At 61.7% G+C, this 57,521-nt stretch carries 46 protein-coding genes and 1 tRNA gene (2 of these 47 only partly in view); 17 read left to right on the forward strand and 30 right to left on the reverse strand.

Annotation, left to right across the window (positions count from 1 at the left end; translation table 11 throughout):
- Positions 1 to 201, reverse strand: the 5' portion of a protein-coding gene (locus tag AC1RUK_RS32100) for an adenylate/guanylate cyclase domain-containing protein (protein ID WP_481837420.1). 1,299 nt of this gene lie to the left of the window's left edge; only the first 201 of its 1,500 coding nucleotides appear in the window; the start codon lies at positions 199 to 201; the stop codon falls past the left edge of the window.
- A 295-nt stretch (positions 202 to 496) separates the two neighbouring features.
- On the opposite strand from AC1RUK_RS32100, the gene AC1RUK_RS32105 reads away from it, so the two are divergent.
- Complete coding sequence (locus AC1RUK_RS32105) at positions 497 to 1,588, forward strand: branched-chain amino acid ABC transporter substrate-binding protein (RefSeq protein WP_481837419.1); 1,092 nt, start codon at positions 497 to 499, stop codon at positions 1,586 to 1,588.
- 75 nt (positions 1,589 to 1,663) lie between these two features.
- The gene (locus AC1RUK_RS32110) at positions 1,664 to 4,132 is read left to right on the forward strand and encodes an adenylate/guanylate cyclase domain-containing protein (protein ID WP_481837418.1); all 2,469 of its coding nucleotides are present in this window, start codon (positions 1,664 to 1,666) and stop codon (positions 4,130 to 4,132) included.
- 551 nt (positions 4,133 to 4,683) lie between these two features.
- Here the strand turns inward: AC1RUK_RS32110 and AC1RUK_RS32115 are convergent.
- From AC1RUK_RS32115 to AC1RUK_RS32125, 3 genes are all read right to left on the reverse strand, one after another.
- A complete protein-coding gene (locus AC1RUK_RS32115; protein WP_481837417.1) occupies positions 4,684 to 6,069 on the reverse strand; it encodes a hypothetical protein in 1,386 nt (461 codons plus the stop codon).
- A gap of 207 nt (positions 6,070 to 6,276) precedes the next feature.
- Positions 6,277 to 6,801 carry a GNAT family N-acetyltransferase gene (locus AC1RUK_RS32120; protein WP_481837416.1) on the reverse strand — a complete coding sequence of 175 codons (525 nt, stop codon included), beginning with the start codon at positions 6,799 to 6,801 and terminating at the stop codon, positions 6,277 to 6,279.
- Between the two features lie 74 nt (positions 6,802 to 6,875).
- Positions 6,876 to 7,697: a hypothetical protein gene (locus AC1RUK_RS32125; RefSeq protein ID WP_481837415.1), complete on the reverse strand. Its 822-nt coding sequence runs from the start codon at positions 7,695 to 7,697 to the stop codon at positions 6,876 to 6,878.
- A gap of 205 nt (positions 7,698 to 7,902) precedes the next feature.
- Between AC1RUK_RS32125 and AC1RUK_RS32130 the strand changes: the two genes are divergently transcribed.
- Positions 7,903 to 9,318, forward strand: coding sequence for an adenylate/guanylate cyclase domain-containing protein (locus AC1RUK_RS32130; RefSeq protein WP_481837414.1), 1,416 nt, complete (start codon positions 7,903 to 7,905; stop codon positions 9,316 to 9,318).
- 52 nt (positions 9,319 to 9,370) lie between these two features.
- Here the strand turns inward: AC1RUK_RS32130 and AC1RUK_RS32135 are convergent, their stop codons facing one another.
- The 8 genes from AC1RUK_RS32135 to AC1RUK_RS32170 all read right to left on the reverse strand — a co-directional run bounded on the left by AC1RUK_RS32135 (position 9,371) and on the right by AC1RUK_RS32170 (position 20,420).
- Positions 9,371 to 9,850: a class I SAM-dependent methyltransferase gene (locus tag AC1RUK_RS32135; RefSeq protein ID WP_436169410.1), complete on the reverse strand. Its 480-nt coding sequence runs from the start codon at positions 9,848 to 9,850 to the stop codon at positions 9,371 to 9,373.
- A gap of 212 nt (positions 9,851 to 10,062) precedes the next feature.
- Positions 10,063 to 11,244, reverse strand: a complete 1,182-nt coding sequence (locus AC1RUK_RS32140) for an ABC transporter permease (protein ID WP_436169409.1) — start codon at positions 11,242 to 11,244, stop codon at positions 10,063 to 10,065.
- Positions 11,241 to 12,239, reverse strand: a complete 999-nt coding sequence (locus tag AC1RUK_RS32145; RefSeq protein WP_436169408.1) for an ABC transporter permease — start codon at positions 12,237 to 12,239, stop codon at positions 11,241 to 11,243. Before AC1RUK_RS32145 ends, AC1RUK_RS32140 begins: the two co-directional genes overlap by 4 nt.
- 2 nt (positions 12,240 to 12,241) lie before the next feature.
- A complete protein-coding gene (locus AC1RUK_RS32150) occupies positions 12,242 to 14,140 on the reverse strand; it encodes an ABC transporter substrate-binding protein (RefSeq protein WP_481837413.1) in 1,899 nt (632 codons plus the stop codon).
- Entirely contained in the window at positions 14,137 to 16,032 is a 1,896-nt protein-coding gene (locus AC1RUK_RS32155) for an ABC transporter ATP-binding protein (protein ID WP_481837412.1), read from the reverse strand. The genes AC1RUK_RS32150 and AC1RUK_RS32155 overlap by 4 nt, the downstream gene beginning before the upstream one ends.
- Positions 16,033 to 16,195: 163 nt before the next feature.
- Complete coding sequence (locus tag AC1RUK_RS32160) at positions 16,196 to 17,536, reverse strand: adenylate/guanylate cyclase domain-containing protein (protein ID WP_481837411.1); 1,341 nt, start codon at positions 17,534 to 17,536, stop codon at positions 16,196 to 16,198.
- Positions 17,537 to 17,801: 265 nt separating this feature from the next.
- Positions 17,802 to 19,145: a nucleotide sugar dehydrogenase gene (locus AC1RUK_RS32165; RefSeq protein ID WP_481840165.1), complete on the reverse strand. Its 1,344-nt coding sequence runs from the start codon at positions 19,143 to 19,145 to the stop codon at positions 17,802 to 17,804.
- A 114-nt stretch (positions 19,146 to 19,259) separates the two neighbouring features.
- The gene (locus AC1RUK_RS32170) at positions 19,260 to 20,420 is read right to left on the reverse strand and encodes a DUF3095 domain-containing protein (RefSeq protein WP_481839337.1); all 1,161 of its coding nucleotides are present in this window, start codon (positions 20,418 to 20,420) and stop codon (positions 19,260 to 19,262) included.
- Between the two features lie 92 nt (positions 20,421 to 20,512).
- Between AC1RUK_RS32170 and AC1RUK_RS32175 the strand changes: the two genes are divergently transcribed.
- Together AC1RUK_RS32175 and AC1RUK_RS32180 are read left to right on the forward strand one after the other, a co-directional pair.
- On the forward strand, positions 20,513 to 21,601 hold the full coding sequence (locus AC1RUK_RS32175; protein ID WP_481837409.1) for a glycosyltransferase family 4 protein: 1,089 nt from the start codon (positions 20,513 to 20,515) through the stop codon (positions 21,599 to 21,601).
- Entirely contained in the window at positions 21,598 to 22,362 is a 765-nt protein-coding gene (locus tag AC1RUK_RS32180; protein ID WP_481837408.1) for a polysaccharide deacetylase family protein, read from the forward strand. Before AC1RUK_RS32175 ends, AC1RUK_RS32180 begins: the two co-directional genes overlap by 4 nt.
- Before the next feature lies 1 nt (position 22,363).
- On the opposite strand, the gene AC1RUK_RS32185 is transcribed toward AC1RUK_RS32180, so the two are convergent.
- The 3 genes from AC1RUK_RS32185 to AC1RUK_RS32195 form a co-directional block, all read right to left on the reverse strand.
- Positions 22,364 to 23,218, reverse strand: coding sequence for an MBL fold metallo-hydrolase (locus AC1RUK_RS32185; protein ID WP_436169401.1), 855 nt, complete (start codon positions 23,216 to 23,218; stop codon positions 22,364 to 22,366).
- 134 nt (positions 23,219 to 23,352) lie between these two features.
- Positions 23,353 to 23,802, reverse strand: a complete 450-nt coding sequence (locus AC1RUK_RS32190) for a cyclic nucleotide-binding domain-containing protein (protein ID WP_436169400.1) — start codon at positions 23,800 to 23,802, stop codon at positions 23,353 to 23,355.
- Positions 23,803 to 24,029: 227 nt separating this feature from the next.
- Complete coding sequence (locus tag AC1RUK_RS32195) at positions 24,030 to 26,744, reverse strand: ABC transporter transmembrane domain-containing protein (protein ID WP_481837407.1); 2,715 nt, start codon at positions 26,742 to 26,744, stop codon at positions 24,030 to 24,032.
- Between the two features lie 359 nt (positions 26,745 to 27,103).
- Here AC1RUK_RS32195 and AC1RUK_RS32200 point away from each other — a divergent pair, with 359 nt between their 5' ends.
- On the forward strand, positions 27,104 to 27,775 hold the full coding sequence (locus AC1RUK_RS32200; protein WP_481839336.1) for a class I SAM-dependent methyltransferase: 672 nt from the start codon (positions 27,104 to 27,106) through the stop codon (positions 27,773 to 27,775).
- A 193-nt stretch (positions 27,776 to 27,968) separates the two neighbouring features.
- Here AC1RUK_RS32200 and AC1RUK_RS32205 read toward each other — a convergent pair whose 3' ends face one another.
- From AC1RUK_RS32205 to AC1RUK_RS32220, 4 genes are all read right to left on the reverse strand, one after another.
- Positions 27,969 to 29,165 carry a glycosyltransferase family protein gene (locus AC1RUK_RS32205; protein ID WP_481837406.1) on the reverse strand — a complete coding sequence of 399 codons (1,197 nt, stop codon included), beginning with the start codon at positions 29,163 to 29,165 and terminating at the stop codon, positions 27,969 to 27,971.
- Positions 29,162 to 30,406: a glycosyltransferase gene (locus AC1RUK_RS32210; protein ID WP_481837405.1), complete on the reverse strand. Its 1,245-nt coding sequence runs from the start codon at positions 30,404 to 30,406 to the stop codon at positions 29,162 to 29,164. The genes AC1RUK_RS32205 and AC1RUK_RS32210 overlap by 4 nt, the downstream gene beginning before the upstream one ends.
- Before the next feature lies 1 nt (position 30,407).
- On the reverse strand, positions 30,408 to 31,622 hold the full coding sequence (locus tag AC1RUK_RS32215; RefSeq protein WP_436169395.1) for a glycosyltransferase family protein: 1,215 nt from the start codon (positions 31,620 to 31,622) through the stop codon (positions 30,408 to 30,410).
- Between the two features lie 363 nt (positions 31,623 to 31,985).
- Positions 31,986 to 33,728, reverse strand: coding sequence for an adenylate/guanylate cyclase domain-containing protein (locus AC1RUK_RS32220; protein ID WP_481840166.1), 1,743 nt, complete (start codon positions 33,726 to 33,728; stop codon positions 31,986 to 31,988).
- A gap of 230 nt (positions 33,729 to 33,958) precedes the next feature.
- Between AC1RUK_RS32220 and AC1RUK_RS32225 the strand changes: the two genes are divergently transcribed.
- Positions 33,959 to 34,861, forward strand: coding sequence for a metal-dependent phosphohydrolase (locus AC1RUK_RS32225; protein ID WP_481837404.1), 903 nt, complete (start codon positions 33,959 to 33,961; stop codon positions 34,859 to 34,861).
- A 6-nt stretch (positions 34,862 to 34,867) separates the two neighbouring features.
- On the opposite strand, the gene AC1RUK_RS32230 is transcribed toward AC1RUK_RS32225, so the two are convergent.
- Positions 34,868 to 34,944 (reverse strand) — tRNA-Arg (locus AC1RUK_RS32230).
- A 167-nt stretch (positions 34,945 to 35,111) separates the two neighbouring features.
- The gene (locus tag AC1RUK_RS32235; RefSeq protein ID WP_481837403.1) at positions 35,112 to 36,275 is read right to left on the reverse strand and encodes a M20 aminoacylase family protein; all 1,164 of its coding nucleotides are present in this window, start codon (positions 36,273 to 36,275) and stop codon (positions 35,112 to 35,114) included.
- A 215-nt stretch (positions 36,276 to 36,490) separates the two neighbouring features.
- Between AC1RUK_RS32235 and AC1RUK_RS32240 the strand changes: the two genes are divergently transcribed.
- On the forward strand, positions 36,491 to 37,654 hold the full coding sequence (locus tag AC1RUK_RS32240) for a D-alanyl-D-alanine carboxypeptidase family protein (RefSeq protein WP_481839335.1): 1,164 nt from the start codon (positions 36,491 to 36,493) through the stop codon (positions 37,652 to 37,654).
- 3 nt (positions 37,655 to 37,657) lie between these two features.
- Positions 37,658 to 38,782, forward strand: a complete 1,125-nt coding sequence (locus AC1RUK_RS32245) for a CobW family GTP-binding protein (protein ID WP_481837402.1) — start codon at positions 37,658 to 37,660, stop codon at positions 38,780 to 38,782.
- 119 nt (positions 38,783 to 38,901) lie between these two features.
- Here AC1RUK_RS32245 and AC1RUK_RS32250 read toward each other — a convergent pair whose 3' ends face one another.
- The 5 genes from AC1RUK_RS32250 to AC1RUK_RS32270 all read right to left on the reverse strand — a co-directional run bounded on the left by AC1RUK_RS32250 (position 38,902) and on the right by AC1RUK_RS32270 (position 42,900).
- The gene (locus tag AC1RUK_RS32250) at positions 38,902 to 39,171 is read right to left on the reverse strand and encodes a sulfurtransferase TusA family protein (RefSeq protein ID WP_481837401.1); all 270 of its coding nucleotides are present in this window, start codon (positions 39,169 to 39,171) and stop codon (positions 38,902 to 38,904) included.
- A 70-nt stretch (positions 39,172 to 39,241) separates the two neighbouring features.
- Positions 39,242 to 40,537, reverse strand: coding sequence for a L,D-transpeptidase family protein (locus AC1RUK_RS32255; protein ID WP_481837400.1), 1,296 nt, complete (start codon positions 40,535 to 40,537; stop codon positions 39,242 to 39,244).
- Between the two features lie 213 nt (positions 40,538 to 40,750).
- Positions 40,751 to 41,701 (reverse strand): acetyl-CoA carboxylase carboxyltransferase subunit alpha, encoded by a 951-nt coding sequence (locus AC1RUK_RS32260; RefSeq protein WP_481837399.1) that lies wholly within the window; start codon positions 41,699 to 41,701, stop codon positions 40,751 to 40,753.
- A gap of 100 nt (positions 41,702 to 41,801) precedes the next feature.
- The gene (locus AC1RUK_RS32265) at positions 41,802 to 42,719 is read right to left on the reverse strand and encodes a site-specific tyrosine recombinase XerD (RefSeq protein ID WP_481837398.1); all 918 of its coding nucleotides are present in this window, start codon (positions 42,717 to 42,719) and stop codon (positions 41,802 to 41,804) included.
- Between the two features lie 28 nt (positions 42,720 to 42,747).
- On the reverse strand, positions 42,748 to 42,900 hold the full coding sequence (locus AC1RUK_RS32270; RefSeq protein WP_481837397.1) for a histidine kinase: 153 nt from the start codon (positions 42,898 to 42,900) through the stop codon (positions 42,748 to 42,750).
- Between the two features lie 161 nt (positions 42,901 to 43,061).
- Between AC1RUK_RS32270 and AC1RUK_RS32275 the strand changes: the two genes are divergently transcribed.
- The 3 genes from AC1RUK_RS32275 to AC1RUK_RS32285 are packed head-to-tail and all read left to right on the forward strand — an operon-like array spanning position 43,062 to position 45,735.
- The gene (locus AC1RUK_RS32275; RefSeq protein ID WP_481837396.1) at positions 43,062 to 43,673 is read left to right on the forward strand and encodes a shikimate kinase; all 612 of its coding nucleotides are present in this window, start codon (positions 43,062 to 43,064) and stop codon (positions 43,671 to 43,673) included.
- Positions 43,674 to 43,681: 8 nt separating this feature from the next.
- Entirely contained in the window at positions 43,682 to 44,842 is a 1,161-nt protein-coding gene (gene aroB / locus AC1RUK_RS32280) for a 3-dehydroquinate synthase (protein WP_481839334.1), read from the forward strand.
- Complete coding sequence (locus AC1RUK_RS32285) at positions 44,839 to 45,735, forward strand: HlyC/CorC family transporter (protein WP_436173871.1); 897 nt, start codon at positions 44,839 to 44,841, stop codon at positions 45,733 to 45,735. Before aroB ends, AC1RUK_RS32285 begins: the two co-directional genes overlap by 4 nt.
- A gap of 28 nt (positions 45,736 to 45,763) precedes the next feature.
- Here the strand turns inward: AC1RUK_RS32285 and AC1RUK_RS32290 are convergent, their stop codons facing one another.
- Genes AC1RUK_RS32290 through AC1RUK_RS32300 form a run of 3 tightly spaced genes read right to left on the reverse strand, consistent with a single transcriptional unit; the run spans position 45,764 to position 50,600 of the window.
- Positions 45,764 to 47,314: a SpoVR family protein gene (locus AC1RUK_RS32290; protein ID WP_481837395.1), complete on the reverse strand. Its 1,551-nt coding sequence runs from the start codon at positions 47,312 to 47,314 to the stop codon at positions 45,764 to 45,766.
- A 9-nt stretch (positions 47,315 to 47,323) separates the two neighbouring features.
- Positions 47,324 to 48,631 carry a YeaH/YhbH family protein gene (locus tag AC1RUK_RS32295; RefSeq protein ID WP_481837394.1) on the reverse strand — a complete coding sequence of 436 codons (1,308 nt, stop codon included), beginning with the start codon at positions 48,629 to 48,631 and terminating at the stop codon, positions 47,324 to 47,326.
- A gap of 19 nt (positions 48,632 to 48,650) precedes the next feature.
- Positions 48,651 to 50,600, reverse strand: a complete 1,950-nt coding sequence (locus AC1RUK_RS32300) for a PrkA family serine protein kinase (RefSeq protein WP_481837393.1) — start codon at positions 50,598 to 50,600, stop codon at positions 48,651 to 48,653.
- Positions 50,601 to 50,893: 293 nt separating this feature from the next.
- Here AC1RUK_RS32300 and AC1RUK_RS32305 point away from each other — a divergent pair, with 293 nt between their 5' ends.
- Positions 50,894 to 52,435 (forward strand): acetolactate synthase large subunit, encoded by a 1,542-nt coding sequence (locus AC1RUK_RS32305; protein ID WP_481837392.1) that lies wholly within the window; start codon positions 50,894 to 50,896, stop codon positions 52,433 to 52,435.
- 62 nt (positions 52,436 to 52,497) lie between these two features.
- Here the strand turns inward: AC1RUK_RS32305 and AC1RUK_RS32310 are convergent, their stop codons facing one another.
- The gene (locus AC1RUK_RS32310) at positions 52,498 to 52,800 is read right to left on the reverse strand and encodes a BolA family protein (protein ID WP_481837391.1); all 303 of its coding nucleotides are present in this window, start codon (positions 52,798 to 52,800) and stop codon (positions 52,498 to 52,500) included.
- 133 nt (positions 52,801 to 52,933) lie between these two features.
- On the opposite strand from AC1RUK_RS32310, the gene AC1RUK_RS32315 reads away from it, so the two are divergent.
- The 4 genes from AC1RUK_RS32315 to AC1RUK_RS32330 form a co-directional block, all read left to right on the forward strand.
- Positions 52,934 to 53,563, forward strand: a complete 630-nt coding sequence (locus AC1RUK_RS32315) for a J domain-containing protein (RefSeq protein WP_040582048.1) — start codon at positions 52,934 to 52,936, stop codon at positions 53,561 to 53,563.
- 123 nt (positions 53,564 to 53,686) lie between these two features.
- Positions 53,687 to 54,673: a cobaltochelatase subunit CobS gene (cobS, locus tag AC1RUK_RS32320; protein ID WP_006200247.1), complete on the forward strand. Its 987-nt coding sequence runs from the start codon at positions 53,687 to 53,689 to the stop codon at positions 54,671 to 54,673.
- Positions 54,674 to 54,684: 11 nt separating this feature from the next.
- Positions 54,685 to 56,583: a cobaltochelatase subunit CobT gene (gene cobT, locus AC1RUK_RS32325; protein WP_481837390.1), complete on the forward strand. Its 1,899-nt coding sequence runs from the start codon at positions 54,685 to 54,687 to the stop codon at positions 56,581 to 56,583.
- Positions 56,580 to 57,521, forward strand: partial view of an esterase-like activity of phytase family protein gene (locus AC1RUK_RS32330; protein WP_481837389.1) — the 5' portion only. Its footprint extends 81 nt past the window's final position; the window shows 942 of its 1,023 coding nt (coding positions 1-942); its start codon is at positions 56,580 to 56,582; its stop codon lies beyond the right edge, outside the window. The genes cobT and AC1RUK_RS32330 overlap by 4 nt, the downstream gene beginning before the upstream one ends.

Here is a 57,521-nt window from a genome sequence, read left to right on the forward strand (position 1 = left end):
CGATCTGAGAGCCGCCTCGAGCAAGGTCTCATCGGCGGCCACGTTAAAATCGATCTGGTCAGGTAGAGCGGTTACTTTGGTCATATTCTTGAACAGAGGTCTGCGGCGTTGGCCGGCTCGCCAGTGTAGCACCAATCGGCTCAGGCAATCGAATGGTGATCGTTCGCCTGGCGGAAACACGAATGTCGGCTCGTAGCGCAACTTGCTCGTTCCAATCGACGAGGCGAATGAGAACCGACCCCTTTGCGGACGGTCGTTCGCAGAAGGCGTTCGATGAAGTTTGACCCAATCACGACGCTCACTCCGGTCATTGCTAACGTCCGGATTTGGCGCGCGGTTCCGACCTCAGCGAACGAAGTTATAACACGCCATTCCAGTGTATGATTGCTTCGCCAAATTGGGTGTGCGCCGCAGCACAGCCAGGATATCCGCGCTCGCGGAAAGGGCTGTCCCCGCTGGCGGGATTGGCGTAAACTACGGTCTTGGGGGTGCATCCATGCACCGCATCATCACCATAGCCATCGTAGCGGCCGCGTTGAGCTGTTCCGCGCATGCGGACGTGCTGATCGGCGGCGCAGGTCCGAACACGGGGCCACTCGCCTGGGTCGGCGAGCAGATGCAACGCGGCACGGAGATGGCCGTGGCCGACATCAATGCGGCGGGAGGCGTGCTCGGCCAGCAGGTGGAGTTCATCTCGGTCGACGATTTCTGCGATCCCGAGCAGGCGGTGGCAGCCGCCCAGAAGTTGGTGGCCGACGGAGTCGTGTTCGTCGTCGGGCACTACTGCTCGGGATCCTCGATTCCCGCATCCAAGGTGTACGAGGCGGCGCAGGTTCTGCAGATTTCGCCAGGATCGACCAATCCGCTGCTGACAGAACAGGGCCGCACCAACGTTTTTCGCGTCACTGGCCGTGACGATGCGCAGGGCCTCGTGGCCGGCAATTACCTGGCCGACCAGTGGGGCAACAGGAAGATCGCGATCCTCCACGACAGTTCGACCTACGGGAAGGGTTTGGCCGACGAGACAAGAAAGCAGTTGAACAAGCGGGGCGTGACCGAAGCTGTCTACGACGCCTACACCCCCGGCAAGAATGACTATTCCTCGGAGATCGCTGCGTTGCAGGCCGCGGGCATCGCCGTGGTGTATGTCGGCGGCTATCATACCGAGGTTGCGCTGATTGTTCGCGGTGCACGCGACCGCGGCTACACGGCTCAGATCGTCTCGGGCGATGCCCTGGCGACCGAGGAATTTACCCTGATCGCCGGCCCTGCGGCCGAGGGGACCCTTTTCACCTTCCCGGCGGATCCGCGGCCAAACCCTGAAGCGGCCGCGGTTGTGGAGAAGTTCCGCGCCGAGAACTTCGAGCCCGCCGGTTACACGCTGCACAGCTACGCCGCCGTCCAGATCTGGGCGCAGGCGGTCGCGAAGGCGGGTTCGCTGGAGCCGACTGGGGTCATCGCGGCACTGCACGGATATGAGTTCCCCACAGTCCTGGGCCTGGTCGATTTCGACGACAAGGGCGATCTGACGAAGCAAAGCTGGGTTTGGTACGTCTGGAAAGGTGGAGAGTATGTGCCGGTTGAATAGGGACCCGTCGACAAGCGGCGTGCCGCTTGAGATCTGATGCAGACCAGTGTGGCGGGATCCTTCAGACTCGCCGCGATGCTTGAACGCCTCGGCATACGCGGCCGCTTGCTGCTCGCTTTCTTCGGGATCAGCGCCCTTGCGGTGTTGGCAACCGCCGCGGCCCTCTATGCCTTCCTTCAGGTTGGCGAGGTCGTAGACCGCATCACCAGGGATAGGGTGCCGCCGGCGCTCGCCTCCCTCCAGCTGTCCCGCCAGGCCGAGCGGGTAGCCGCTGCCGCGCCTTCGGTGCTGGCAGCGACAAGCAAGGCTGAGCACAGCGCCGTCTCTGCTGCTGTCGCTGTCGAGATGTCCCGTCTCGAGGTTCTGCGCACGGACCTCAGGGACGCTACGCTCGGCACAGTGCCTTTGGCCGAAATCGAGGAAGCCGCGATTGTTCTGAGGCGCAACCTGAAGGAGCTCGACTCTCTTGTTGCCGCCCGGCTGGACGTGGTCGCCCGCAAGGAGGAGCTCCTGAACCGTCTCTCCGCGACGACGACTGGAAGCCAGCGCCTCGTGGCTACCGGCATTCTGGTGATGGATTCCAGGCTCCCGCAATGGCGGGCGGTCGCGGCCGACACGTCGCTTTCGCCGGATCGACGCGCAGCGGCGATGGCGGACCTGGTCCAGGCGATTGCGGCCTACATTCCACAGCAGAAGGCGCAGCAGGAGATTTCGGCGGTCAACGACGCGCTGGTCAAGGCCGCGAATGCGCCAACGCCGGGCGACCTGGCGTTGATCCTGTTTCCGCTGCGCCGCTCGCTCGCCGCTCTTGAAACGGCTTCCACCCAGATCGACGAGAAGCTGCGGACCCGCTTCCAACTGCGGGTGGAGGAGTTCAAAGCCCTAACCGACGGCGAGAAAAGCATCCTCAAGGCACGGGAGGACGAATTTGCCGTCCTGGCGCAGGGCGAAAAGCTTCTGGCCGAAAACAATCGGCTGTCGCGCAATCTTACCGCTGCCGTCGATCGCCTGGTCGCCACGGCAGACCAGGAGATCGCTGCGTCCGGTCGCGAAGCTGCGGTCGTCCAGCGCTATGGTACCGGAGTTGTCCTTGGCTCTGCCTTCTTCAGCCTCTTGAGTTCGGTTCTGGTTGTCTGGCTCTACGTCGATCGTAGCCTTCTCGCCCGTCTGGGAGCAGTGAGCCAGGGTATGCTTGCAATCGCGGGTGGCAATCTGCATGCGCCGCTGCCAGCCGCGGGCAGCGACGAAATCGGGCGCATGGCCGAAGCGCTGAGACTCTTCCGGGATACTGCTGTCGAGGTCGAGGAAAAGAACCTGCGCGACGTTGCGGAAGCTCGTCAGCGGCTCATCGATGCCATCGAAAGCATCTCCGAAGGATTCGCTCTGTACGACGGGGAGGACCGCCTCGTCCTCAGCAACAGCCGCTACCGCGAATTGCTCTACACCGGTCTGGAGACCGAACTGACGCCCGGCACGACATTCGAGCAAATCATTCGCCGATCCGCTGAGCGCGGCTACATCAGGGACGCCGAGGGGCGGGTCGAGGAGTGGGTCGCCGAGCGCCTCTCGCGGCACCGCAACCCTGGCGAACCTTGGGTGCAGCGGCGAGGGGACGGGCGATGGGTCATGATCAGCGAGCGGCGGATCAGCGCCGGCGGCACCGTCGCCGTCTATTCGGACATCACTGAGCTGAAGCAAAGGGAGGAGAACCTCGCCGAGAAATCCGTGGTTCTGGAGGCGCTTTCCAGCAAGCTGGCCAAGTATCTGGCGCCCCAAGTGTATCGCTCGATATTCACCGGCCGCCAGGAGGTCAGGATCGCCAGCCAGCGGAAGAAACTGACAATATGCTTCTCCGATATCGCGGGCTTTACCGAGACCACTGACAAAATGGAATCCGAGGATCTCACCCAACTCCTCAATCACTATCTGACGGAAATGTCGAAAATTGCTTCGGATCACGGCGCGACGATCGACAAATATGTCGGCGACGCGATCCTGATGTTTTTCGGCGATCCCGAGACTCGTGGCGTCAAGGAGGACGCGCTGGCTTGCGCGCAGATGGCACTTGCAATGCAAAAGCGGATTAGCGAGCTTGCCGAAGTCTGGCGGGACATGGGGATCGAAACACCGCTGCGCTGTCGCATCGGCATCCATACCGACTATTGCACCGTCGGTAACTTCGGCAGCGAGGACCGAATGGACTACACGATAATCGGCGGCGCCGTGAATCTCGCCTCGCGCCTGGAGCAGGAGGCGCCGCCGGGGGCCATCCTCATTTCCTACGAGACGTTTGCGCAAGTGAAGGACTCAATCGACTGTGAGGAGCTGGGGCACGTCCAGGTCAAGGGGATCGCCTATCCCGTCGCCACCTACCGCGTCATCGATCTGAAGGCCAATCTGGCGGCCGCTCGTCGTGCCGTTCGAACCGAGCTGCCGCACTTCAGGCTGGAACTTGAACCGGAGCTGATGTCCCCTGACGAGCGTGGCGATGCCGCCACTGCACTTCGAGATGCGCTGGATCGGCTTTGTCACAAGCCCGGGTAGCAGGGCTTGGTCCACAACGACCCCTCCCAATGGACGCAAGGGGTGGGATGTGGGACGCCGCTCATTGGCGCTATCGATGCGAAGGCCGCAGAACGGTCGCGGTCAGTCTCGAACTCGGGCGGAACGTCCGCATCGGAGTCGAAACTTAACATTCACGGCATCACTGGCAAGGTCCGGATATGGCACAAGTTGCCCGTTCCGGGCGCCGCCTTAAACGGCAAAGTTTGACCCAGAGCGGGCGCTCGACGTGACAGTGTCGAACGTCCGAAAGCGTGATAGAGCAGTCATTGCCGATTTCGAACTCGTGGTGGACGGGCTCGCAAGGCCGGTGTCGTGCAATGACAGGTGAGGCCATGTCAGGTCAGGCCTTGAACTGCAGACAGCTCGCAGGCAAGCCATATGATCGTCGAGGCGGAAGCCGTCGTCGAAATCCCGAAAGGTATCAGCGTCAAGGAAGCGGCCGGATCAGACGCCTGAGGCTCACCGATAGATCGCCGTCGCTTGCGGTTGCGCACTAGAAAATCAACCTGAAACAAGGCCTGAAGCGAGGCTCAGGTCGCCTTGATCTCTGCCTGGCCGATCTTGCGCCATCGGGCGTTTTCGCGAACCAGTTTCAGGTCGTCGGTCGTCTCGGCAAATGTCCGCAAACGGTATTGCCGGAGCAGGTCCGGGAAGAGCGCCCCTTCCGGCAGGCCGGCAAGCTGCTCGCGGACCGAGATCTTTTCATCGATGACCCGCATGCCCCAGGCATTTTCCCGAACCTGCAGCTCCGCAGCCAGATCGCGCTCTTCCGGCGCGTTTTCATCTAGCGCAGCCAGCAGGATCGAGTGGAAAAGCGCGACATAACCAATCTGTCTCAGGCCGCCCACAACCCGCACGCGCGGCAATATAGCAAGGACGAGAAACATCAGGAACAAGTTCGGCAGCAGCAGGCCGTCCAGCAGCGCCTGCTTGAGATGCGGCCGCTCGAACGGGATGGAAAGACCATGCGGCCTGTCGGGCTCGATCAGGTGCCCGTTCTCGAGGACGAGCTTGCGCACGCGCTCCTCGCGGATGCCCCAGAAATAGGCCGTGGCATTGGGCAGGAATCTGCCAAATGGGCTCGATGCGGCCTCTTGCAAGGCACGTTCGAGACGCTGGCGCCTTGCGGGCTCAATGAGCAGCCTGGAAAGAAGGCTGCCGTCACATTCTAGATGCCGCGCCATGGCAGCCGCGGCGAGCCGATCATCGATGAAAACCGGCATGGCCATGCCGGAACGATCCCAATCGGCGACCAGATCCTCGTTGAGGGCTGTCAGCGCATCGGCGGCGGTTCCAAACACCTTGTCCCGGCTGGCAAGCAGTGTGCCCAGCCAGCGGCTGGCATCCGTTTCGTCGCCCACCGCTTCGAGCGCGCGCTTGTTGAGGGTGACGGGACCTGCCACGCAGGCGCTTTTGCGGCACAGTTTGTGGCGCCCCATGCCAAACAGGTTGACCTTGTCGTCGCCGACATCGAGCCATCCCGGCCCCTCCCGGCCTATTGTCTCCATGGTCATCGTCGTTCCCATGAAGCTGAAGAAGGTCGACAGCCCGTTTTCGACCGCGCCGAGCCAGGCAAGCAGGAGGGCATCGAAGGTTATCCGGTCCATCAGAAGCAGGCAGTGCAGGCCGGACTGAATCACCGGTCTGTGCTCGAATTCTTCGAGGGCCTTGCCGATCTCTTCAGGCTGCATGATCACACCAAGGCGCTGGCCCAGGACTTCGCGCAGGATCGAGCGGGCAGCGATCGCCGGGCCCGATGCGGGCCTTGCCACCGGCCGCCACAGATGGCGGGCGTAATCGGAAACCGGTGCATTCCAATTCTGCTCGATGTCACGCACGACTTCCGGGCAGAGCAGCGACAGCACAGCCAGAATTTCCACCGGAGGCGTAGGGGTTGGATCAACGACGGCGGTCATTGGTCCCGTCTAGCCGCTTGCGGTGCAAACGCCAAGGGAGACCAGACTCGCAGGATGCGGCCGGCCCACACATAGATTGTCAACGCGATCAAAATGGTGTGGGACGAAATTGACCGTATCCAACGGAGTTCTCCATGAGCAATCACCTGTTCGCCGATACGGCACGAATTGTTGGATTGGCTAACAGTTAAGGCCAAACAGCGGATCTCAGAACCGCAGCCGGGCCATGCTCAGGAGGTCGTGGTACTGCCCGTCGGTAAAACCGGCCTTCACATGCCGGCCTTCGACCTCGAAGCCGTGGCTTGTGTAGAGACGGACGGCCGATTCATTGTCGGCATAGACGGTCAATTCGACCCGCTTCAGGGCACGCCAGTTGTCGGCCACGTCAAGCAGCGCGCCAAGTATGGCAGAGCCGATACCCTTGCCGACAAAGGCATCGTCAAGGCCGATATTGATCTCGCCGATATGCGAACGGCGCGGCGAACCCTGCACGACCAGGTTGCCATGGCCGACGACCTTGCCGTCCAACTCGGCAACGATCCAGGTGGTTTCCTGGCCGGACTTGGCGATGCGCCGCTCCACCTGCTCCACAATCTCGAAGGGCATCCTGAGCGTGCCCCTGCGGAAGCCCGGCATGTTGAAGATAGCGCAAAGCGCCTCCGCATCGCTTGGCCGGACAGACCGGAGCTGTGGCTGGATTTTCTCGGAGGATGGCGAAGTCGTGCTGGTCATGGCGCTCCCGGCGAAGGCAATCGGCCCGGCACGATGCACCGGACGTCACCTGAAAATCCAGCCGTCTCTGCAACCTAAGCCGATTGCGAGCTAAAATACCGGGAGGCGGCGTAGAGTTTGAAGACGCCGCTGATGCCGATCCAGCCGAAAAGGGCGAGCCAGCACCATGTCCCGGTCGCCGTCCAATCGATCCGGTGCACCGCAGCGTCGGTGATGACGAGGCCAAGGATGGCAAGTAGGCCAACCAGAAACTGCGCCAAGCCGAGCACCAGCAGTTCCTCGCGCGGCGCGCTTCTCCAGACGAGATATATGCCGCCCGAACCGGCGAGGAAGATGGCGCTGTAGACCTGAGCGTGGAAGGCATCGATCGGCCATGGCCAGATGCTTCCGAATGTCAGGGGAAACAGCAACAGACCGACGCCGTAGAGCCCAAGTATCGCCGATTCCGCCCGCATGTAGCCGCGCCATGCGGGGTTTAAGGTCACGCCTTTTGCAGAAGGACGGGCCCTTGCCCGCCACAGGAACAGCCCGGATACGGCGACCGAAGCAAGATAGACCAAAAACCAGAGCCAGGGCGCTTTGCGCTCGAAGTTGAAATAGCCGAGATTGATGAACGAAGCCACCGACACGATGACGGTGAAGATGAAGGCCATGACGAGCACGAGCCTGCCGGGCGACCAGCGATTCCAGACCAGCAGCGCTGCCATCACGACCATTTCGGCGGTGTAGAAGCCGCCGAGGAAGCGGGCATTGAACGGCGTGACGGCCCAAGGCCAGCGCGGCTTGACCAGCACAGGCGCGAAAAACAGGCTGGCGCCTACGATCAGGACGAAGATGACCACAACCGAGAAAAGGCGCAGGGCCGCGGGAAATGGCGGGTTGTTGGGTGTCGGCATGGGAGAAAGCCCCAAAGATGAATGCCCCATGGACCATCATAGTGCCGCTTGCGGCCGGTGAAAATCCGCCGAATGGAAATTGAACCGTCCCCAGGCGTATCCATTCGAATGGCCGTAAGGTCCGTTTCGAAGTAGGATGGAGCGCCCGGACCGAAGACCGGTCCGGTCAACATGTCTCGGGGACGCATTTTCCGGAGCCTGCACGATGAACGAAGCTCAGGATCTGTTCTTGCTTCTGCGGCAATCGACCGATGTCGATCCACAGGCAATCGACGCGATCAGGCGAACCATCGCGGAGGGCAAGGACCGCGAACTTTGCCGCATCAATGCGCCAGCCTTCGCCAGCAAGCATGGCCTCGACGAGGAACGCGCCATAAGCGCCTTTCTCCATGCGGCGCGGGTGGGGATCTTCGACATTTCCTGGAATGTTCTGTGCCCCGGCTGTGGCGGCGTGCTCGACACCAACGCCACGCTGAAAACCCTGCAGAAGGACGAATACACCTGCGCGCTATGTTCTGAGGGCTATTCGCCGACCCTCGACGAGATGGTCGAGGTGACATTCACCGTCAGTCCCCGCGTGCGCAGGATTGCCGCCCACAATCCACACGAACTGCCGGTGGTGGAATATTTCCGGCAGATCTACTGGGCGTCCGGCGTCGATCTGCCGGAAGGGGATTTGGCGAAAAAGATGGAAGCGTTCTCGCTGGAGGATATCGAGCTTGCGGCTGGTGAAAAGGCGGTTCTGCCCATACAGCTTCCGTCCGAATTCATCATCGTCTTCGAGCCGGTCACCCATTCAGCGCAGTTCATCGACGGGAAGGGCGAACCAACAAAAGAGCGCCGAAGCCTCTCTTTGGTCTTCGACCGCGACCATGTCCAGAGCCAGACGCTGGAGATGCAACCCGGCCCGTTGCGCATTTCGCTGGAAAACAGGACCGACGCCCGCGTGCTGCCGACGGTCTTCATCGCCGGCCAGGTATTGCATGATTTCCTGGGCAAACGCCGGCCCTTCCTGACTGCCAAGCGCCTGCTCACCAACCAGACGTTCCGCGATCTCTATCGCACGGATACGCTCGACATCAACCAGCGCCTGAAGATCACCAGCCTGACCTTCCTGTTCACCGACCTGCGCGGATCGACCGAGCTTTACGAGCGAGTGGGCGATCTTTCAGCCTTCGATCTCGTGCGCGAGCATTTCCAGGTTCTGCACGAGATCGTCGCGGCGGAGGCAGGCGCGGTGGTGAAGACGATCGGTGATGCGGTAATGGCGACCTTCGCGACGCCTGATCGTGCGATTGCTGCGGCCCTCAGGATGCGCGATGCCATGCGTGAGCTCAACGACAAGAGCGGGCGCGAGGATCTGCTGCTCAAGATCGGAGTCCATGCCGGCCCCTGCATTGCCGTGTCCATGAACGAGCGACAGGACTATTTCGGCCAGACGGTCAACATTGCTTCGCGGGTCCAGAATCTTGCCAACGCACAGGCGATCTTCGCCACTCGTGCGGTGGTCGACGACAATCTCACCGCCGATCTGTTGCACAGGAACGCGCTGACGCCCGTGCCCCACGAGGTCTCGCTGCGCGGCATTGAGCGGGAGATAGCAGTCTATACGATCCCCTGAAGACTTGGCCCCTGAAGATTTGGCCCCTGAAGATTTGGGTCGTCTCGGCCCCTCACACGCGCCTGCAGACAAAATAACGATCGGGGGGCACCGAAGGCGGTGGCGGGAGGGGTTGCAACAGCGGGTGATCGAGCGGCGTGCCGCTGACCGCGATGCCACCGACGCGAAGCAGGCGCGCGATCAGATCGGGAAGCCAGGTAGAGGTCACTGCATCGCGATCGTCATAGCCGGTGCCGATGTCGGCATGAACAAGAGCCGCGTCGACGCCAATGAACCTGGTCGCCGTCTCGCGTATTTCGCCGAGCACGAGGTTTTCAGCTTCTGGAATTGAGCTGGCGTGTGCGCCAAGTTCGCGGTCGAACACCACGATCCGGCGTCCGGGCAGACGCTCGCGCAGATGGTGGAACGTCCGACCATTGCCGAGGCCGAGCTCGAGCACCAGCCCTTCCATCTTCGCCACCTCGGGGCAAACTTGATCGAGAATGTCGCGCTGTGCAGTCATCCTGCTGATGAAATTCTCGAGGCGAGTCATATGCGTTTGTGTGTCCTGAACCCAGCTCAAGAGATCGGCAATGCCCGCGACCAGAACGGTTCACGGGTGAAACCCGAGGGCGACGTGTTTAACCCCGATCGCGTCTCGGCACATATAGAGGCGAACGATGAACTCTGCAATAACCGAACAGGCTGCCGACAAGGATCATACTGGGTGGAGTCGGCGGCCCGGCGCGCGGCGGAATTGCGATCTCACTTGTAGGGATCTGCGGCGTCCCGCAAGCCGTCGCCGAGGAAGTTGAACGCCATGATGACGAGAATGACGGGGAGCATCGGCAAAAGCAGCCATGGATAGAACGCGATCACGCTGACGCTGCGCGCCTCGGTAAGCAGGATGCCCCAGCTGGTTATCGGCGCCCTCAGGCCGAGCCCGAGGAAGCTCAGAGCCGTCTCGCCCAGGATCATGCCGGGTATGGAGATCGTCGCCGTCGCGATCAGATGCGACATGAAGCCGGGAATGAGGTGCCGCCCGATGATGCGGCTGCTCCTGGCGCCCATCAATTGCGCGGCCAGAACGTAATCCTCCTCGCGCAAGGCCAGAAGCTTCGAACGCACGGCCCGCGCCAGTCCGGTCCAGTCGAGTAGCCCGAGGATGACGGTGATGCCGAAATAGATCAGGATCGGACTCCAGGTTATCGGCATGATCGCCGCCAGAGCCAGCCATAGCGGAATGCTGGGGATCGATTGCAGAACTTCGATTATCCGTTGAACGATCAGGTCGAAGATGCCGCCGTGATAACCGGCCAGTCCGCCGATGACGATACCGAGCAGGAAGCTGAAACTGATGCCGACGAGGCCGATTGTCAGTGAAATGCGTGCGCCATAGATGATACGCGAGAGCACATCGCGCCCCAGCCTGTCAGTGCCGGCCAGAAAGAGCTGGCCGTTCTCGGCAGGGCAGACAAAATGCCTGTCACCTTCGATCAGGCCCCAGAACCGGTAACTGTCGCCCTTGCAGAAGAAACGGAGCCGCTGAACATCATCCTGTTTCTCGATGTAGTTCCGCTTGAGCGTGTCCATATCCAGCGTCATCTGGCGGCCATAGACGAACGGCCCGACGAGCTGGCCGTTGTGGAACAGATGCACCCGCTGCGGCGGCGAATAGATGTAGTCCATGTTGCGCGTGTGCAGATTGTAGGGCGCCAGGAACTCGCAGATCAGTATCCCGAAATAAAGCGCTGCCAGGAATATGCCGGATACAACGGCAAGCCGGTGCATCCGGAATTTCCACCACATCAGCCGCAACTGCGACGCCTGAAAGACCTTCGACTGCTCCGGCGTCATCGTCTCGACCGACTGCAGGTCAATGGGCGCGATGGAAACGTAGTGTTGCAGCGGAGCACCCGGGGCGGGCAGCGGCGAATGCTTGTTCATTTGGTGCTACCGCCCTGCAAACGAATTCGTGGATCAAGCAGCGCCAGCGCCAGGTCGGAAATCAGGACACCAATGACCGTCAGGAAGGCGAGAAACATCAGGAACGACCCTGCCAGATACATGTCCTGGCTTTGCAGCGCCTTGATCAGCATCGGCCCGGTCGTTTCCAAAGATAGCACGATCGCCGTGATTTCGGCGCCGGAGATGATGGCCGGCAGGATAGAGCCGATGTCGGAAATGAAGAAATTGAGCGCCATGCGCAGCGGATATTTGACCAGCGCCCTGAAGGGATGAAGGCCCTTGGCGCGCGCGGTCACGACATACTGCTTGTGTAGCTCATCGAGCAGATTGGCGCGCAGCCGCCGGATCATGCTTGCCGTGCCCCCGGTGCCGATGATCAAGACCGGGATCCAGAGATGGGCGAGGATGGACTTCGCCTTGGCCCAACTCATCGGCTCGCCGAGATATTGCTGGTCCATGAGATGGCCGATGGACGTGCCGAACCAGATGTTGGCGAAATACATCAGGATCAGCGCCAGCATGAAGTTCGGAATGGCAAGGCCGAGAAGGCCGAGGAAAGTCAGCCCGTAGTCGCCCCAGCTATATTGACGCGTTGCGGAGTACATGCCGATCGGAAAGGCGATGAGCCAGGTGAAGATGATCGTGACGAAGGAAACCAGCACGGTCAGCCACATTCGATCCCCGACGACGTCGCGAACCGGCAACTCATATTCGAAGGAATAACCGAAATCGCCATGCAGCATCCCGCCGACCCAGTAGAAGTAGCGAATGATCGGCGGCTTGTCGAAACCATATTCCTTGCGCATCATCTCGATGCGATCGGAATCCACGCCTTCGCCCTGAGCCCGAAGCTCGGCAACATAGCTGTCGAAATAGTCGCCTGGGGGAAGTTCGATGATGGTGAACACCAGCGCCGATATGACCAGCAGCGTTGGAACCATCACGGTGATGCGCCAGACAATATATCGAAGCACGCTCAGGAGTCTCCAAGCCAGAATGTATCCGGCATGTAGACACCGAAATAGGCAGTCGGGTCGTAGCCGTAGAGCGCCTTGTCAGGCAGATTGCGCAGCCGCGAGGACGCCAGAACCGGCTGATGCGTTCCGTTCACCGTGCCGATCGAAAACACCTGATCGGTGTAGATCGACAGCATCGAATTCCAGATTTCGGCGCGCTCCGTGGCTTCGGTCGATGCGTTCCAGCGCTTGAGTAACGCCATCAACTCGACCACAGGCGGAAGATCGGGCGCCTCACCCATCTTGCCATGAGACAAGTAGTGAGCACCCCAGAGCGGCCATTGCAGCTGGTCGTCGATGGTGGGGGCCAGCTGGCTCGGGTTCATGTCGGCGGTCGGCACGCCATTGTCGATGCCCGACCACATCGACATCATGATCTGGCCGCCAAGCGCGCGGCTGCGGAAGATATCGCGCTGCGAAGTCCGGATGAACAGGGCGATGCCGATCTTGCGCCAGTGATCGGTGATGAGTTCGAGCGCGTCGGTTTCCAGCGTGCTTTCGCCGGCCGTTTCCACGATGATCTGCGCCGGGCGTCCATCGGGAAGTATCCGCAGGCCGTCATCGTCACGCGTCTGAAGCCCGACCTCGTCGAGCAGGGCATTGGCCTGGTCGGGATCATGGGCGACCCAGGCTTTCGCGAATTCCGGCCGGTAGAGCGGGCTCTCCGGCAGGACCGTATCGGCACTTTCCTGCGCCAATCCGTAGAACACGGCCATATTGATCTCGCGCCTGTCCACAGCGAGCGAAAGTGCGCGGCGCACGCGCACGTCACGCAAAAGGCCACGCCACACCTGGTCGGCACAGTTCAGATTGGGCAGCAGCGCCAGCCGCGAACCCTGTGTGCGTTTCCAGAGATGCATCTTCACCGGGTAGCGCTTCTCCGCATCCTTCAGGAAGGAGTAGTCGCTGAAGTCAATTCCCATGCATTGCAGGTCGCTCTCGCCCGCACCGGTCTTGGCGGGAATGATCGCCGACGAGCTGACATTCATGACAATCCGGTCAACATAGGGCAGTTGCCGGCCATTCTCGTCTATTCGATGAAAGAACGGGTTGCGTTCGAAGACGAACTGCTCAGCCGGCGGCTTGGTCCGGTTCTGCCAGGGATCGAGCGTCGGCAGAAACGGGTTCTCCGGGCGATACTGCCGCGACATGCGGATATGCAGGAGCGTCCATTTCTTGACCCGGTTCTCCTTCATTAGGCCGGAGAGCCGGAATGGATCCTGGTATTTCTTGTGGAACTGCTTGAGATAGGCGGCCGGCAGAACAAGCGATAGCGGCGAAGCAGCAGCGAGTTTGGGCAGGAAGTCGGGATTGGGCGCATCCCAGCTATAGCGGACCGTCAACGGATCGACGATCTCGAAGCGTGGCGGCCTGTCGTCCGCCAGCAGGGCCGGGGCGAGCCCGCCTTGCGAAAGCTCATCGTTCAGCCAGACATCTTCCCAGCAGTAGCGAAAATCCTCCGGAGTCAGCAGGCTGCCGTCAGACCATTTATGCCCTTCCCGTATCTTGAACGTGAAGACGCGATCATCCGCTACGTCGAAACTTTCGAGAATGTCGGGTTGCATGTTAAGCTTTTCGCTATAGCCGACCAGGCGAGAATACCCGTAGATCGTCATCATCCGGATATCTTTCTGGCTGCCGATGATCGTACGCAGCGTGCCGCCATACTGGCCGGGCTGCCGGCCCATCGCAGCGAGATTCAACACGCGCGGGCTCTTGGGCAGGCGTTCGGCGAGTGCCGGCAGAGCCCTGGCCTTCAGCTGCGGCTGAAGAAATTCCGGCTCCAGATCGCCGGCGCGCAACGTGCCCGGCAGAAATGCCGAAGCCATGAGGCCAAGGACGGTGCGCCGGCTGATCAATGGCGTAGCTCGCTGACATCGGCCGAACGTCGGGCCAGCACGAGGTGGCCGCCGCCAAGATCGAGCGGCGACAGCATATCCTCGTCGCCCTCGTCGCGGAATTGCGGTCCCCATGCGCTGGTGTCGGAAGCGCCGCTGAGCTTCAGCGTCTTGAAATCCATCGGCCTGTCGAGATCGGGGAAAGGTACTGCGGCGACGAGTGAGCGCGTGTAGGGGTGGATCGGTTTCCTAAGCAGAATTTCGCGCGGCGCAAGCTCGACGATACGCCCGCCGCACATCACCGCGATGCGGTCTGCCATGTAGTCCACCACCGCCAGGTTGTGGGATATGAACAGATAGGTTAGGCCCAGTTCCTTCTGCAGGTCCTTCAGAAGGTTCAGGATCTGCGCCTGGACAGAGACATCGAGCGCCGAAACCGGCTCGTCGCAGATCAGGAGTTCAGGCCCCAGCGCCAACGCGCGCGCGATGCCGATACGCTGACGCTGCCCGCCGGAGAAACTGTGCGGATAACGCTTGATGAAGCGCGGATCGAGCCCGATTGCCTGCATCAGGCTCTTGACCGTGGCGAGTCGGGACGCGGCATTGCCACGTTGATGGATTTCCAGCGGCTCGCTCAAGATGTTCTCCACCGTCATGCGAGGTGAGAGCGACGAAACCGGATCCTGGAAGACCATCTGGATTTTCGCGCGCAGCATGCGAAGGGCGCCTCCCTCGGCTTCCAAGACGTCGATCGGTCCATCGCGGCCGTTGAAGATCACAGAGCCGCCGCTAGGGGTGACAGCCCGCATGAGGATCTTGCTGACGGTGGTTTTACCGCAGCCGCTTTCGCCGACCAGACCCAGGCACTCACCCCGCCTGATATCGAAGCTGACGCCGTCGACGGCGCGAACAGAGGTTTGATGATCCCCGCCGAACCATCCGGACTTGCGGATGGTGAAGGTTTTTTTCAGATCTCTGACCGACAGCAGGATGTCGTCCGGCCCCTTCGATGCCGGCGCCGTCTGCTTGCCGAGCAGGTTCCCGACATTCACCGGCACCTCGCGGAGCGCCTTTAGCCTTTCGCCAGGCTTCAGGTCGAAATGCGGAACGGCTGCCATCAGGCCCTTCAGGTAGGGGTGACCTGGCCGGCGGAATATCGCCTCGACGGGTCCCGCTTCCATGATCTCGCCATGGTAGATGACCACCACCTCGTCGGCGACATTGGCGACCACGCCGAGGTCGTGCGTGATCAGCAGCATCGCCATGTTCAGCTTGGTCTGAAGCTCGCGCAGCAATTGCAGGATTTGCGCCTGGATGGTGACGTCCAACGCCGTCGTCGGCTCGTCGGCGATCAACAGGGCGGGCCGGCAGATAAGCGCCATGGCGATCATGGCGCGTTGACGCAATCCTCCCGAAAGTTCAAAGGGATACATGTCATAGGCGCGCTTGGGATTGGGAAAGCCGACAAGGCCGAGCATTTCCTCGGTCCGCGCCTTGCGCTCCGCCCGAGCCATGGGCGTATGAATCTGCAGGGATTCACTGACCTGGTTGCCGATCGTGTGCAGCGGCGACAGCGATGTCATCGGCTCCTGAAAGATCTTGCCGATGCGGCTGCCTCTCAACGCCCGGATTTGGGGTCCGTCACGCGGCATCTGCAGGATATCCTGCGTCGTGCCGGGCTTTTCAGGATCGGAAAACAGGATACGGCCGCGAACGTGGGCTGTCTTCGGCAAAATGCCCATCACTGCCTGGCTGATAACCGATTTTCCGGAACCGGACTCGCCCACAAGCGCAGTAACCTTGCCGGGCAGGACGCGAAGATTTGCACGCCTGACGGCATGCAACGGTCCCCCGATGATGGCAAAAGAGATGCCAACATCCTCGATCCGCAGCAGATCAACGCCCGAATTCATTCTCACACCAGCCCACTCTGGCCGCCTGCCGGGCGGCAGGCCCAGAAAGCGAGACTAGCGCATTGCCAGCCTAGAGCAACTTGGATTCGAAACGGTCACCAGTTCCCTGGCGGAACCGGCAACCGGACTGCATACCAAAGGTGTTCGGATCAGATCGGGGCGGTTACTGGAGCTTCCTCGGGTCGCCCGCCGACAGCCGCGCGGCATCGCGATGAAGCAACATGACCTGCTCGGCGTCCGATATTCGGTCGTGAATCGGCTCCAGCGCACCGTCTTCATCGAGTGCGAGGGCACCCGACAGATCGGGTGAAAGCACCGTCAGCTTCTGCTTGATGCCCGCCAGTTCCTCGTTGCCGAGCGTCAGCCAGCTGTTGGCGCCGCAATAGCTGGCAAAGTCCTTGCTGGCGAGAACGCTGTGCGGATATTTCTTGGTCAGGGTCTGGAGGCGCTGGACCTCGTTTACAGCCGAGCCGAAGGCAGAGAATGTGAGCCGGTCGGTAAGCCCGACATTGCCGAACATCACATTGCCGACATGCAGGCCGATACCAAATTTTATGTCGCCCAACCCCTGCTCCTTCCTGCGCAGATTGAGGTCCATCATGCGCGCGCTGGCCTTGTGCGCTGCCGCAAGAGCGGCCTGGCAGGCGATCTCGGACTGCGAGCGGTGCCTTTCGCAAGGGTAGACGGCAATGAAGCCATCACCTATGAAACTCATGATCTGCCCGCCTGTGCGATTGAAAGGGGCGGCAACGGCGTCGAAAAACTGGTTCAGCGTGTCGATGTAGATTTCGCGGCCGGAGGTTTCGGCAAGCCTTGACGACCCGCGCATATCGCCCATGACCAGTGCGGCCCGGATTGTATCACCCTCGCCGCGCTTGATCTGACCGTTCAGCACGCGCCTGCCGGCGTCGCCGCCGAGATAAGTGGTCATCATGTTGTCGGCGAGCTTGGTGAGCACTGCCATCTTGGTTGCGATAGCGAGATGGTTCTGGATGCGCAGCAGCGCCGAAATCATGCTGTCGCTGAAGCCTGCAGAACTGTCGGTGGACCAAGACCCCATCATACCCTGACTGGTGTTGCCGCTGAAGGGATGGACGAAAGCCATGTAATCGGTGACGCCCATAAGCCTGAGTTCATCGAAAACAGGAAACTCTGACCGCACCGACGAGTCGAACCGGCGCCGCAGATGGTCGAGCTTGTTGCTGAGCAGATGGTAGTATGGGCTGGTCAGGAATCTGTCAGACTGCACGCCGCCCTCATTGCGGAAGCCTTCCATTTCCATGCCCTGGCCGCGAAGCCAGGTGAAGCCAAGCGCGTCATAAAGCGGATGAAGCATCGAAAAGCTCAAATGCACCCGCTTCAGCGGCAGGCCGGCAGCAGCCAGCCGTTCACAAAAGCCTTTTATCAATGTTTCCAGGTCGTTGCCCGCCAGCGCCGATTGGGTCAGCCAATCGGCAACCTTATCCATGAGAATGGTGGAAATTTCCGCTTGCGCTGTGCTCATGCTATCTCGAAACCCGTCGAAGACGAGCCATTCTCCTTTGATCCGCCCACAACACAGTCCGCCAACGACCCAAAGATAAGCTCTCGAAGTCAATGAAGCCGGCTTCGGCGGCAAAAGCCGGCGAAGAATTTCCTGAATGACTGTCCTTGCAGGCAAGGAGCAGGCGTAACTGCATCTATTTCCTGGGGCATTATGTGGCGAGGCTGCCGGCGGAGTGCAACCACGATCCTGACATCGGGCAAAAAATTCGCCGGCTCAGACGCCGTCAGGCCTTCACCACCGTCTCTCTGGCTAGCCCGAGGCGGCCAAAAACATTGCGTGTGTCGACGATCAGAAGAGCGTGATCAGCGATCGCCTGATAGTCGATCGCGTCGTGGTCGGTTGCAACGACGACAGCATCGAAATCCTTCAAGGCCGCTTCGGTCAATTCGACCGAGCGACGCCCCTTGATCGCCATATGCTCCCGTGTGGTCGGGATCTCGGTAACATGCGGATCGTGGAATTCCGCTTTGCCGCCCCGTTCCTCGATGAGTTCAATGAGCCGCAATGAAGGGCTTTCGCGGATGTCGGGCACATTCTTCTTATAGGCGAGCCCGATGATGAGAATGCGCGAGCGGCTGAGCGCCTTGCCGCAGCGCCGGTCCAGCGCCTTCGCCAATTCGTCGACCACATGACGGGGCATGGCCGTGTTGATCTCTGCCGCCAGCTCGATGAAGCGGGTCGGCAGTTCGTATTCGCGCGCCTTCCACGTCAGGTAGAAGGGATCGATCGGAACGCAGTGCCCGCCAAGTCCGGGGCCAGGATAGAAAGGCATGTAACCGAAGGGCTTGCTCTTTGCCGCCTCGATCACCTCCCAGATGTCGATGCCCATCGCACCGAGCACGACCTTCAACTCGTTGACCAGGGCTATGTTGACCGAGCGGAAGATGTTTTCCGTCAGCTTGACCGCCTCGGCGGTCGCCGTGGTGGAAACCGGAACGACGGTCTTGACCACGCCCTGGTAGAAAGCCTGCACGAGCGTTGCCGCTTCAATGCCGTCGCCTGCCACGACCTTGGGGATCGTCGCGACTTCAAAGCTGCGGTTGCCGGGATCCTCGCGTTCGGGCGAGAAGCCGAGGAAGAAGTCTATCTTCGAGTGCAAGCCGGTTTCTTCCAGTATGGGCTTGATCACGTCGTCGGTGGTGCCGGGATAGGTGGTCAATTCCAGCACGATCAGCTGGCCGAGACGCAGATGCTTCGCGATGGTGCCTGCCGTGTTCCTGACAAAAGAGAGGTCCGGCTCACGGTTTTTCGTCAGCGGTGTTGGAACGCAGATGATGATGACATCGCAGACGGCCAGTTCAGCAAAATCCGCAGTGGCGCGGAACCGTCCGCTCGCCACCTGGCCGGCAAGGGCTGTCGACGTCACCGCCTCAATGTAGGATTGGCCGTTGTTCAGGTTCTCGACCTTCTGGGCTTCGATGTCAAAGCCGGAAACCGGGAAGCCGGCGCGTGCGATCGCAACCGCCAGCGGCAACCCGACATAGCCCAGTCCGATCACGCCGACTTGCGCGGCGCGCGTCGAAATCCGGTTCAGAAGACCGTCATATGTCGATCGTGAGGCGTCCAAAAATCTGCTTCCCGTCAATTCGGACAGGCTGTCCGCTCCCATGGCAAGGCTCACCATGGTCCCAAGAACCATGGCCGAGGCATATTGCGGAAAATCGATTTCCGCAAGCCGTCGTCAGACCGGCACCTTCGCCTTCAGGCTTGCGGCAGCCAACGCATAGCCGCCGGCCGCGCCATCGATGAAATGAACGTGATCGCGCTGCAACGGCGAGGCGACGAGGCATGTCATCAAGGCCGATTTCTGGCGGTGCAGGCCATAGTTGCAGATGCCCGCCTCTTCCGCCTGTTTCAGCCGGTTCTCGATCCGTTGCAACACATCCGCGTCAACGTCGATGGTCATCTTCAAGCCGTCGTCGAACTTCCGGAAATCCGAATTGCTGGCTACGTCGCGTTTGTAGATCTTCGGATCGAAACTGCCGATCGTCCAGCCATATCTATCGGTAACAGCCGTAAGCGTCATCAGGAACACTATCCACAGCTTCGACAGCCACCGCCATCCTGCCGGCGCCATGGCCCGCGCCTCGATATCGAGGCCGGCGGGCAGAAAACTGTAGCCCGGCCCGTTCACCGGCACCGGGTGGCCATCGCGTTCCTGCCTGCCGGCAAGGGCGATGATGTCGGAAGCCAGAAACTGAAAACCGCGCAAGTCGCGCGAAGCCCCCGGTATGGCTATGATCGAGACGATTTCGCCATGCCGGGCTTCGATCGGGTTCCAGCGGCAGGAGAGGCCGGTCAGATCCGGCCGCGCGCCGACCGGGGCAGGATCGATGCGGTAGCGCCCCGCTTTCATCTCGGCTTCCGCCCAACTGCCGCCACCGCCGGCGAACATGGCATAGAAGACCGCTTCGGAGGCCTGGAACCTCGCCACGCGAACGTCGAGGCCTTGCGCTCTTACATCCTTTATCGGCACGATTGCGGCACGCAAGGTCAGGTCGAGTTCGTCCGCCACCCATCTCTGGACAGCCGCCAGCGCGTTGCGGGTGATCTCCAGCGCCGAGCCGGGAAACGCCACGAGCGCGCCGTCGCCGCCGAAGACAAAGGGAAGATCTTGCCGACCCAGCGCATTGAGCAGCGCCGAAATGACGCTGGCGCCGGCCATATTGACGGTTTTATAGCGCCCAGCCTCGATCGCCTTGGTCGAGCCGACGATGTCGGCGGTGGCCAGCGCCCAGCCATCGGGGAGAGGCCGATAGTTATCGATATCGGCAACGCTTTCGAACTTTGCGAAGACCGGCAAAGAAGCGACAAACGGGTCGGACGCGGCAGCTGTTTCCATGAGCATCAGATAGCACATTCCACTGCTTGAAGGTGAAGTCGATCATGCTTCGAAATTGACTTGCGCAGGCTTTCCGATAATAGGGTCCGGCGATGCGAATTGCCTTTTACGCGCCGTTGAAGTCGCCCAATCATCTGGTTGCCTCCGGCGACCGCCAGATGGCACGGGCGCTGGTCAAGGCGCTGGAGCATGGAGGACATAGCGTCGAACTGGCATCCGAAGTGCGCTTCTATCTACGCGAACCGGAGTCGAATAGTTTCGATGCGCTCAAGATTGAGGCCCGAGAGGAAGCCGCGCGGCTGACCAAGCTTTGGGATCGTGACGGCAAGCCCGATCTCTGGTTCGCCTATCATCCCTATTACAAGGCGCCCGACCTGATCGGACCCGAGCTGGCGTCGGCCTTTGCTGTCCCCTATGTGACGGCGGAAGCCTCCTATTCGAGGCGGCGCAACGTCGGTTTGTGGGCCGATACGCAAGCGTTGGTGGCGCGAGCCATCGGACAGGCAGCGCTGAACATCTGCTTCACGCGAAGGGATCGTCAGGGACTGACAGACGCGATTCCCGACGCCGCTTTCGGTATGCTTCCGCCCTTCATCGACACATCGGTATTCCAGGAATTGCCGGCACGGGGTTGTCCGACGCGCCTCGTTACCGTCGCCATGATGCGCCCGGGCGACAAAGTCGAAAGCTATCGCATGCTGGCGCAAGCGCTCCGTCGGATCGGCCACCTGCCCTGGACCATGTCGGTCGTCGGCGACGGGCCGGCCCGTGACGAGGTCAAAGCGCAATTCGCCGGCTTGCCCGCCGACCGTATCGAATGGCTTGGCGCGATTGAGCCAGCCGCCGTGCCGGATGTCCTCTACGGTGGGGGAATTTACGTCTGGCCGGGTTACGGCGAGGCCTATGGCGTTGCCTATCTTGAAGCACAGGCCGCCGGCCTTCCGGTGGTGGCTCAGGACATCGCCGGCGTGCCGGAGGTCGTGCGGGATGGCCAGACCGGGTTTCTCACCCCGCCGGGCGATGTGGCAGCGTTCGCTTCTGCCATTGAAAGGCTTCTGGCCCATAACGACGAAAGAACCATAATGGCCGCGCAAGCCAGACGTTTCATCCTCGAAGAACGTTCCCTCGGTACTGCAGCGGTGCGTCTGGCCGAACTTATTTCGAAGATCCCGGCTTCATGACATCCGATCAGATCTGGCAGCCCTTGGTGGAAGAACTGGCGTGCCGGCAACGGGCGAACCGTAGGGCAGAGTTCTGGCTGCGCGACGACGACGCCGTGGATCCGACGCCTGCGCTTGATCGGCTGCTCGACCTCACCGATGAATTCGCGGTTCCGGTCACTCTGGCCGTCATTCCGGCCCTGACTGATGAGAAGCTTGTCGGCCGGCTTGAAGAGGCGCCGCATGCCACGGTCGCCATCCATGGCTGGGCGCACCGAAATCATGCGCCCGAGGACCAGAAAAAGCAGGAGCTCGGCGCGCATCGGCCACGCGAGGCGGTGCTCGATGATCTGGCTCGCGGGCTGTCGCACGTAACCGGCCTGCACGGCGCACGTGCCGTTCCGATGCTGGTGCCGCCCTGGAACAGGATCGACGCCGGCTTGGTTACCGACCTTGGATCGATAGGATTTGCGGCATTGTCGGTCTATGGGCCGCCGAAGCCGGCTTCACTGGCGGTCATCAACAGCAATGTCGACATCATGGATTGGCATGGCACGCGCGGCTGTCGCGATCATGGCCTATTGGTTCAGGCTATCATCGCGCAATTGCAGCATGCATTCGACGGCGGCGAACCGGTCGGCCTGCTCACCCACCATCTCGTACATGATGAATCGGCCTGGCTTTTCCTCGAACGGCTGTTCACAGTCACCGCACAGACTGAAGCCTGCGCATGGCTTCCGATCAGGACATTGATCGGGCGCAGCGCCGGTAGGGGAAAATAGCTCAGCGCTTTTTGCGCAATGAGACTGGAAATTTGAGCGTCTGGCCATCCCGCGCGGCAAAAGCGCCGGCAAACCTGTCTTTGGCCAGTTTCTCGATCTCGTCCAGTTCCTCGTCGGTGCGTGCCGGATCGTGGTGAAACAGCGCAAGCCCCCGCGCACCGGCCGCCTCACAGAGCTTGACGCCTTGTTGCCATGTCGAGTGCCCGTTACCGCGGCGGCGTTCCATTTCCTCCTCGGTGTAGGCGCAATCGTAAATGACGAGGTCGGCATCTTCGATCAGGCCGAGCACCGCCTGATCGAGTTTGTCCGGCTCGTGCTCAGTGTCTGTGATCACCGCCACGACGCGGCCGCCCCATTCGACCCGGTAGCCTATGCAGCCGCCCGGATGGATAAGACTGCCGGTTCGGACCACCACCCCTTCGCGCGGCCGAAGCACGTCTCCGGATACGAAATCGCGACAGTCGAGGCTTGCCTTGCAGATCTCCAGTCTCACCGGAAACCACGGCGGCCGCATGAACTCATCGACCATCTGCCGGGTCGTCATGCGTCCTGCAAGATGCCCGGACCAAAGCGTAACCTTGACGCTCCGTTCATAGATCGGCGCAAAAGACGGCAGCCCGATGATGTGATCGTAATGGCAATGGGTGAAAAGCAGGTCGAAATCGGTCACGCCCGACGCCCGAAGCGCCCTGCCGGCAGGCCGTAGGCCAGAGCCCGCGTCGAACAGAAGCGTATGCTTACCGCATCGCATCTCAATGCAGATTGTGTTGCCGCCATAGCGAGAGAATTCTGGCCCCGATACCGAAATGCTGCCGCGCACGCCCCAAAACCTGACCAGGAAAACGTCGTCGTCCATGCTAACCCTTCGCAGTCCCCGTCGCCCATCGTAGCCAAACAACTGCTGCTAGGCGAGACAGGTTTCTCCGGGTGATCTTCTCAGCAAGAGGCCAGTGCCGTCACGACGGCGAGGATTGAGCGCAAGGTCATTCGTTATTTGGCGCTTCGTGCGTCGATCAGATCCGCGGTCGTATGGCTTAGGCGATCGGCAAGAACCCGCAATATCTCGATGGTCATTTCCGGAAACTCCTTCATAAGCCTCAGGAAATGGTCCTTGCGGATTCTCAAGGCTTCCAGCGGAATTGCCGCTCTGACGGTGGCAGTGCGGGAGCTGTTGCACAATATGGCGATCTCGCCAACAATCGAATTTGGCACCAGTTCGGCAACTTTTATCGGTCCGCTGTCGGAATCGACCAGAATATCCGCCCTGCCTGAAAGGATGACATAGGCGGCGTCTCCCTCGTCGCCCTGACGGAAAAGGATCTGGCCGGCGCTGTAGCTCACACGATCGGATGTGAACGCAAGCAGCTTGAGCTTTGTCGGCTCGATGCCAGAGAACAAGGGAACGCGTTGCAGCATTCCAACTTCATCCTTGAGCAGCATTGTCGCAAACCTTCCCAAAATTCGCGTTTGCCAGACTAGGGCAACGGACGCCCAGATGGAATCAATTCTGTTTCCGGGATGGCGAGACGAACCACGCGAAAGGTGGCGAACCCGATGTCGTGCGATCGGGCGATGCCGCCTGACAAAATGGGCGTCCGCCGGCCGGAAACCCGAAGAGCCGAGTGAATTTGCGGCAAATCCTTGATCCCATCTGAATGTCCGTTGCTCTAAGACAGCAGTTCCTTGAAGATACCGTTCCCTGCCAAAAGTGTCTCGTGTGTTCCGTCTTCCACCAATTGACCCGAGTCGAAGACGATAACGCGATCGAACATCACCCCCATTGCCGGATTCGTCACGACCCACACAATTGCCGGCGAATGGCCGTCGCGCCTGGCTTCCTCGAGCACGTTTCGCAGCACCTTGTCCTGCATGCGCTGGTCGAGCGCCGACAGCGGCCGGTTGAGAATGAGAAAATCGGGACGCTTGAGCAGGGCTCGGGCAACATCGAGCTTCTGTCGCTGTCCACCGGTCAGCCGCCTGCCGCTGGCGCCGACGTTGAAGTCCAGGCCGACATCCAGAAGCTCGGCATAAAGCCCCAGTTCGTCAAGAATGTCATAGACGATGGAGCGTATGCGGTCCGGAGCGTCGGGATGGTTGTTGCCCACACGCCCGAACAGGACATTGTCCATGACGGTGGCCGCGGCAATGTATTTGGCAGGATCATACCGTTCGATCGCATTTTGCAGCTCGGGCGGCAGGTTTTCATAGAACCGGTTGCGTGCATCGACGATCTTGCTCATCAGCTCGTCGCTCAGCAGGCCGAAGCGGTGCCGGGGCTCGATATAGGCAAAGCTCAAGGTGACGATCATGGCGCGGTCGTTCTCAGAAACCGCCTCGTGGGGACGGCTCTTGAGCCGTTGCAGCAAGGTTTCGTAGGCGGGTATCTCCTCGGCGCTCATGAAGGCGAGCTGCTGGAAGAACTGGTGATCGGGCGGCAGGTCGGCAAACAGCTCGATCGCCTGTTCGGCGATCTCCAAGCCCATTTCGTAGAGCGTGCGGTCGAGGCCGGCTTGCCTCAGCACAGAAGCAAAATAGGGATTGGCCGCCAGAGCCTTGTCGGCCAGTTGGGGGCCGGCGGCAGCGCCGAAGAGCAGGTTTTGACCGATCGTTGCTTCCTTGTTGTAGGCGCCCGGTTCGAAAGGAACCACCAGCCCGCTCAGTCCTTCGTGTTCCAGCCGGGTTCGCAGCGCCGCACGCAGTTCGACGATCCGCCTGGCGAGCTCCGTGTGACGCGTGAGGTCGGCCGAAGAGCGCAAGCCAAGATCCAGAATGTCGCGCGACAGAACAACCGCGTCGAGCACCCGGCGCACGGCTTCAAAGAGGTCGTGCGGGCCGGTAGCGCCGACGGAAGCATAGTTGATCCAGTCGCTATGGATATCAAGATCCGGATTGCCAGACCGGCGCGCCTCGTCGATGTTCCAGCGGTGCTGGTCTGCAGCGGCACCGTCATAAGACACCGATGTCAGCGGCGCATGCTTCAACCCGTAGAGCAGGTTATCGCGGATGCTTGCCTGGAACAGGAAAACATCCGACGAGGCATAGGACATGCGCCGGCCGGTCACTGCTTCGGGGAGTTCAAGCAGATCATCGGCGCCCGAAGCGACCCTTCCGCTGTCCGGCCAGTTCAGCCGCGCGAAGGCTTCTGCAAGCGCCTCCGCTCCACCTGTTGCGGTACTGACCAGCGCCACCGTCTCACCTGGCTGGACCTGGAGGGAGATACGGTCGAGGAGAATTGCACCGCCATCGTCTGCTATGGACAGACTGATCGCCGACAGGGGGTTGGTCATCGGATCGGGATCGTCGATCGTCAATGCCCCGATTCTCGGCGCCATGAGTCCCTCGACTGTGAACTGTTCAACGACCTGCTGATATTTGACCTGGACATCCTGCCGCGCCTGATCCCAGTCGATCAGTTCCTTCATCGGTCCAGGCAGATCCTTGTAAGCGCCAATCACGGCCACGAGCTGGCCGACGTCCAGCCGCCCCTGGATGACCAGGTACCCGCCGATCATGTAGAACAGAAAGGGCGTGAGCTGCGCCAGAAAATTGTTGAGGAACTTCACCATGAATTTCCATTGGTAAAGATCGAAGCGGATCTTAAAGATGAGCCCGAGCCGGGCAGCTATGTCGGCGCGCTCGTAGTTTGATGTATCGTGGACGTGAACCGCGCTGATGCCGTCGACGATTTCGCCAACCCGGCCCGAAAGCGCGCGCGCCGTCAATTGCCGTTCGCGCCCGAGCACGATCAGCCGCCGCCGCATTCGCGGGATGAGCACGATCTGGATCACCACGATCACGACTGCTATCATTCCGAGCCAGACGTTCTGGACCATGATGAAAAGCATGGCCGTCAGCGCCTGACCGCCGAGCAGCACCGGCTGCAGGAAGGCATCGCCGATGAAGCCGCCGAGCGGCTCCACCTCGTCCTTCACCATGGTCGCCACTTCGGCGGATTTCACCCGCTTGAAGTAAATCGGCGGAAACCGCAGCACACGATCGACCAGCTCGAAGCGGATACGCCGCAGCATGCGTTCGCCGAGGCGGCCCTTGTAGGTGTTGATGTAGAGTTTGAACAGGCCGTTGATGACGACTAGCAACAGAAACACAATGCTCAGGGCAAGCAGCGTCTCCTTGCGGTCGAGTTGAAAACCGGAGAAGAACTGGACCTCTCCAATGAACGGCAGGTTATAGTGTAGCCTCATGAATGGCTGGGTCGCGCCCGGTTGCTCGAAGCCCCTACCTTGGATCGGGCCGTTGACGATCAGCTTCGGCAGGTCGAAGGACATGAAATACGGGATCATCGAAAGCAGGACGATCATCAATATCCAGATCTGCTGCTTCTTGGTGTGCGTCCAGATATAGCGGGCTAGGCTGGGTTCCATATGCGACTGTGGACCCTTCAGTTGGAAGGATGCAGGATGTAAAAGCACCTGCTGGCGAATGGCGTATCGGCAATTTCTACGTCGCCAACGACAAGCTCGAAGCTGCAGTGCACGGAGATTGTCCTGCGCTCAAACACTTCGCGGCTTCCGTAGGGTTTTGGCGAAGAGCCGAGCACGAAGCCGCAGCTGCGCGGCTGGTGCTGGCGGATGGACGCCGATGGTCCGGACAGATGCAAGCGGCTCTCTCCGGCACCGGGCAATGGCGAAGCGGCTTGCAGCATAATCACGTCCGCGGATCAAACAGCCTTGCGGGAGGCAAGATTGCGTCGCCCGAAATCCCAACATACAAGACGAATATGATGGATGTCACGCAACCACGCAATGCCGACATGGACTGGCACGAGCAAGCCTTGGACCTCACGCGGGGAATTGCTGCCTATGTCAAATGCCCTCTCGTGGCAGGGTTGGCGCGCGTCATCGCCAAGCATCCGAAGGCCGATATCGCCAACGCCTTCAACCACAAGCAGGTCGCCTGCAAGATGTGGGCGCTCGACAGGCTGTTCGAAAGCTGCGGCGGCCAGTTCGGTCGCATATGGGTTCTGGGTGGATGGTACGGCGTATTGCCGGCAATGCTTTTCAACGACGCCCGCTTCGACATCGCGGCGATCGATAGCATCGACATCGATCCCGAAGTCGCGCCGGTCGCCCGGACCCTCAACCGGGAAGCCGGCGACCGGTTCCGGGCGCTGACGGCAGATATGTACGCACTCGACTATGCGGCCGGGCGGCCCGACCTGATGGTCAATACGAGCTGCGAACACATAGCCGATCTGCGCGCCTGGCTTGCTCTGCTTCCGCGGGGCACGAATGTGCTGCTGCAATCGAACGATTATTTCAGCGAGCCGACGCACATCAACTGCGTGGCTTCACTTGCAGCCTTTGAAGCAATGGCGGCGCTAGGGGAAGTGCGGTTCTCCGGCGAACTGCCGACAAAAAATTATACGCGCTTCATGCTGATTGGAACTGTCTAATGCATTTCGCCCAAAAGTGCGTAGCGGTTTTGGGACAACGAAAAACAAGGACTTGAAGCGCGTCGCACGAATCTCACCAGACGCGACGCGCGTTGGAGCAATTCCAGGAAAAGTCGTAGCGGTTTTCCGTCCGGAATTGCGTCAAAACAAAGGGATAGAGCGGTTCGGCGTTTCCGTGAAACGATGACCCGTTCTAGGATCTATCGCCTGTTTGATCATGAACTTTTCCGAAACCGGGCTCCAGTTTTAGGGACCATGTTCGATACCGCTCGCGCAGGATTTGCGCCGAGCGACGCGCGCCTTCCAGATCGAGGCGACGCGCGGATGGCGTCGGTCCCACAAGCGCCTGTTCGATCGCTTGCGCCAAACCCTCAGGCGTTAGATCCTTTTCCATCAGCACCGTTGCAAGACCGAGCTCTTCGAGCATCAGGGCGCGAAACGTCTGTTCGGTTTCCCCGCCGGCTGCAAATGGAACGAGCAGGGAGCGACAACCCGCGCGCAGGACATCGCAGACCGTGTTGTAACCCGCCTGCGAGACTGACAGGCGGGCGCCGGTCAGCAGGCTGGCGAAATCCTCGCGGAACCGGAAGATGGACAGGCCCGGCGTGGCATCGCGTGCGATCGCGTCAAACTCGTCTTTCGGCAGGTTTGGGCCGGTGATCAAACACCATTTCCAAGCGTTGTTGGCATTCCGCGCCGCTGCGATGGTGGAGCTGACGAGGCTCTTTCCGGCAGCCCCGCCGCCAACCGACACCAGAACGTCGAAGCGCTCGGAGGCCGCGGGCGATGGCGGCGCGGCAACGAGCCCTGTGTAGGTGACCTCGGCGCTGATCGCCCCAGCCAGTGGAAATGTCTTGTCGATAGTTACGAAAGCCGGATCGCCGTGGACCATAACAAGGTCGAAATGCCTGTTGATGAGATCGACCGTTTCCTCGTTTCGGCTCGGCTTGACGCGCTCCTGAAGGATATCGCGGACGGACGTCGCCAGCAGCGGTCTGGGCGACGTCGCGTCGATGGCCTCGATCAGCGGCAAGAGTTCGAAACGCATCTGGCGGCGTCCAAATGGAAACGCTTCGACAATGACGATATCAGGGCTGCAATCCCGGAATGCCTGCAGCAGCATCTCTGAACGCGATTTCTTGAAATCATCGTCGATGAGTTTGCCCTGCAGGTCGACAAGTCCGGAAAATCCTTTATCACCGGAGGTGACAGGTGGCAGGGTTACAGATTTTACACCCAGTCCCGGAAACCCCGCGATCGGCGCTCCGCCGGTCACGACGGTTACGTCAAACCCGTCATCGACCAAAGCCGCCGCAATGCGGCTGGCGCGCGCGAGATGGCCGATACCGAGCAGGTGCTGGACATAGAAGAAAGCGCGCAGCCGCTTCATTCGGCGGCCCGCCACTCCCGCTCGAACAGTTCCTTGAGCTGTCCAATGCTTACCATATGATCGAAATTGCAGCGCACGCGCCGCTCTGCGGCGTCGCCGAGGCGGGCGCGCAGCACGGGATCACGGATCAGGCGCTCCAGCGCCTGTGCCAGGGCAATTGGGTTTTCCGTCGGAACCAGCAGCCCGGTTTCATCCGACGATAAAAGCTCCGGCACGCCGGAAATATCGGTCGACACGCAGGCAAGCCTCTGGCTAGCCGCCTCCACCAGAACATTCGGCAGACCGTCCCGGTCGCCATTTGCGGTGATCCTGCAGGCCAGGGCGAAGATGTCGGCGCAGCGGTAGTGCTCAAGCACCTCCTCCTGCGCAAGCGCGCCTTTCCAAGAGACGCGACCATCCAGGCCGAGCTTTTGCGCCAGCGCCTTGAACCGTTCCAGTTCCTCGCCGCCGCCGATATGCTCGAAACGCCACGCCAAATCACCAGGCAAGAGGGCAAGGGCCTCCAGCAAGGTATCGTAACCTTTCTTTTCAACGGCGCGCCCGACACTCAGAACGATAACCGGTTCGTCCGGCGCCGAGCCGTCATGCTGTTTTCGCGCCTCGCCGAAACTGCCGAAGCGATCAAGGTCGAGCCCATGATAGCTCAGATGCACAGACGAGTTGCCGTTAGCGAGTTTTTTCAGACGGTCGAAGCCGGTTTTCGTGCAAGTGACCGTCCAGCGCGCCGAGGAAAGCTTGCCAGCCAGATCCCAGTCCGCCGAAGTCCAGATGTCCTTGGCATGGGCCGAGCAGCTCCAGGGAAGGCCACGAAGCTGGCTGGCATAGCGCGTCACCGAAGCCGGTGTGTGCGCGAAATGTGCATGCAGCCAGCCCGCGTCTTCCGGCCATTCGGCCGCCAGCACGAGCGCTTGCCCGAAGCGGCGCGCGCGATTGCGCGTAAAGTCGCGGGGGATATCAGCAGCCAGCGATCCGAGCGCGCGCCAGAAGCCCGGCCGCAGCAGATAAGCAAACAGCGAGCGAACCACGCGCAGCGGCTCTTCATGCAGATATTCCGGCAGATAATGGACGGGCGCTTTGATCTCGTCATGAACGGGGTGGCGTTTTGCGTCGGTCGGCCGCCTGAGCGCGACGAGTACCAGATCGAACCCCGCACGCTCCAGACCAAGCAGTTCCTGCGCGATGAAGGTTTCCGACAGCCGCGGATAGCCCTTCAGAACCACGACGATCTTGCGATGTTGCAACTCAGTTCATGCCTTCAATGACCGAAAGGTGATGGCCGGCCCGCCGCTCGAGCAGTTCCGCGACGATTTCGGAAATATGAGGCAGCCCTTCCAGCGTCAGATGCGGATTGCTCTGCGATGGGCGGGGCCGGTCCGGCAGCCCCTGCAGTGCATCGGCAAACCGCTGGGAATCCTCGGCTTCTTCCGGCAAAAGCATCTCGATGAGGCCGAGTTCGGCTGCGCGCCGTGCTCGGATCAGCTGTTCCTCGCGGGGCTTGACGCGCGGCACGATCAGCGCCGGCTTGTCGAATGACAGTATCTCGCAATAGGTGTTGTAGCCGCCCATAGCCACTACCGCCTTGGCGCCGGCAATCAGCTCTTCCATGCGGTTGTCGAACTCGATGATCTTGATATAGGGGATCTTGGACCCCTTCTTGAGCAGCTTGTTGCGCTTGCGCGCCGGCATGTAGGGCCCAAGCACGATCAGCGCCCTATGCTGCAACTGCGGATCCTGCTGATAGGCATCGATGACGTCGTGGATCAGTTCGGCGCCGTCACCGCCGCCACCGGTGGTAACGAGGAGATAGTCGCCCTCGGGCCGGTGGCCGGGCAACTCGTTCTTCTGCAGGCTCCGTTGCAGGAAACCGACGAACTTCATCTTTGCCCTGACAGCCGGCGGCACATCCAGGCCGGTCAACGGATCGTAGAAATCCGGCGGACCATAGGCCCAGACCTTGTCGTAGAACAGGCCTATCTTGCGCATCACATCCCTGCTTGCCCACTCTGCTTCGAGCAGATGCGGCGCGTCCATCACCTCGCGCAGGCCAAGCACGAGCGTGGTGCCCCGCGTCTTGAGGTAGGACAGCGTGTCCTCGATCTCACCGCGCAGGCCGAGCGGTTCCTTGTCGACGATGAAGATATCCGGCCGGAAAGTCTCGGCTGTGTGGCGGATGATCGACTGGCGCATCCTTAGCGTCTCATGCAGATCGATATCCTTTTCCAGCGAGGTGTATTCGCCGTTGCGCAACTTGATGACGCTGGGGATCTTCACGAAGTCGACACGGGCGCGGTAGTCGAAGGCGCCAGCGATAGGCGCACCCGAAATGATAAGCACCTGAAGTCCGCGGAAATCCTCGACCAGCGAATGCGCGATCGTCCGGCAGCGCTGCAAGTGGCCAAGCCCGAACGTGTCGTGGCTGTACATGAGAATTCGAGCGTTTTGTACGTGCTGGGTCATTGTTGAACGTCTCTTAAAATTCTCGCCTTGAGGACCGTGGGCCGCAGGATTCGAAACCATCCTCGCGGGTCGACCGACCTGTTTTGGAACATGAGGGCGCAATTTTCAATTTATATTACCCAAGAGGGTCCATATGCTGAAACCAGGAAGCTGCGCCTGCTCAGCGGCCCGCTTGCCACGTGTTCCAGAAGAACCTGTATCATTTCACCGGTATTGATCCTCGCCGATGCAGATCCGTTTGCTTAGCCAGCTTGCAGAGCCCCTGTCGATCGACCGGCCCCCCATTGGCCGGCAGTGCGGTTGCCGATTTGATCGTTCGAACCGCTCGAAGATCATTTGGACCGTCGCATGAGACCAGCGAACCTATGCCTGGAACTGAGCGGATTCGGCAGTTTTTAGCCCATCAACCAAATGCTGAAGGTCCGCTTCATTCGCGTAGTGCAGGGTGGCGACCAACGCGTCGATCGTGAACTCCGAATCGAACTTGCTTATTTTAGCGTAGTGCGCGGCCGCAGCTGTCCGATCACCCAGCCAGCCATAGGCGGCCGCAACAAAGGCATGCTGGCTGGCATCCATCTTCGACAGATGCATGAAGGCCTCGACGGCTTCAGAGTATTCCCGGGCTGCAAAGTACGCTTTCCCGAGATGGCTCCAGAAGCGCTCCGGGTGGTGAGGGTTCAGCCGCATGGCCTTGCGAATCCAGTCGGCCCCTTCCTTGGGGTGGCCGAGCCAAGTCAGAAGCTCGCCCTGCTGGACCACCACGAGATCGTAGTTCGGATTGAGCGCGAGAGCGCGTTCCTGGTGGTGGCGGGCCTTGGTCAGGTCGTTGCGGCTGATGTTGATTGCCGCCAGGATTCGTTGGACATCCGCGTCGTTGGCGTCCAGCGCCTGTGCCGACTCCACCTCGCGGACAATCTCGTCGAAGGTCGCGTCCTTGTCGGCACACCAGCCGTAGCCCCAGGCTTGCCCCAGGATGCAGCCCTTCCAGGCGTGGGCATGCGCGTAGTCGGGGTCGAGCTCTACTGCCCGCGTTATCAGTTTCAGCGCCTCCTCGTTCTCGGCGCGATTGCCGCGATGGTGGCGGACCTTGGCCGCCAGCACACATTCATAAGCCGCCATGCTGGCCGGCGTCTTGCGCGCGACCAGGTCCTGCTGCGCGGCCTCGAGGCGGCCGGGCAGCGTGGCCACGATTGCCGCAGTCAGCTCATCCTGGATGGCGAACACGTCGTCCAGCTTGCGATCGTATCGCTCGGCCCAAATATGTGTGTCACTTGCCGTGTCAATCAGCTGGGCGGTGACCCTGAGTTGCCCGCCCGATTTGCGGACGCTGCCTTCCACCAGATATTGCGCGCCCAGCTTCTGGGCGATTTCGCGTAGATTCACCGACTGCCCCTTGTAGACGAAGGTGGAGTTGCGCGAGATCACGAAGAGCTCATGCCGGCGCGAAAGTTCCGTGATGATGTCCTCGGTCAGGCCATCGACGAAAAATTCCTGTTCGGGATCGCCGCTCATATTGGCGAAGGGCAGGACGGCGATCGAGGGCTTGATGACGCCACGTCGGGCGGCGGCGTTGCCCGCTGCCGAAGCAGCCTCGTCGAGTAACGCACGCCAGACCCGCACCGGCCGTGAAATGTTCTTCAGCGACTTCTCGCCCAGATCCTCGAACTTGACTTCAATGCGATCGCAGACCTGTTCGTAAACGGCTTGGGTGACGCATACCCCGCCGACATCAGCGAGCTGCTCGAGTCTCGCCGCAACGTTTACGCCGTCGCCGTAGATGTCGCCTTCATCGAAGATGATATCACCTAGGTTGATGCCAATGCGAAACTGGATACGACGGTCCTCCGGCACGTCGGTGTTGCGGCGGCGCATGCAAATCTGCATCTCTGCAGCGCAGCGTACGGCGTCCGCCACGCTTTGGAACTCGACCAGCATGCCATCGCCTGTGGTCTTGATAATTCGGCCCTGATTCTTGGCGATTGCCGGATCGATGAGCTCGATCCGGTGGGTTCTTAGCCGGGCGAGCGTGCCCTGCTCGTCGGCTTCCATGAGCCGAGAATATCCTGCCATGTCGGCTGCAAGCACTGCAGCGAGCCTGTGTTCCATACTTCAGCCTCAAAAAGACACGCAACTTTAACATGGAGTCGCTGGAATCAAAGGCTCAGCACTGACAGCGGCCACGGTCTCATGAGCGGCGATGGCGACCGCAGCAACATTCGGTAGTCGCCGCTGCCTTGGGGCTTTGGTCCCGAGATAAAATCTACGCCAAAACCGTGCTAGGATAGCCGCCGCGCGGCGCGACATGTCGTGCTTCAAGGCGGTCAGGAACGATTGTCATGCTCAATCCAATCTCCATCATGGCCGACCGGCTCGGCGACCATCTGTCAGAACTCTATCTCCAGTATTTCTCGCATCGCAATTCGGAATATGCGAGCTACATAGGGGGCGCGGCCCGCCTTGTCCTGGAGCGCATCGGCAATTCGAACGCGCTCTATCACAACATCGAGCATACGCTGATGGTTACGCTCGCTGGCCAGCAGATCATCCGCGGCCGGCTGCTGTCGGAATCCCTGACCCCCGATGACTGGCTGCACTATACCTGCGCGCTGCTTGTCCACGACATTGGCATGGTGCACGGCGTATGCGTGGGCGACACCGCGGACAGCTTCATCATTAACGAGGCCGGCGACCGCCATACGCCACCGCGCGGCGCCTCCGACGCGGTGCTTGCGCCCTATCATATCGAGCGCGCCAAGATCTATGCGCGCCAACGTTTTGCTTCCTCGAAGTTCATCAACGAGGAGCGCATTGTAGAGGCGATCGAGATGACGCGCTTTCCGGTACCGAACGATCCGGCCTACCAGGTCACCAACACCGAGCCGGCGCTGGTCAGGGCCGCGGACCTGATCGGCCAGCTCGCTGATCCCTTCTACCATCGCAAGCTGCCGGCGCTGTTTGCCGAGTTCTCTGAGATCGGGATGGTGGAGAAGCTCGGCTGCAGGACCGCCGCCGATCTCGGCGCCATCTTCACCGATTTCTTCACGCTGCAGGTCGAGCCCTATATCGGCGACGCGATCCGCTATCTGGAGCTGACGACGGAAGGCAAGCAGTGGATCGCCAACCTCCACAGCAACCTCTTCCAGTCCGGGCATCGCCCGGCCAGGATCGGGCCGTTCCCCGGCGCGTTGCAGCCGACCTCGGCGAGCCTTTCCGTGGTAACTTGCTCGCTAACCCCTTGAAAACATTGGTGATCCCGACAGGAATCGAACCTGTGACCTACAGATTAGGAATCTGCCGCTCTATCCTACTGAGCTACGGGACCACGCGGCCCGACACATAGCCGCTTCGGACCGTTTCGCCAAGAGGAAGGTTCAACGCGCCCGGTGCGTCGTTTACAGCGCGGCTCGGCCTTGAAATCCAAGGCATGGCAAGGTCTTCGATCGGGTCGGTGCCGGAACGCCGGCGCCGCATGCGGCCCGGCGCGATCCGTCAGGCGGCCAGCGCGGTTTCCGCCAGCTTCACCCAATAGCTCATGCCGTGCGGGATGACCTCGTCGTTGAAGTCGTAGGCTGGGTGGTGGAGGCCGGCAGTATCGCCGTTGCCGATGAAGATGAAGGCGCCGGGGCGGGCTTCCAGCATGTAGGAGAAATCCTCGCCGCCCATCACCGGCTGGATGGCGCGGTGCACCTGGGCGTTGCCGGCCACGTTGGCCGCTACATCGCCGGCAAAGACCGTCTCCTCGGCGTGATTGAAGGTGACGGGGTAGTTGGCGTTGTAGTCGACCTCGATCGTGGCGCCGAAGGCGGTGGCCAGCCCCTGGCAAATCGTGCGGATGCGCTCCTCCGCCTTCTTGGCGACTTCCTTCTTCAGCGAGCGCACGGTGCCGGCGATCTCGGCGGTTTCGGGAATGACGTTGTAGGCGTCGCCGGCGTGGAATTTCGTCACTGACACCACCACGGCCTCGACCGGGTCGGTGCTGCGCGAGGCGACCGTCTGCAGCGCGCCGACCAGCTGGCTGGTAATGACGATCGGATCGATGGTGCCGTGCGGCATCGCCGCATGGCCACCGCGGCCCTTGACATGAATAGTGAACTCGGCGGTCGCGGCCATGATCGGGCCTGGCCGGATGGCGAATTGGCCGACCGGCAGGCCCGGCATGTTGTGCATGCCGAACACTTTGGAGATGGCGAAGCGGTCCATCATGCCGTCCTTGACCATCTCGTTGCCGCCGCCGCCGCCTTCCTCGGCCGGCTGGAAGATCACTGCCACGGAACCGCTGAAATTGCGGGTCTCGGCCAGGTATTTGGCCGCGCCCAGAAGCATTGCCGTGTGGCCGTCATGGCCGCAGGCGTGCATTTTGCCGGGAACGGTCGATGCGTAGGGCTTGCCGGTGATCTCGTTGATGGGCAGAGCGTCCATGTCGGCGCGCAGACCGATGGTCGTGCCGTCGCCCTTGCGGCCGTGGATGATGCCGACGACGCCGGTCTTGCCCAGGCCCGTCACCACCTCGTCGCAGCCGAAAGCCTTCAGCTTCTCGGTGACGAAAGCGGCGGTCTGGAAGACGTCGAAGTTCAGTTCTGGCGTCTGATGCAGGTGTCGTCGCCAGCCGGCAACCTCTTCTTGCATCTCGGCGGCGCGATTCAGGATTGGCATGATCGGTCCATTTCGCTGTTGGAGCAGCCGGGTTGCGTCTGCTCAATTGCAATCGTGATTGTCCGGCACTTTGCCATGTTGGCGTCACATAGGGTAAATAGCACCGCAGCAAAGCGGTCCGGGGATGAGGGTCGGACCAATATGGCTGGCGACCGTGTAATGAAATCTTACGGAGCCAGAGGCGACTACGGCAAGAGGCGATTTCGGGTTCCATGATGCGGCACAGGCATTTCCTCAAATTATTGCTGGCGGGCGCGGTGGCGCTGCCTGCCTTCGCGACATCGGCTCTCGCCAATCCGCAGGTCCTGTTCGACCTGCAGACAGGCAAGATCCTCGAGCATCAGGATGCCTTCAGGCGCTGGTATCCGGCCTCGCTGACCAAGCTGATGACCGCCTATGTGACGTTCCGGGCGATTGCGGCGGGTGAGGTCCAGCTCGATTCGCCGATCAAGGTGACGAAGCATTCCGCCGGCGAGCCGCCGAGCAAGATGGGCTTCAAGCCGGGTTCGGTGATGCGGCTCGACAATGCGCTGAAGATGATGCTGGTCAAATCGGCCAACGACATTGCCATGGCCGTGGGCGAGAATGTCGGCGGCTCGCAGGCCGCCTTCGCCGAGCGTATGAATGGCGAGGCACGCCGGCTCGGCATGACCGGAACGCATTTCGTCAATCCGAACGGGCTTTATTCGCCCGACCAGTACACGACGGCGCGCGACCTCGCCTTGCTGGTGATGGCGATCCGCAGCGAATTCCCGCAATATGCGCCGTGGTTCTCGATCGAGGGGCTGGCGGTCGGCAAGAAGGCGATCTCGAACTACAATCTCCTGATCGGCCGTTATCCCGGCGCCGACGGCATGAAGACCGGTTTCGTCTGTCCTTCGGGCTTCAACATGATCGGTTCGGCGACCCGCAACGGGCGTACGCTGGTGGCGGTGGTGCTTGGCGAAAAGTCCGCGGTAAGCCGAGCCGAGACGGCGGCACGTCTCCTCGACCAGGGTTTTGACACGCCGGCGACCGGCTTGACCACCATTGCCGCGCTGCCGTCCTATGGCGACACGCTCTCGGCCAACGATCTGAATGACGAGATCTGCAAGAAGAAGAGGAAGGCGGAGCAGTCGGAAGCACCGCCCGCCGTTGCCGCCAAGGACGTGCCGAAATCGCCCTACCAGGCAAAGCTCGACCACGTGCCGACCCTGGTCGCCGTCGGCCTCGGTGGCGCCACAGGGCCGACGCCGAAAGCGATGCTCGACGAGGCCGGCCAGGAATTTGCCGACGTGCCGCTGCCGACCTGGCGGCCCGACCGGCCAGCACCGGCCGGCGCCACCGTGGTCGGCTCAGCCGCCGTACAGGGCGACCAGTCGGTCAAGGCCGCGAACTAGGCAATGGCGAGCTTCCCGATCCCAGTGTCGGTGCTCACCGGTTTCCTCGGCGCCGGCAAGACGACGCTGCTCAACCGGCTGCTCAAGGATCCCGCGCTCGCCGACACCGCCGTCATCATCAACGAGTTCGGCGAGGTGGCGATCGACCACCTGCTGGTCGAGCAGGCCTCCGACGGCATCATCCAGCTTTCCGACGGCTGCCTGTGCTGCACGGTGCGCGGCGAACTGGTCGACACGCTGGCCGATCTCGTCGACCGACTGCAGACCGGCCGCATCGCAAAGTTGGCACGGGTCGTCGTCGAGACCACGGGTCTCGCCGATCCGGCACCGGTGCTGCAATCGATCATGGCGCATCCCGCACTTGTCCAGGCCTTCCGGCTCGACGGCGTCATCACCTTGGTCGACGCGGTCAATGGCGGTGCGACGCTCGATGCCCATGTCGAGGCGCTGAAGCAGGCGGCCGTCGCCGACCGCATCGTGCTGACCAAGACCGATCTGGTCACCGATCCCGGCGATCTCGATGCCTTGCGGACCCGGCTGCGGCAGATCAATCCGGGTGCGGCGCTGCTCGAGGCGGGCGACAAGAACACGGGCGCGGCCGCGCTGTTCGACTGCGGCTTCTACAATCCGGCGACGAAATGCGCCGACGTGCAGCGCTGGCTCGGCGAAGAAGCCGCCCACGACCATCATGGCCATGATCATCATCACGATGGCGATCACGACCATGCTGGTCACGATCATGACGGCCATCGCCACGATTCACGCGTGCGGTCCTATTCGCTCGTGCATGACGGGCCGGTGCCGTTTTCGGCGATCGAGATGTTCCTCGACCTGTTGCGTTCCACACATGGCGAGCGCCTGCTGCGCATGAAGGGCGTCATCGAGTTGCAGGAGGACCCGTCGCGGCCGCTGGTCGTGCACGGCGTGCAGAAGATCCTGCATCCGCCGGTGCGGCTGCCGTCCTGGCTCGACGGCCAGCGCGGCACCAGGCTGGTGCTGATCACGCTCGACATGCCGGAGGATTATGTGCGCCGGCTGTTTGCCGCCTTCACCAACCGACCGTCGATCGACACGCCCGACCGCGCGGCGCTGGAAGACAATCCGCTGGCGATCGCAGGGCGGCGTTAGAGCGGTTCTGCTTCTGATGGAATCGCAGATCCGCTCTAAGTATTTGTTTTTACGCAATTCCGGACGGAAAACCGCTACGCACTTTTCCTGGAATTGCTCTAGCTCGCAAAAGTGGCAGATTACCGCAAGATTTCCGCGGTCTCGCCGCGCTCAACCAGAAAACGGTGGCCACCGGATACCGCCGCCGTTTCGATCAGCTGGTGGCCGGCGTCGGAGCAGAAGGCGGGAATGTCGATGACCGCCAGCGGATCGGTGGTCTCAAGCCACAGCCGGCTGCCCGGCCGCATCGCGGCCAGCCGCTTCTTTGCTTTGAGCACGGGAAGCGGGCAGTTCAGCCCCTTGAGGTCGTAGACAGCGTCGGGATCGGCCAGGGCTTCTTGTTCAAGCATTATCTTTTTCCGAACCGAAGGTCAGCGCAGCAAAACCGGATTCCACTTTTCGGGATCATGCTTCGGAACCTCAGCCGCCAAACATGCCGAACAGCTTCTTCTTGAGTTTCGTCACCGTGCTGTCGCCGGCATCAGCCGCCTGCGTCTCTGCCGGTGCTGCCTCGGTGGGCTGCGTGATGGTCGCGGTGGCGACCGGCTGCTGGGCCGCGGCCTTCTCGGCCTCCTTTTCGGCCAGTGCCTGCGCCTTTGCCGCCTCTTTCGCAGCCTTCGCTGCTTCTATGGCTGCAAGCCGCTGCTCCTCGGCCTTCTGCTTGGCCGCCTTCTCCGCGTCGAGCGCGGCCATCTTGCGGCCGGCCGGCGAATCGATGCGGCCCATGCGCGCCGTCTCGGTCACCGTACCGTCGGAATTGAGCGACGGCGGATCGATCGGCACGCGCTCGCCGCGGGCGCGCCGCTTCGACCAGTCGGAAACGATGCTGGCTTCCTTGATGCCGGCAATCGTCGGCTTGGGCGCCGGCACGCTGGCCTTGACCGCGCCGCTGAACGCCGCTTCGTAAGTGCTCTGATAGGCGTTGTAGGCGCTCTTCAGCGAATCCGGCTGCGTGCTGGCGGGGCAGGACCCGGTCGGATCGAAGGTCGTGCCTTCAGGAGCCACCTGGTTGAAGACGTAGCGCTTCTCGCAGACGTCGACCTTCGGTGGCACCTTGGTGATCTCGAAATTGTCGTAGCCGATCTTCAGCATCTTCCAGAAGTCGTAGTTCGGATCGTTGCGATAGCGCGCCATGTTGGCGGCGGTCATGCGGAACGGAAAGGCCTGGATCTGGAACTCGGTCTGGCCGCCCTGGAAGGCATCGCGGCCGAAGGCGTAGATCTGCTCGATCTGCGGATCGGTCATCGAATAGCAGCCCGACGACGAGCAGGCGCCGTGCACCATCAGATTGGCGCCGGTGCGGCCGTTGGCGCGGTCATAGGCATTGGGATAGCCGATGTTGAAGGATAGATGATAGTTCGAGCGCGGATTCATCTGCTGGGGACGGACCGTATAGAACCCTTCCGGCGCCTGGCGGTCGCCCTCGGTGTATTTCGGCCCGAGCTTGCCCGACCATTTGCAGATGTCGTAGCTGGCGACCATCTCGTAACGGCCGTTGGTCTTGGCCTTCCAGATCTCGAGCTTGCCCTCTTCCTTGAAGATGCGGGCCATCACCGAGGACGTGCGGACCATGCCCTTGGCCTTCATGTCGGCCAGAATCTTGTCCGGCAGCGGCTTGTTGGCCTCCGGGGCGAAATCCTTCATCGAGGAATCGTTGCAGCCGGCGACGCCGATGGCGGCGATCAGGACTCCGGTGCGGGCAAACTTGGCAAACATGGGTACGGCTACGTCTTTTCTCTCGGGCGACAGATCTCGGCACCGCCGGCCCGCACGCTAAACATTAGCGGACCGTAAGCCCGTTAACCTTGAAAAATCCTTACCGCAAGCTTCGGATCACCCCTCACGGCAATTTCATTGACCTGAATGCGGCGGCATTTTTGTGGCGAAATTGCGCAATTCCGCCACTTTGAGGCGTGGTGTCAGCCCAGCCTAGAGGCTACGGCCCATGGTCAGGTATTTTTCGCGACGTTGCTCGCGGAAATCGGTGTTGGCGCCGGCAAAGTCTTTCATCGTCTTGGCGATGAGGTCGCCGGTGGCGGCGATCACCTTTTCCGGGGCACGATGGGCGCCGCCGAGCGGTTCGGGGACAATGGCGTCGATGATCTTCATTTCGTAAAGATCCTGGGCGGTGATCTTCATGTTGGTCGCAGCATCCTTCGAGCGGGTGGTGTCGCGCCACAGGATCGAGGCCGCACCTTCCGGCGAGATCACCGAATAGATGGCATGTTCGAGCATGTAGACCCGGTTGGCGGTCGCGATGGCAATGGCGCCACCCGAGCCGCCTTCGCCGATGACCACCGAGATCGACGGCACCTTCAGGCCAAGGCAGGCCGAGGTCGAGCGGGCGATAGCTTCGGCCTGGCCGCGTTCCTCTGCGCCGACGCCAGGATAGGCGCCGGCGGTGTCGACCAGGGTCAAAAGCGGGATCTTGAAGCGGTCGGCAAGCTCCATCAGCCGCACCGCCTTGCGGTAGCCTTCCGGGCGCACCGAGCCGAAATTATGCTTGAGACGGCTCGCCGTGTCCGAGCCCTTCTCCTGGCCGATCACCGCCACCGGCTCGCCGCGGAAGCGGGCGAAGCCGCCGACGATCGCCTGATCCTCACCGTAATTGCGGTCGCCGGCCAGTGGCGTGAAATCGCTGAGCAGGCCCTTGATGTAGTCGACGCAATGCGGCCGGTCGGGATGGCGCGCCACCTGCACCTTCTGCCACGGCGTCAGCGCCTTGTAGGCATCGCGCAGCGCGTCGCGCGAACGCTTCTCCAGCCGGCTGATCTCGTCGCCGACATCGACGGCCTCGCCGTTCTCGGCGAGCTTCTTCAGCTCGAGGATCTTGCCTTCGAGATCCTGCACCGGCTTTTCGAAATCGAGGTAATTGTACATTCTTGAGCGGACCGGCAATTCGGAAGGCAATGGCTGGCGAAACCCTCGAAAACGGAGGCTCCGGGCGGTGGAACGTCGCCCTCACATAGCGATATGAGGCCTAGTCGGCAAGCGGATGATGATCATTGACCAGCCGCACCAGCCGCTCCTCCAGCACATGGGTGTAAATCTGCGTGGTCGAGATGTCGGAATGGCCGAGCAGCTGCTGCACCGCCCGGAGGTCGGCGCCGTTCTGCAAGAGATGGCTGGCAAAAGCATGGCGAAGCACATGCGGCGATATCTTCGCCGCGGTGATACCGGCCCTGGCGGCGAGCCCTTTGAGGTCGCGGGCAAAGACCTGCCGGGAAAGATGGCCGGTGTCGGAGGCGGCCGGGAACAGGAACGGGCTGTCGGCAAAGGCCGGCACGGTAGCCCTGACCGCAAGCCAGGCCCGCATCGCGGCGCGCGCCTTGGCCGACAGCGGCACCATGCGCTCCTTGTCGCCCTTGCCGCGCACCATGAAGAAGCGATCGTCGCGCAGGGCCACCGTCACCGGCAGGCCGACCAGTTCGGAGACGCGCAGGCCGGTGGCGTAGAGCACTTCGACCAGCGCATGCAGGCGCAGCGCCGCCAGGCTGTCGCCACCGTTCAGCGCGGCATTCGTCGCCTCCTGCGCCGCGCGGTCGATCAGGCGTCCGGTCTCGGCCTCGCTCATCGTCTTCGGCAGCGGCCGGCCCTTCTTCGGACTGTCCAGCGTGCCGGTCGGGTCGTCGCCGCGCAGGCCTTCGGCGTAGAGGAACTTGAAGAACTGGCGGATCGCCGACAGTTTTCGCGCCTGCGATGTCGGCGCAAAGCCGCGCTCGGCGATGTCGTCGAGATAGGAGCGGATATCGGCGGCACCGGCACCCGCAAGCCCGCCGCTGATCTCTTGCGAGGCGTCCTCAAGGTCGCGGCGATAGGAGGAGAGCGTGTTTTCGGCAGCACCGCGCTCGGCGCTCATCATTTCCAGGAAGGCTTCGATGCGAGCCGCGCTGTTCATTCTTTCGGATCAGTTCTTCTCTTTTGGATCAGTTTTTCTTGGGATTCAGCCTTTCCGGCGGAATGCGCACGCTCATCTCGGCCTTTTTCGGCTCGACGAACATCGCCAGGGCGAACATCGTTCCATAGGCTATGCCGGCAAGAATCATCAGCGTCACGACAAAGCGAAACAGAGTCGGCATCAATCTTCGCCCGTCTTCTTGTTCTGCGTTTCCAAACCCTGTGCCCTTATGGGACGCCAATCCGGCCAATTCAAGGACGAAGCTCGCGTACCCCTGCTTGACGCAAACAGGCTTTTGATGTCGATACGCCGGCAAAGAGGGCCTAGAAACATCATAGTCTCATGAACGCGCTGCCAGCAAATCCTCCAGGCGAAGGCCATGCCGAGCTGCTCGAGCGGCTGGGCAAGCGCTCGATCGTCTTTGTCGGCCTGATGGGCGCCGGCAAGACGGCGATCGGCCGCAAGGTGGCGGCGATGCTGGCACTGCCCTTCATCGACAGCGACCAGGAGATCGAAAGCGTCTCGCGCATGACCGTGCCGGAGCTGTTCGAGCGCTATGGCGAGACGGAATTCCGCGCGCTGGAGCAGCGCGTCATCCTGCGTTTGCTGGAAAACGGTCCGCAGGTGCTGTCGACCGGCGGCGGCGCCTTCATGAATGCGCAGACGCGCGAGGCGATCGCCAGCCATGGCGTTTCGGTATGGCTAAAGGCTGAGCTCGACCTGTTGATGGAGCGCGTCTCCAAGAAGCAGAATCGGCCGCTGCTCAAAAACCCCGATCCGCGCGCCGTGCTCGAGCGGCTGATGGCCGAGCGCTATCCGGTCTACACCACATCAGACGTCACCGTGCTGACCCGCGACGACCGCAAGGAGGTCATCGCGGCCGAGGTCGTGAATGCGCTTTGCCGGCATTTCGGCGTTGTTGAAATCGTCACCAGCGGCGAGGTGCGCCCATGAGCGGCGATATGCCAGTCGCGGAGACTGTGACCGTCGAGGTCGGGCTCGGCGAGCGTGCCTACGACATATTGATCGGCTCCGGTCTGCTGTTGCGCGCGGGCGCCGAGATTTCACGCCGCTTGCCCGGCACGCGCGCGGCCGTCGTGACCGACGACAATGTCGCCGCTGCCCATCTCGAGACGCTGAAGGCGGGCCTCGAGCAGGGCGGCATCCAGCCTGCCGTCATCACGCTTCCGGCCGGCGAAAAAACCAAGAGTTTTGCCCATCTCGAAGAGGTGGTGGACGGCGTGCTTGCCGCAAAGCTGGAGCGCGGCGACGTCGTCATCGCGCTTGGCGGCGGCGTCATCGGCGACCTTGCCGGCTTTGCCGCCGGGATCGTGCGACGCGGCATGAATTTCGTGCAGATCCCGACCTCGCTGTTGGCGCAGGTCGATTCCTCGGTCGGCGGCAAGACCGGCATCAACAGCGCGCGTGGCAAGAACCTGGTCGGCGTTTTCCATCAGCCGAAGCTGGTGCTGGCCGACACCGGGGTGCTCGACACGCTGCCGATCCGGGAATTCCGCGCCGGCTATGCCGAACTCGCCAAATACGGATTGATCGACCGCCCGGCCTTCTTCGCCTGGCTGGAAGAAAACTGGCGCGAGGTCTTTGACGGCGGCCCGGCGCGGGCTGAAGCCATCGCAGAGGCCTGCCGCGCCAAGGCCGATGTCGTCGCGCGCGACGAGTTTGAAACAGGCGACCGCGCGCTGCTCAATCTCGGACACACGTTCGGCCACGCGCTTGAAGCCGCCACCCGCTATGACGGCGCCCGCCTCGTCCATGGTGAGGGCGTCGCCATCGGCATGGCGCTGGCGCATCGCTTTTCGTCGAGGCTCAATCTGGCGAGCCCGGACGATGCGGTGCGCGTCGAGGCGCATCTCCGCGCCGTCGGCCTGCCCTGGCGGATGGCCGATATTCCCGGCGAACTGCCCGACGCCGAGGCGCTGTTCCCGTTCATCACCCAGGACAAGAAGGTGTCGCGCGGTGCGCTGACCTTCATCCTGACGCGCGGCATCGGCCAGTCCTTCATCGCCAGGGATGTGCCGGCCTCGGAAGTCTTGTCGTTCTTGAAAGAGAGCCATCCGGGTCAGGAAAGCCGCCCGGATCGGCAGGAAAGCCGACCTGGATGACGAACGAGCCCGGCTGGATCGTCGCTGCCGTCCTTGCCGGCCTCTGCCTGCTGGTGCTTCTTTTGCGCACGCGGTTGCTTGCCCTCTTTGGCTACGAGTTGCAGCCGATCGAGCCGCAGCGTTCGAGCCATGACGAATTGCGCGGCGCCGTCGACGATTTCCGCCGCGACGGCCAGGTTGTGCGCGAGGACCGGGATCGCGTCGGCGGCCTGTTCGACCTCGAAGAGCTCGAAGTCTCCGACATTATGGTCCACCGCACCAATATGCGCTCGGTCAATGCCGACAATCAGCCGGAAGCGGTGGTGCGCGAGATCCTGCAGAGCCCGCACACCCGCATGCCCTTGTGGAAGGGCTCGCTCGACAACATCGTCGGCGTGCTGCATGCCAAGGACCTGCTCAGGGCGCTCAACGAAGTCGGCAACGACTTTTCCAGGATCGACGTGATGAAGATCGCGTCGAAGCCGTGGTTTGTGCCCGACACCACGACACTCCAGGAACAGCTCAACGCTTTTTTGCGCCGCAAGGCGCATTTCGCCATCGTCGTCGATGAGTATGGCGAGGTCGAAGGGCTGGTGACGCTGGAGGACATCATCGAGGAGATCGTCGGTGAAATCGCCGACGAGCATGATATCGAGATCCAGGGCGTCAAGCAGGAGGCCGACGGTTCCGTCATCGTCGACGGCACCGTGCCGATCCGTGACCTCAACCGCGCACTCGACTGGAACCTGCCGGACGAAGAGGCCACCACCATTGCCGGCCTTGTCATCCACGAGACGCAGTCGATCCCCGACGAGAAGCAGGCCTTCACCTTCCACGGCATGCGCTTCGTCGTCATGAAGCGCGACAAGAACCGGATCGCCAGGCTGAGGATCAAGCCTGCCGGCGAAGCCTGACCAGCCCGCGAGCTGCAGTTGCGGAACCTCACTCCGCGATCTGGCGGGTGGAGCGCTCGTTGATGGTCGCACCGGTCTGGGCATCGACCGCCGCCAGGCTGACCTCGTAGCCCCAGAGCTTGCGGATGTGGCGCAGCGTCGCGTCGCGGCTGGCCTCATCGAGAACGACACCGTCTTTGACCTTGTGCTGCAGCCGCAGATGCCGGTCGCCAAGCAGATCGACATCCATGGCCTGGATGTCGGGCCGGTTTACTCCGACATCGTAGCTGTGAGCCAGCGCGGCGCGGATCTTCCTGTAGCCACGCTCGTTGTGGATCGAGCCGACCTGGTAATGCGGTTCGCCGGCTGCGTCGCCAAGGACAAAGAAGCGCCATTTCCGGATCAAGGTTGGACTGAGGTACTGGCGGATGAAGGACTCGTCGCGATGGTTCGCCCAGGCGTCGAGCAGGATCTCGCGCCAGTCGCCGTGGCCAGCGATGTCGGGAAACCAGTCGCGGTCCTCCGCCGTCGGCTCGGTCGCGATGCGCTGTATGTCCTGCATCATATCGAGGCCAAGCGCGTAGGGATTGACGCCGGAATAGCGCGGATCGTCGAAGGCCGGCTGGAAGATCACGTTGGAATGGTTGCGCAGGATTTCGAGCATGGCGCCTTCGGTGATCTGGCCCCGGTCGAACAGCATGTTCATGAGCGTATAGTGCACGAAGGTGGCACAGCCCTCGTTCATCACCTGCGTTTGGCGCTGCGGATAGAAATACTGCGCGATGATACGCACGATCCTGACGAGTTCACGCTGCCAGGGCTCAAGGACGAGACTGTTCTTCTCCAGGAAGTACAGCAGGTTTTCCTCCGGCAGGTTGAGCGATTTTTTCCGCTCCGCCATACGTCCGGCCTCGCCGTCGGCCTTTTTGCTTTCCTGCGCAGGTGGCAGCGTGCGCCACAAATCGTTGTAGGAACGCTCTTCGTATTCCAGTCGCTCACGCAGTCCCTCGCGCTGCCGTTCCGACGACAGTCTCGGCGGCCGGCGGTAGCGGAATACGCCCTGTTCCATCAAAGCGTGCGCTGCATCCAGAACCGACTCCACGGCCGCAAGGCCGTGCCGCTCCTCGCAGCGGGCGATGTAGCCTTTGGCGAAGTCCAGATAGCTCAAGATCGCCCCGGCATCCGTCCATTGCCTGAACAGATGATTGTTCTTGAAGAAATGGTTATGACCGAGTGCCGCATGCGCCGTCACCAGCGCCTGCAAGGCCATGGTGTTCTCCTCCATCAGATAGACGATGCAGGGGTTGGAGTTGATGACCAGTTCATAGGCCAGGCCGCGCCCGCCCTTGCGATAGAGCAGTTCCTCGTAGAGGAAATGCTTGCCGAACGACCAGTGACGATACATCAGCGGCATGCCGACCGAGGAATAGGCGTCGAGCATCTGTTGAGAGGAGATGATCTCCATCTGCACCGGATAGGTATCGAGGTGCAGTTCCTCGATCGCGAGAGCCTCGATCGCTTCATAAGCCCGCGACAATTTCCCAAAATCCCAGTCGGATCCTGAAAAGAGCAGACCCGGTTTAGTGGCTTGCCTGGCCATCGGCCCTCCTCAGGCGCTCTTGCGTGAAGCCGGCTGCCTGGCGAAGAGCCGGCGAAAGACCGGGTATATATCTGCCGGAGTGGCAATGCGGCTCATCTGGAAGTTGGGCCATTTCAGCTCGACCCTGCTGTAGGCGCGCCAAAGCGACGTCCCGTTTTCGGTGGCGCCGAATATATGGGTTTCTCGTTCGTCGATGATCTCGACATAGGCGAAGTACTGGCACAGGCGCATGAGCCTGCGGTCCAGAAACTCTATGCATCGCTCGGAATCGGTGGCGAAATTGTCGCCGTCCGAGGCCTGCGCGGCATAGATGTTCCACTCGTTGGCCGGATAGCGCTGTTCGATGATGCGGTGCATTTCGGCAAGTGCGGTGGAGACGATCGTACCGCCGCTCTGCGTGTTGTAGAAGAACGTGTCCTCATCCACTTCGTGCGCCTCGTGCGTGTGGCGGATGAAGACGATCTCCGTGCGTTCGTAGCGCCGCTTCAAGAACAGGTGCAGCAGCACGAAGAAGCGTTTGGCCAGGTCCTTCTCGCGTTCGCCCATCGATCCGGACACGTCCATCAGGCAGAACATGACGGCTTTGGCATTCGGTATGGGCCGGGCGTCGAAGCGGTTGAACCGGATATCGACCGGATCGACAAAGGCAATCCGCCTGCGCCGACGTTCCAGCCGGTCAAGCTCCTCGCGCAATCCTGCAATGCGCTGGCGCGTCGCCGCGCCGGCTGATGCCGACTCAAGCGTGGCGATTTCCTGGAGGATCGCATCCAACTCCTCCTGCTTTGGGCGCCTCAGCGCAATGCGCCGGCCGTGGCTGTTGCGCATGGTGCGCCCGACATTAACGTTGGTCGGTGAACCGGTCGCGGCGAAGCCGGCCCTGCGCGGCTTGAAGGCAAGGATCTCCTTGAGATTGAGCTTGACCAGGTCGGGCAGTTCGAGATCCTCGAAAAAGAGCTCGAGCACCTCCTCGCGCGACAGCACGAAACGAAAATCGTCTTCCGACACTTTGTTTCCCGGGCCGCCTGCGCCGCTGCCCTGACCGGGCTTGGGGATCAGGTCTCCAGGGGAAAAATGCCTGTTGCCAGGAAGGATGTGCTGGCGCCGGCCGCTGGCCTTGTCATTGTTGAATCTCGGCTCGACCGTTCCCCTTTCGGGCATCGGCACGGCGTGCTCGGCATCCACATCGGCGATCTTGCCGCTGCGGATCTGATCGCGGATGCTTCGCTTCAATTCCTCGCGAGCACGCCGGAGGAAGCGCTGTCGATTGCCGAGGCTCTTGTCCTTCGGGTTCAGGCGACGGTCGATGAAGATCGGCATGGAAACCATCCGGGCCCTATCAACCCGCCTTGTTCACCCGCATGTACCAGTCCACCAGCCTGCGCACCTGCCGTTCGGTATAGCCGCGCTCGACCATGCGCTGCACGAATTCGTTGTGGCGCTTTTCCGTAACGCTGTCCTGCTTCGAGCTGAAGCTGATCACCGGCAGGAGGTCCTCGACCTGTCCGAACATCCGCTTCTCGATGACCTCGCGCAGTTTTTCATAACTCGTCCATGACGGATTGCGGTCGTGGTTTTTTGCCCTGGCGCGCAGCGTGAACTTCACCACCTCGTTGCGGAAGTCCTTGGGATTGGCGATGCCTGCCGGCTTTTCGACCTGTGACAGTTCGTTGTCCAGGACCTCCCGGTTGAGGATCTGGCCGGTGTCGGGGTCCTTGTAGTCCTGGTCCTCGATCCAGGCGTCGGCATAGGCGATGTAGCGGTCGAAAAGGTTCTGGCCATATTCGCTGTAGGATTCCAGATAGGCTTTCTGGATTTCGTGGCCGATGAACTCGGCGTACCGCGCGGCGAGCTCCGACTTGATGAATTCGAGAAAGGCCGCTTCCGTTTCCTTCGGGAACTGCTCCCGCTTGATCGCTTCCTCCAGAATGTACATCAGATGCACGGGATCGGCGGCCACTTCCTTGGTGTCGTAGTTGAATGTCTGCGACAGGATCTTGAAAGCAAAGCGCGTGCTGACCCCCGTCATGCCTTCATCGACGCCGGCGGCGTCGCGATACTCCTGGACCGACTTCGCCCTCGGATCGACCTCCTTCAGGTTCTCGCCGTCATAGGCTCGCATCTTGGTGTAGAGCGGTGAATTGTCGTGCTCGGCCAGGCGGGTCGAGACGGTGAAGCGGCTGAGGATATCCAACACTTCAGGGGCGCAGGGGCTGGCGGCCAGTTCGCTCTCGCGCAGCAGCTTTTCGTAGATCTGCCTCTCTTCGGTGATCCGCAGGCAGTACGGCACCTTGACCACGAGGATGCGGTCGAGAAAGGCCTCGTTGTTCTTGTTGTTCTTGAACTGCTGCCATTCCGATTCGTTGGAATGGGCCACGATGATCCCCTGGTAGGGAAAGGCGCCGAAATTTTCGGTGCCGTTGTAGCTGCCTTCCTGGGTCGCGGTCAGCAGCGGATGCAGGACCTTGATCGGCGCCTTGAACATCTCGACGAATTCGAGCAGGCCTTGCGTGGTCCGGTTCAGTCCGCCGCTATAGGAATAGGCGTCCGGGTCGGACTGACTGAAATTCTCCAATTGCCTGATGTCGACCTTGCCGACCAGGGCCGACACATCCTGATTGTTCTCATCGCCTGGCTCGGTCTTGGCAATGCCGATCTGGCGCAGCCGCGACGGCATCAGTTTGACCACGCTGAACTTGGAGATATCGCCGGACAACTCATCGAGGCGCTTGGATGCCCAGGGCGAGATGAGCCCGTTGAGGCGCCGCCGCGCTATGCCATACTTGTCCTCCAGCAGATCGCCCATGCGATCGGGATGAAACAGGCCAAGTGGCGATTCGAAAACCGGGCTGATCTGGTTGCCGACCTTCAGCGTGTAGATCGGGCGCTGCTCCATCAGTTTCTTCAGCCGTTCGGCAAGCGACGACTTGCCGCCGCCCACCGGGCCGAGAAGGTAGAGGATCTGCTTGCGCTCCTCGAGCCCTTGGGAGGCATAGCGGAAATAGCCCGCAATGCGCTCGATCGTGTCCTCCATGCCGTAGAAGTCGGAGAAGGAGGGATAAACCTTGACCGTTCGGTTTGAGAAAATGCGGCCAAGCCGCTCATCCTTGCTGGTGTCGACAAGATTCGGCTCGCCGATTGCCTGCACCATCCGTTCGGGTGCCGAGGCATACAACGACCTGTCTTCCCGGCAGGCAAGAAGGTACTGCTGGATGCTGATCTCTTCCTGCGCCGCGTTCGTGTAAATCTCAGAAAACAGGTCGAAAACGTCAGACTGGTTCTCGCGCATGATATTTCGCCCTCAGAGCCGCCCGACTGGCTGCTGGGCGGACCATCTGCATATTCAACTGTTGGAGGAGCGTTGTGGTTCCCTTCTCCTAAAGGAGAACGGCTGCAATCAGACATTGAGGCGTGGAGGAGCATCCCGAATGGCTGGAATGCCTCGCCGACGGCTCCTTCGATCGGGCGATCCGCGACCATGTCTGACGGCGAAGATGGTGGATCACGCCAAAATTGCTGGCGGGATATTGCCGTTCGGGCGCTGGCAGGATCAATTGTCCTGCGCCAACCGGGGAGGGATTCATGAACGGAGCCGACGTCCTGTGTGACGTGCTTCTGGCAAATGGCGTGACGGTCTGCTTCGCAAATCCCGGTACATCGGAGATGCATTTCGTTGCCGCACTCGATCGCAAGCCGCAGATGCGTTGCGTGCTGGGCCTCTTCGAAGGCGTGGTGACAGGTGCCGCCGACGGCTACGCGAGGATGACCGATCGACCGGCCGCGACGCTGCTGCACACCGGGCTTGGACTGGCCAACGGGCTGGCCAACATCCACAACGCCAGGCGCGCCTTGAGCCCGATGATCAACATTGTCGGCGACCACGCCTCCTATCATCTGGCGCCGCTCACCAGCGATATCGAAAGCCTCGCTTCGCCGATGTCGAACTGGGTTCGCCGTATCGAAAGTCCCGCCGATGTCGCGCCGGCCACCGAGGCTGCCTTCCGCGCTTCCCTTTCACCGCCGGGTATCGCCACCCTGATCCTGCCGGCGGACGCCGCATGGGGCGAGGCTCCTGTGGTTTCGGCCCGCAAGGTGGAACTCGCGCAGCCCACCGTCGATATCGGCGCTGTGCGAAAGGCAGCCGAGGCGATCCGTCGCGCTCCAGGCCGTGTCGGTATCATCGTTTGCGGACGCGCGGCGCGAGCCGACGCGCTGGCGATCGCCGGTCAAATCTCGGCAGCGCAGGATGTCCGCTTGTTCAGCGAGGTTCTTGTGGCGCGGATGGAGCGCGGTCGCGGAAGGGTCGCGCCCACGCGCATCCCCTATCCGATCGATGCCGCAACGGCGCTGCTGAGCGATATCGACGTGCTGATCCTGGTCGGAGCGAAGGAGCCTGTTGCTTTCTTCGCCTATCCGGGAAAGCCGGGACGGCTGGTTCGAGACAGTTGCGAGGTGCTTTCGCTGGCTGCGCATGGCGAGGATTTGAAGGCGGCACTGGAGGCGCTTCGCGACGAACTCGGCATCAAGTCGACGCAGCCGCTTCCTGTCGCAGCGGCGTTTCCCGACGAGCCGGTGCCGCGCGGCAAGCTGACCGACGATGCGATCGCCCTTTCAGTGGCGCGGAAACTTCCGGCGAACGCCATCGTCTGCGACGAGGCGGTCACGTCGGCCCGGCGCTATTTCGCCCTGTCGGCCTTTGCCGCGCCGCACGACTACATGATGACGACTGGCGGATCGATCGGCGGAGGCATCCCTTTGGCGACCGGAGCGGCGATCGCGTGTCCCGATCGCAAGGTGATCAATCTCGAAGCCGACGGCAGCGGCATGTACACCGTGCAGGGATTGTGGACCCAGGCGCGGGAAAATCTCGACGTGGTCACGATCGTCTTTTCCAATCGGACCTACGCAATCCTGCATGGCGAGATGAAGAATGTCGGGGTGGGCGCGATCGGCGAGAATGCCAGGCGTATGCTCGATCTCGACCAACCCGCGCTGGACTGGGTATCGCTGGCGAAGGGCATGGGCGTGGAGGCGGCCCGCGCCGACACGTGCGAGCGGTTCGATGCCCTGCTGGACAGCGCCCTATCGCGCCACGGGCCGTTTCTCATCGAAGCAGTGATCTGACCGCTTTTCCCCGCGGCGTTTCCAGGGAGCCGGGTTGAGCGGCGTCGGCCGACAAGCAATGCCTACCAGCGCGTCTGTTCGCCGGGTGCCGCCGGTTCGATCGCCAGCGCGTGGACGCCGGCTTTCAGCTCGTCGGCCAGCAATTCGTTGACGGCGCGGTGGCGCTCGATGCGGCTCATGCCGGCAAAGGCGGGCGAAACGATACGGACGCGGAAATGCGTCTCCCCGGTGCCGTCATAGGCGCCGTGATGATCGGAGCCATGATGATGGTGGCCGGCGTGGAGATGGCTTTCGTTGATGATGACCAGCCGCTCCGGCGAAAACGCCTCGTTCAACTTGCCTTCCATCGTCGCCTGTATGGACATCGAGCTTCCCTTCACCAAATCTACGGCATCGCCGCAAAATTCGCCATTTGCCTGCTTTAAGCCGCGATTCAGCGGTTAGGGCGATGATCGCCGAAATGTCAATTCTTGTTTCGCACTAGCGAACAGCCCATAAATGGGTGAGATGAAACCGTATCCCAAATATTTCGAGAAGATCCGCATCCGGCCGGAGAAGGACGCGGAGCTGAAGTCGCGCTCGCCGATCTGCCAGTGGGACGGTTGCAAGGAGGCCGGCACCCATCGCGCGCCGGTCGGGCGCATGAAGGAAGGCGAGTATTTCCAGTTCTGCTTCGATCATGTGCGCGAGTACAACAAGGGCTTCAACTATTTCTCCGGCGTGCCTGACAGCGAGATCGCCCGTTTCCAGAAGGAAGCGATGACCGGCCACCGGCCGACGTGGAAGATGGGCATCAACGGCGCTTCGACGCGATCGTCGCCTGACTTCGCCCAGCAGCGTTCCGGTCGCGCCGGCTACTACAACCGCATGCGCGATCCGTTCGACCTGTTCAAAGGTCCAAAGGATCCGCGCGAGGCGCGCGAGCGCAAGGCAAAGCCGCTTGAGGCCAAGGCACTGGAAACGCTTGGCCTTGATACAAAGGCGACTGGCAAGGATATCAAGGCACGCTATAAGGAACTGGTGAAACGCCACCATCCGGATGCGAATGGCGGCGACAGAGGTTCGGAAGACCGGTTCCGCGATGTGCTGCAGGCCTATCGCGTGCTCAAGCAGGCGGGATTGTGCTGAGCGACCATACGGTTCGTGTCGTTTTCCAACTTTCATAAGGTTGGAAAAGGCTCTAAGACCGCCCCCGGACAAAATCGATTGCCGGCGAAATCAGGCGTTTCGCCCGTGGAGACGTTGATAGAGATGAACAAGGTCGATCGCGACATCGCCAACCTGCCCGACACCACGGTGTCGGTGAAGGACAAATTCGGCTTCGACTCCAAGATGGTGGTGCCGGCCTATTCGGTGACCAGCGAGCATGTGCCCGACGTCGATCCCGACTATCTGTTCGACAAGAACACGACGATGGCGATCCTCGCCGGCTTTGCCTACAACCGCCGCGTCATGGTGTCGGGCTATCATGGCACCGGCAAGTCGACCCATATCGAACAGGTCGCCGCCCGCCTCAACTGGCCGTGCGTGCGCGTCAACCTCGACAGCCATGTCAGCCGCATCGACCTCGTCGGCAAGGACGCCATCGTCGTCAAGGATGGGCTGCAGATCACCGAATTCCGCGACGGCATCCTGCCCTGGGCCTACCAGCACAATGTCGCGCTCTGCTTCGACGAGTATGACGCTGGCCGCCCGGACGTGATGTTCGTCATCCAGCGCGTGCTGGAATCGTCCGGCCGGCTGACGCTGCTCGACCAGAGCCGGGTCATCCGCCCGCATCCGGCCTTCCGGCTGTTCTCGACCGCCAACACGGTTGGGCTGGGCGACACCACCGGCCTCTATCACGGCACCCAGCAGATCAACCAGGCGCAGATGGATCGCTGGTCGATCGTCACCACGCTGAATTATCTGCCGCACGACAACGAAGTGAACATCGTGCTGGCCAAGGCCAAGCATTATCGCGACAGCAAGGGCAAGGACATCGTCAACAAGATGGTGCGCGTCGCCGACATGACGCGCTCGGCCTTCATCAATGGCGATTTGTCGACGGTGATGAGCCCGCGCACGGTCATCACCTGGGCCGAGAATGCCGAAATCTTCGGCGATATCGGCATGGCGTTCCGGTTGACCTTCCTCAACAAATGCGACGAGCTCGAACGTTCGGTGGTCGCCGAATTCTACCAGCGCGCCTTCGGCGAAGATTTGCCCGAATCGGCCGCCAATGTGGTGCTGGGCTAAACAAAGTCTCCATGGCGGGTCCGGGCGACAACACGCGCAACAAGTCGAAGACGGGGTCTGAAGCCGACAGCTTCAAGCGCGCGGTGACCGTCTGCATGCGCGCTATCGCCGGCGACAAGGATCTCGAAGTCGGCTTCGCCAAGGACAGGCCTGCACTTGCCGGCAGCCGCGCCCGCCTGCCCGAACTGCCGAAGAAGGCCTCCAGGACCGATATCGCCATCACCCGCGGTCTCGGCGATTCCATGGCGCTGAAGCGCGCCTGCCACGACGCGCGCATCCACAGCAAGCTGGCGCCGGAAGGCAAGCTGGCGCGCTCGATCTATGACGCGGTCGAACAGGCTCGTGTCGAGGCGATCGGCAGCCGCGCCATGCAGGGCGTTGCCGACAATATCGGCTTGATGCTCGAGGACAAATACGCCAGGGCGAACCTCGTCGACGTCAAGGACAAGGCCGATGCGCCGATCGAGGAGGCGCTGGCGCTGATGGTGCGCGAGAAGCTGACCGGCCGCACTGTCCCGAAGAGCGGCGAGCGGCTGGTCGACCTCTGGCGCCCCTGGGTCGAGGAGAAGGCAAGCGCAGACCTCGACGGCCTGTCCGCCAAGCTCGACGACCAGCAGGCTTTCGCTCGCGTCGTGCGCGACATGCTGGTTTCCATGGAAATGGCCGAGGAACTCGGCGACGACCAGGAGACCGAAGACTCCGAGGACAGTGACGACAACCAGCCGCAAGGCGAGGAGCAGAGCGAGGAGGGCGGCGAGGACGATTCCGGCTCCGAACAGTCGCAGTCCGACGAAGCCGACGCGTCGGCCGACGACGAGCAGTCGGCCGAGACGGAAGCGTCCGACGCCACCGCCGACGATCTCTCCGACGAGGACGATTCCGACGCGGAGACACCCGGCGAGGCGCGACGCAACGACAATCCCTTTACCAATCTGCCGAAAGAGATCGACTACAAGGTTTTCACGACTGCCTTCGACGAGACCGTTGGTGCCGAGGAGCTTTGCGAAGAGGAAGAACTCGACCGGCTGCGCGCCTTCCTCGACAAGCAGCTCGCCAACCTCTCCGGCGTCGTCGGCCGGCTGGCCAACCGGCTGCAGCGCCGGCTGATGGCGCAGCAGAACCGCTCCTGGGATTTCGACCTCGAAGAGGGCTATCTCGATCCGGCGCGGCTGGTGCGCGTCGTCATCGACCCAATGCAGCCGCTGTCCTTCAAGCAGGAGCGCGACACAAAATTCCGCGACACGGTGGTGACGCTGGTGCTCGACAATTCGGGCTCGATGCGCGGCCGGCCGATCACGGTCGCCGCCACCTGCGCCGACATCCTTGCGCGCACGCTGGAGCGCTGCGGCGTCTCGGTCGAGATCCTCGGCTTCACCACCCGCGCCTGGAAGGGCGGGCAAGCGCGCGAGAAGTGGCTGAAGGACGGCAAGCCGCCGAATCCCGGTCGCCTCAACGATCTGCGCCACATCATCTACAAATCCGCCGACCATCCGTGGCGGCGGGCGCGCCGCAATCTCGGCCTGATGATGCGCGAGGGGCTGCTCAAGGAAAATATCGACGGCGAGGCGCTGCTTTGGGCGCACAACCGTCTGATCGCCCGGCCGGAGCAAAGAAAAATCCTGATGATGATCTCGGACGGCGCGCCGGTCGACGATTCGACGCTTTCGGTCAATCCGGGCAATTATCTCGAGCGGCATCTGCGTGCCATCATCGAACTGATCGAAACGCGCTCGCCGGTGGAACTTTTGGCCATCGGCATCGGCCACGACGTCACCCGCTACTACAGGCGCGCCGTCACCATCGTCGATGCCGAGGAGCTGGCCGGCGCCATGACCGAGCAGCTTGCCTCTCTGTTTGGCGAGGAAAGCGCACGCGAGACGCGCCGCGGCGGCCTGCGGCGCGCCGGATGAGCTTTTCGGGCGGGGGCCTTAGGCACACGATTTTTGCTGCTTGCATGCTGGCTGGCATGCTGTCGCCAGCGGTTGCCGCCGGCCCAGACTCGGTCGAGCCGGTCGAAATCACGGCGCGGCCGATAGGCCAGTTCCGCATCGGCCATGACGACAGGCAGTTCGGGCCGCTCGAATTCGTCGGCGGGCTGGAGATGACCTCGCCGTCGCGCGATTTCGGCGCGCTGTCGGCCTTTCGTTTCCTGAAGGCGGGCAGCGACTTCATCGGCGTCGCCGACACCGGCTTCTGGTTCTTCGGCAGCGTGACCCACAATGCCGACAAGCGTCCGTCGGGCATCCAGAATTTCCGCATGCAGCAGATGGTCGATGAGGCGGGCCAGCCGATCGACAAGAAGTGGCAGGTCGATGCCGAAGGCCTGGCGGTCAAGGACGGCATCGCCACGGTCGGTTTCGAACGCAACCAGCGTGTCGCCCAGTTCAAGATCGATCCGGACGGCATGAAGGCGCCGTTCAAGCAATTGGATTTTCTGGTTCCGGCCCAGGAGTTGCGCCAGAACCGCGGCTTCGAGACGGTCACCCACGCCAATCCTTATGGCCAGCATGAGGGCGGGCTGGTCGTTGTGTCGGAAAAGAGCCTCGACAAGGCCGGCAACATCTATGCGGCAATCATCGAAGGGCCGCACAAGGGCGTCTTCACCGTCAAGCGCAATGGCGATTTCGACATCACCGACGGTGCCTTCCTGCCGGACGGCGATCTTTTGCTGCTCGAGCGCAGCTTCTCGATGGCCGGCGGAGTGAAGATGCGGCTACGGCGCATCTATGGCGAGAGTGTCGAGAAGGGCGCCGTCGCCGACGGGCCGGTGCTGCTGGACGCCGACATGGGCTACCAGATCGACAATATGGAAGGGCTGGATGTCTGGACCCGCGACGACGGCGCGCTG

It is taken from the genome of Mesorhizobium monacense (assembly GCF_056781675.1).

Excerpts from the sequence above, each read along its gene's own strand:
- AC1RUK_RS32240 (WP_481839335.1), top strand. The coding sequence starts at position 36,491 with ATGCGGCACAGGCATTTCCTCAAATTATTGCTGGCGGGCGCGGTGGCG.
- AC1RUK_RS32235 (WP_481837403.1), bottom strand. The coding sequence starts at position 36,275 with ATGCCAATCCTGAATCGCGCCGCCGAGATGCAAGAAGAGGTTGCCGGC.
- AC1RUK_RS32305 (WP_481837392.1), top strand. The coding sequence starts at position 50,894 with ATGAACGGAGCCGACGTCCTGTGTGACGTGCTTCTGGCAAATGGCGTG.
- cobT (WP_481837390.1), top strand. The coding sequence starts at position 54,685 with ATGGCGGGTCCGGGCGACAACACGCGCAACAAGTCGAAGACGGGGTCT.
- AC1RUK_RS32245 (WP_481837402.1), top strand. The coding sequence starts at position 37,658 with ATGGCGAGCTTCCCGATCCCAGTGTCGGTGCTCACCGGTTTCCTCGGC.
- AC1RUK_RS32310 (WP_481837391.1), bottom strand. The coding sequence starts at position 52,800 with ATGTCCATACAGGCGACGATGGAAGGCAAGTTGAACGAGGCGTTTTCG.
- AC1RUK_RS32205 (WP_481837406.1), bottom strand. The coding sequence starts at position 29,165 with ATGAAGCGGCTGCGCGCTTTCTTCTATGTCCAGCACCTGCTCGGTATC.
- AC1RUK_RS32250 (WP_481837401.1), bottom strand. The coding sequence starts at position 39,171 with ATGCTTGAACAAGAAGCCCTGGCCGATCCCGACGCTGTCTACGACCTC.
- AC1RUK_RS32135 (WP_436169410.1), bottom strand. The coding sequence starts at position 9,850 with ATGACTCGCCTCGAGAATTTCATCAGCAGGATGACTGCACAGCGCGAC.
- AC1RUK_RS32105 (WP_481837419.1), top strand. The coding sequence starts at position 497 with ATGCACCGCATCATCACCATAGCCATCGTAGCGGCCGCGTTGAGCTGT.
- AC1RUK_RS32160 (WP_481837411.1), bottom strand. The coding sequence starts at position 17,536 with ATGAGCACAGCGCAAGCGGAAATTTCCACCATTCTCATGGATAAGGTT.
- AC1RUK_RS32225 (WP_481837404.1), top strand. The coding sequence starts at position 33,959 with ATGCTCAATCCAATCTCCATCATGGCCGACCGGCTCGGCGACCATCTG.
- AC1RUK_RS32130 (WP_481837414.1), top strand. The coding sequence starts at position 7,903 with ATGAACGAAGCTCAGGATCTGTTCTTGCTTCTGCGGCAATCGACCGAT.
- AC1RUK_RS32315 (WP_040582048.1), top strand. The coding sequence starts at position 52,934 with ATGGGTGAGATGAAACCGTATCCCAAATATTTCGAGAAGATCCGCATC.
- AC1RUK_RS32155 (WP_481837412.1), bottom strand. The coding sequence starts at position 16,032 with ATGAATTCGGGCGTTGATCTGCTGCGGATCGAGGATGTTGGCATCTCT.
- AC1RUK_RS32120 (WP_481837416.1), bottom strand. The coding sequence starts at position 6,801 with ATGACCAGCACGACTTCGCCATCCTCCGAGAAAATCCAGCCACAGCTC.
- AC1RUK_RS32300 (WP_481837393.1), bottom strand. The coding sequence starts at position 50,600 with ATGCGCGAGAACCAGTCTGACGTTTTCGACCTGTTTTCTGAGATTTAC.
- AC1RUK_RS32115 (WP_481837417.1), bottom strand. The coding sequence starts at position 6,069 with ATGACCGCCGTCGTTGATCCAACCCCTACGCCTCCGGTGGAAATTCTG.
- AC1RUK_RS32200 (WP_481839336.1), top strand. The coding sequence starts at position 27,104 with ATGGATGTCACGCAACCACGCAATGCCGACATGGACTGGCACGAGCAA.
- AC1RUK_RS32125 (WP_481837415.1), bottom strand. The coding sequence starts at position 7,697 with ATGCCGACACCCAACAACCCGCCATTTCCCGCGGCCCTGCGCCTTTTC.
- AC1RUK_RS32140 (WP_436169409.1), bottom strand. The coding sequence starts at position 11,244 with ATGAACAAGCATTCGCCGCTGCCCGCCCCGGGTGCTCCGCTGCAACAC.
- AC1RUK_RS32290 (WP_481837395.1), bottom strand. The coding sequence starts at position 47,314 with ATGGCCAGGCAAGCCACTAAACCGGGTCTGCTCTTTTCAGGATCCGAC.
- AC1RUK_RS32295 (WP_481837394.1), bottom strand. The coding sequence starts at position 48,631 with ATGCCGATCTTCATCGACCGTCGCCTGAACCCGAAGGACAAGAGCCTC.
- AC1RUK_RS32190 (WP_436169400.1), bottom strand. The coding sequence starts at position 23,802 with ATGCTGCTCAAGGATGAAGTTGGAATGCTGCAACGCGTTCCCTTGTTC.
- AC1RUK_RS32180 (WP_481837408.1), top strand. The coding sequence starts at position 21,598 with ATGACATCCGATCAGATCTGGCAGCCCTTGGTGGAAGAACTGGCGTGC.
- aroB (WP_481839334.1), top strand. The coding sequence starts at position 43,682 with ATGCCAGTCGCGGAGACTGTGACCGTCGAGGTCGGGCTCGGCGAGCGT.
- AC1RUK_RS32260 (WP_481837399.1), bottom strand. The coding sequence starts at position 41,701 with ATGTACAATTACCTCGATTTCGAAAAGCCGGTGCAGGATCTCGAAGGC.
- AC1RUK_RS32275 (WP_481837396.1), top strand. The coding sequence starts at position 43,062 with ATGAACGCGCTGCCAGCAAATCCTCCAGGCGAAGGCCATGCCGAGCTG.
- cobS (WP_006200247.1), top strand. The coding sequence starts at position 53,687 with ATGAACAAGGTCGATCGCGACATCGCCAACCTGCCCGACACCACGGTG.
- AC1RUK_RS32265 (WP_481837398.1), bottom strand. The coding sequence starts at position 42,719 with ATGAACAGCGCGGCTCGCATCGAAGCCTTCCTGGAAATGATGAGCGCC.
- AC1RUK_RS32215 (WP_436169395.1), bottom strand. The coding sequence starts at position 31,622 with ATGACCCAGCACGTACAAAACGCTCGAATTCTCATGTACAGCCACGAC.
- AC1RUK_RS32255 (WP_481837400.1), bottom strand. The coding sequence starts at position 40,537 with ATGTTTGCCAAGTTTGCCCGCACCGGAGTCCTGATCGCCGCCATCGGC.
- AC1RUK_RS32170 (WP_481839337.1), bottom strand. The coding sequence starts at position 20,420 with ATGGAAACAGCTGCCGCGTCCGACCCGTTTGTCGCTTCTTTGCCGGTC.
- AC1RUK_RS32195 (WP_481837407.1), bottom strand. The coding sequence starts at position 26,744 with ATGGAACCCAGCCTAGCCCGCTATATCTGGACGCACACCAAGAAGCAG.
- AC1RUK_RS32185 (WP_436169401.1), bottom strand. The coding sequence starts at position 23,218 with ATGGACGACGACGTTTTCCTGGTCAGGTTTTGGGGCGTGCGCGGCAGC.
- AC1RUK_RS32285 (WP_436173871.1), top strand. The coding sequence starts at position 44,839 with ATGACGAACGAGCCCGGCTGGATCGTCGCTGCCGTCCTTGCCGGCCTC.
- AC1RUK_RS32220 (WP_481840166.1), bottom strand. The coding sequence starts at position 33,728 with ATGGAACACAGGCTCGCTGCAGTGCTTGCAGCCGACATGGCAGGATAT.
- AC1RUK_RS32175 (WP_481837409.1), top strand. The coding sequence starts at position 20,513 with ATGCGAATTGCCTTTTACGCGCCGTTGAAGTCGCCCAATCATCTGGTT.
- AC1RUK_RS32270 (WP_481837397.1), bottom strand. The coding sequence starts at position 42,900 with ATGCCGACTCTGTTTCGCTTTGTCGTGACGCTGATGATTCTTGCCGGC.
- AC1RUK_RS32110 (WP_481837418.1), top strand. The coding sequence starts at position 1,664 with ATGCTTGAACGCCTCGGCATACGCGGCCGCTTGCTGCTCGCTTTCTTC.